The organism is Pseudomonas sp. 300 (assembly GCF_055803035.1).
This window is the reverse complement of record NZ_JAVLRV010000002.1, coordinates 2,100,714-2,158,384: the sequence shown is the minus strand read 5'-3', so window position 1 is coordinate 2,158,384 and position 57,671 is coordinate 2,100,714. Positions and strand designations below refer to the sequence as shown.

Annotated in this window: 49 protein-coding genes and 5 pseudogenes (1 of these 54 only partly in view); 31 read left to right on the top strand and 23 right to left on the bottom strand. The window is 57.4% G+C overall.

Features of this window, described 5'->3' with window-relative positions; all coding sequences use genetic code 11:
- The 5 genes in view from arsB to arsJ are tightly spaced (at most 23 nt apart) and all read left to right on the top strand, a layout consistent with a single transcriptional unit that may run on beyond the window.
- Positions 1-917 carry the 3' portion of an ACR3 family arsenite efflux transporter gene (gene arsB / locus Q7W83_RS16305; protein ID WP_473656355.1) on the top strand. 157 nt of this gene lie to the left of the window's left edge, so only the last 917 of its 1,074 coding nucleotides appear in the window; its start codon lies beyond the left edge, outside the window; it ends in the stop codon at positions 915-917.
- Positions 910-1,626 carry an arsenical resistance protein ArsH gene (arsH, locus tag Q7W83_RS16300; RefSeq protein ID WP_473656354.1) on the top strand — a complete coding sequence of 239 codons (717 nt, stop codon included), beginning with the start codon at positions 910-912 and terminating at the stop codon, positions 1,624-1,626. The genes arsB and arsH overlap by 8 nt, the downstream gene beginning before the upstream one ends.
- Before the next feature lie 12 nt (positions 1,627-1,638).
- Positions 1,639-2,151 carry a cyclin-dependent kinase inhibitor 3 family protein gene (locus Q7W83_RS16295; protein WP_150637245.1) on the top strand — a complete coding sequence of 171 codons (513 nt, stop codon included), beginning with the start codon at positions 1,639-1,641 and terminating at the stop codon, positions 2,149-2,151.
- Positions 2,152-2,174: 23 nt separating this feature from the next.
- The gene (locus Q7W83_RS16290) at positions 2,175-3,179 is read left to right on the top strand and encodes an ArsJ-associated glyceraldehyde-3-phosphate dehydrogenase (RefSeq protein WP_473656353.1); all 1,005 of its coding nucleotides are present in this window, start codon (positions 2,175-2,177) and stop codon (positions 3,177-3,179) included.
- Positions 3,180-3,188: 9 nt separating this feature from the next.
- On the top strand, positions 3,189-4,409 hold the full coding sequence (arsJ, locus tag Q7W83_RS16285; RefSeq protein WP_150637239.1) for an organoarsenical effux MFS transporter ArsJ: 1,221 nt from the start codon (positions 3,189-3,191) through the stop codon (positions 4,407-4,409).
- A 439-nt stretch (positions 4,410-4,848) separates the two neighbouring features.
- Here the strand turns inward: arsJ and Q7W83_RS16280 are convergent, their stop codons facing one another.
- From Q7W83_RS16280 to Q7W83_RS16270, 3 genes are all read right to left on the bottom strand, one after another.
- Positions 4,849-5,091: a thioredoxin family protein gene (locus Q7W83_RS16280; RefSeq protein ID WP_150637237.1), complete on the bottom strand. Its 243-nt coding sequence runs from the start codon at positions 5,089-5,091 to the stop codon at positions 4,849-4,851.
- A gap of 22 nt (positions 5,092-5,113) precedes the next feature.
- Positions 5,114-6,277 (bottom strand): permease, encoded by a 1,164-nt coding sequence (locus tag Q7W83_RS16275; RefSeq protein WP_224787838.1) that lies wholly within the window; start codon positions 6,275-6,277, stop codon positions 5,114-5,116.
- Positions 6,278-6,366: 89 nt separating this feature from the next.
- Positions 6,367-7,269, bottom strand: coding sequence for a universal stress protein (locus tag Q7W83_RS16270; protein ID WP_473656352.1), 903 nt, complete (start codon positions 7,267-7,269; stop codon positions 6,367-6,369).
- 385 nt (positions 7,270-7,654) lie between these two features.
- On the opposite strand from Q7W83_RS16270, the gene Q7W83_RS16265 reads away from it, so the two are divergent.
- Positions 7,655-8,629, top strand: a complete 975-nt coding sequence (locus tag Q7W83_RS16265; RefSeq protein ID WP_150637233.1) for a TerC family protein — start codon at positions 7,655-7,657, stop codon at positions 8,627-8,629.
- 165 nt (positions 8,630-8,794) lie between these two features.
- Here the strand turns inward: Q7W83_RS16265 and Q7W83_RS16260 are convergent.
- A pseudogene (locus Q7W83_RS16260) lies at positions 8,795-9,488 on the bottom strand (IS3 family transposase); the annotation flags it as partial.
- Between Q7W83_RS16260 and Q7W83_RS16255 the strand changes: the two are divergent.
- A pseudogene (locus tag Q7W83_RS16255) lies at positions 9,472-9,729 on the top strand (phage tail length tape measure family protein); the annotation flags it as partial. The pseudogenes Q7W83_RS16260 and Q7W83_RS16255 sit on opposite strands and share 17 nt — an antisense overlap.
- A gap of 306 nt (positions 9,730-10,035) precedes the next feature.
- Positions 10,036-11,601, top strand: a complete 1,566-nt coding sequence (locus Q7W83_RS16250; RefSeq protein WP_473656351.1) for a sensor domain-containing diguanylate cyclase — start codon at positions 10,036-10,038, stop codon at positions 11,599-11,601.
- Between the two features lie 116 nt (positions 11,602-11,717).
- Here Q7W83_RS16250 and Q7W83_RS16245 read toward each other — a convergent pair whose 3' ends face one another.
- The 3 genes and pseudogenes from Q7W83_RS16245 to Q7W83_RS16235 all read right to left on the bottom strand — a co-directional run.
- The gene (locus tag Q7W83_RS16245; RefSeq protein WP_473656350.1) at positions 11,718-12,944 is read right to left on the bottom strand and encodes an MFS transporter; all 1,227 of its coding nucleotides are present in this window, start codon (positions 12,942-12,944) and stop codon (positions 11,718-11,720) included.
- Positions 12,945-12,983: 39 nt separating this feature from the next.
- Positions 12,984-13,499, bottom strand: a pseudogene (locus Q7W83_RS16240) (methyl-accepting chemotaxis protein); the annotation flags it as partial.
- A gap of 342 nt (positions 13,500-13,841) precedes the next feature.
- Positions 13,842-14,660, bottom strand: a pseudogene (locus Q7W83_RS16235) (cache domain-containing protein); the annotation flags it as partial.
- Between the two features lie 425 nt (positions 14,661-15,085).
- On the opposite strand from Q7W83_RS16235, the gene Q7W83_RS16230 reads away from it, so the two are divergent.
- From Q7W83_RS16230 to Q7W83_RS16195, 8 genes are all read left to right on the top strand, one after another.
- A complete protein-coding gene (locus Q7W83_RS16230; protein WP_473657635.1) occupies positions 15,086-16,297 on the top strand; it encodes an MFS transporter in 1,212 nt (403 codons plus the stop codon).
- A 25-nt stretch (positions 16,298-16,322) separates the two neighbouring features.
- A complete protein-coding gene (locus Q7W83_RS16225) occupies positions 16,323-17,240 on the top strand; it encodes a LysR family transcriptional regulator (protein WP_458377238.1) in 918 nt (305 codons plus the stop codon).
- 80 nt (positions 17,241-17,320) lie between these two features.
- Positions 17,321-18,040, top strand: coding sequence for a TetR/AcrR family transcriptional regulator (locus Q7W83_RS16220; RefSeq protein WP_150637224.1), 720 nt, complete (start codon positions 17,321-17,323; stop codon positions 18,038-18,040).
- A 307-nt stretch (positions 18,041-18,347) separates the two neighbouring features.
- Positions 18,348-18,830, top strand: coding sequence for a VOC family protein (locus Q7W83_RS16215; RefSeq protein WP_473656349.1), 483 nt, complete (start codon positions 18,348-18,350; stop codon positions 18,828-18,830).
- Entirely contained in the window at positions 18,827-20,047 is a 1,221-nt protein-coding gene (locus Q7W83_RS16210; protein ID WP_473656348.1) for an FAD binding domain-containing protein, read from the top strand. Before Q7W83_RS16215 ends, Q7W83_RS16210 begins: the two co-directional genes overlap by 4 nt.
- A 31-nt stretch (positions 20,048-20,078) precedes the next feature.
- Positions 20,079-20,441 carry a DUF485 domain-containing protein gene (locus Q7W83_RS16205; protein ID WP_150637219.1) on the top strand — a complete coding sequence of 121 codons (363 nt, stop codon included), beginning with the start codon at positions 20,079-20,081 and terminating at the stop codon, positions 20,439-20,441.
- On the top strand, positions 20,438-22,093 hold the full coding sequence (locus tag Q7W83_RS16200; RefSeq protein ID WP_150637217.1) for a cation acetate symporter: 1,656 nt from the start codon (positions 20,438-20,440) through the stop codon (positions 22,091-22,093). Before Q7W83_RS16205 ends, Q7W83_RS16200 begins: the two co-directional genes overlap by 4 nt.
- A 125-nt stretch (positions 22,094-22,218) precedes the next feature.
- Complete coding sequence (locus tag Q7W83_RS16195) at positions 22,219-23,556, top strand: OprD family porin (protein ID WP_150637214.1); 1,338 nt, start codon at positions 22,219-22,221, stop codon at positions 23,554-23,556.
- A gap of 235 nt (positions 23,557-23,791) precedes the next feature.
- On the opposite strand, the gene Q7W83_RS16190 is transcribed toward Q7W83_RS16195, so the two are convergent.
- Genes Q7W83_RS16190 through Q7W83_RS16180 form a run of 3 tightly spaced genes read right to left on the bottom strand, consistent with a single transcriptional unit; the run spans position 23,792 to position 27,779 of the window.
- Positions 23,792-26,047 (bottom strand): xanthine dehydrogenase family protein molybdopterin-binding subunit, encoded by a 2,256-nt coding sequence (locus tag Q7W83_RS16190; protein ID WP_150637213.1) that lies wholly within the window; start codon positions 26,045-26,047, stop codon positions 23,792-23,794.
- Positions 26,044-26,508: a (2Fe-2S)-binding protein gene (locus Q7W83_RS16185; RefSeq protein WP_150637211.1), complete on the bottom strand. Its 465-nt coding sequence runs from the start codon at positions 26,506-26,508 to the stop codon at positions 26,044-26,046. Before Q7W83_RS16185 ends, Q7W83_RS16190 begins: the two co-directional genes overlap by 4 nt.
- The gene (locus Q7W83_RS16180) at positions 26,505-27,779 is read right to left on the bottom strand and encodes a c-type cytochrome (RefSeq protein ID WP_150637209.1); all 1,275 of its coding nucleotides are present in this window, start codon (positions 27,777-27,779) and stop codon (positions 26,505-26,507) included. The genes Q7W83_RS16185 and Q7W83_RS16180 overlap by 4 nt, the downstream gene beginning before the upstream one ends.
- Positions 27,780-28,023: 244 nt before the next feature.
- Here Q7W83_RS16180 and Q7W83_RS16175 point away from each other — a divergent pair, with 244 nt between their 5' ends.
- The 6 genes from Q7W83_RS16175 to Q7W83_RS16150 all read left to right on the top strand — a co-directional run bounded on the left by Q7W83_RS16175 (position 28,024) and on the right by Q7W83_RS16150 (position 35,499).
- Positions 28,024-28,941, top strand: coding sequence for a LysR family transcriptional regulator (locus Q7W83_RS16175; RefSeq protein ID WP_150637207.1), 918 nt, complete (start codon positions 28,024-28,026; stop codon positions 28,939-28,941).
- Positions 28,942-29,053: 112 nt separating this feature from the next.
- Complete coding sequence (locus Q7W83_RS16170; protein ID WP_150632278.1) at positions 29,054-29,698, top strand: DsbA family oxidoreductase; 645 nt, start codon at positions 29,054-29,056, stop codon at positions 29,696-29,698.
- A gap of 37 nt (positions 29,699-29,735) precedes the next feature.
- On the top strand, positions 29,736-30,848 hold the full coding sequence (locus tag Q7W83_RS16165) for an alkene reductase (RefSeq protein ID WP_150632279.1): 1,113 nt from the start codon (positions 29,736-29,738) through the stop codon (positions 30,846-30,848).
- 54 nt (positions 30,849-30,902) lie between these two features.
- The gene (locus Q7W83_RS16160; RefSeq protein WP_473656347.1) at positions 30,903-32,039 is read left to right on the top strand and encodes an FAD binding domain-containing protein; all 1,137 of its coding nucleotides are present in this window, start codon (positions 30,903-30,905) and stop codon (positions 32,037-32,039) included.
- 315 nt (positions 32,040-32,354) lie between these two features.
- Positions 32,355-33,254 (top strand): LysR family transcriptional regulator, encoded by a 900-nt coding sequence (locus Q7W83_RS16155; protein WP_150632281.1) that lies wholly within the window; start codon positions 32,355-32,357, stop codon positions 33,252-33,254.
- A 244-nt stretch (positions 33,255-33,498) separates the two neighbouring features.
- On the top strand, positions 33,499-35,499 hold the full coding sequence (locus tag Q7W83_RS16150; RefSeq protein WP_473656346.1) for a peptidase U32 family protein: 2,001 nt from the start codon (positions 33,499-33,501) through the stop codon (positions 35,497-35,499).
- 311 nt (positions 35,500-35,810) lie between these two features.
- On the opposite strand, the gene Q7W83_RS16145 is transcribed toward Q7W83_RS16150, so the two are convergent.
- Positions 35,811-36,017: a hypothetical protein gene (locus Q7W83_RS16145; protein ID WP_150632340.1), complete on the bottom strand. Its 207-nt coding sequence runs from the start codon at positions 36,015-36,017 to the stop codon at positions 35,811-35,813.
- A gap of 233 nt (positions 36,018-36,250) precedes the next feature.
- Here Q7W83_RS16145 and Q7W83_RS16140 point away from each other — a divergent pair, with 233 nt between their 5' ends.
- Entirely contained in the window at positions 36,251-36,445 is a 195-nt protein-coding gene (locus Q7W83_RS16140; protein ID WP_150632341.1) for a hypothetical protein, read from the top strand.
- Positions 36,446-36,499: 54 nt separating this feature from the next.
- Here Q7W83_RS16140 and Q7W83_RS16135 read toward each other — a convergent pair whose 3' ends face one another.
- Both Q7W83_RS16135 and Q7W83_RS16130 read right to left on the bottom strand, forming a co-directional pair.
- Positions 36,500-37,531, bottom strand: a complete 1,032-nt coding sequence (locus Q7W83_RS16135) for an AraC family transcriptional regulator (RefSeq protein WP_150632342.1) — start codon at positions 37,529-37,531, stop codon at positions 36,500-36,502.
- A gap of 9 nt (positions 37,532-37,540) precedes the next feature.
- Positions 37,541-38,455: a GGDEF domain-containing protein gene (locus Q7W83_RS16130; RefSeq protein WP_473656345.1), complete on the bottom strand. Its 915-nt coding sequence runs from the start codon at positions 38,453-38,455 to the stop codon at positions 37,541-37,543.
- Positions 38,456-38,836: 381 nt separating this feature from the next.
- Between Q7W83_RS16130 and Q7W83_RS16125 the strand changes: the two genes are divergently transcribed.
- The 5 genes from Q7W83_RS16125 (at position 38,837) to Q7W83_RS16105 (ending at position 45,399) form a co-directional block, all read left to right on the top strand.
- Positions 38,837-41,365: a TonB-dependent receptor gene (locus Q7W83_RS16125; protein WP_150632344.1), complete on the top strand. Its 2,529-nt coding sequence runs from the start codon at positions 38,837-38,839 to the stop codon at positions 41,363-41,365.
- Between the two features lie 74 nt (positions 41,366-41,439).
- Positions 41,440-43,353, top strand: coding sequence for a phytase (locus Q7W83_RS16120; protein WP_473656344.1), 1,914 nt, complete (start codon positions 41,440-41,442; stop codon positions 43,351-43,353).
- Positions 43,354-43,449: 96 nt separating this feature from the next.
- Positions 43,450-44,151, top strand: coding sequence for a protein TolQ (gene tolQ, locus Q7W83_RS16115; protein WP_473656343.1), 702 nt, complete (start codon positions 43,450-43,452; stop codon positions 44,149-44,151).
- Between the two features lie 13 nt (positions 44,152-44,164).
- A complete protein-coding gene (tolR, locus tag Q7W83_RS16110) occupies positions 44,165-44,611 on the top strand; it encodes a protein TolR (RefSeq protein ID WP_150632347.1) in 447 nt (148 codons plus the stop codon).
- Positions 44,608-45,399, top strand: coding sequence for an energy transducer TonB (locus Q7W83_RS16105; protein WP_473656342.1), 792 nt, complete (start codon positions 44,608-44,610; stop codon positions 45,397-45,399). The genes tolR and Q7W83_RS16105 overlap by 4 nt, the downstream gene beginning before the upstream one ends.
- Before the next feature lie 50 nt (positions 45,400-45,449).
- On the opposite strand, the gene Q7W83_RS16100 is transcribed toward Q7W83_RS16105, so the two are convergent.
- From Q7W83_RS16100 to Q7W83_RS16075, 6 genes are all read right to left on the bottom strand, one after another.
- A complete protein-coding gene (locus Q7W83_RS16100; RefSeq protein WP_473656341.1) occupies positions 45,450-45,797 on the bottom strand; it encodes a DUF6124 family protein in 348 nt (115 codons plus the stop codon).
- A 348-nt stretch (positions 45,798-46,145) separates the two neighbouring features.
- Positions 46,146-48,335: a lipase family protein gene (locus Q7W83_RS16095; RefSeq protein ID WP_473656340.1), complete on the bottom strand. Its 2,190-nt coding sequence runs from the start codon at positions 48,333-48,335 to the stop codon at positions 46,146-46,148.
- A 12-nt stretch (positions 48,336-48,347) separates the two neighbouring features.
- On the bottom strand, positions 48,348-49,142 hold the full coding sequence (locus tag Q7W83_RS16090; RefSeq protein ID WP_150637190.1) for a hypothetical protein: 795 nt from the start codon (positions 49,140-49,142) through the stop codon (positions 48,348-48,350).
- A 13-nt stretch (positions 49,143-49,155) separates the two neighbouring features.
- Entirely contained in the window at positions 49,156-49,929 is a 774-nt protein-coding gene (locus Q7W83_RS16085; protein ID WP_473656339.1) for a hypothetical protein, read from the bottom strand.
- Entirely contained in the window at positions 49,926-50,780 is an 855-nt protein-coding gene (locus Q7W83_RS16080) for a DUF4123 domain-containing protein (protein WP_473656338.1), read from the bottom strand. Before Q7W83_RS16080 ends, Q7W83_RS16085 begins: the two co-directional genes overlap by 4 nt.
- Positions 50,777-52,846, bottom strand: a complete 2,070-nt coding sequence (locus Q7W83_RS16075; RefSeq protein WP_473656337.1) for a type VI secretion system Vgr family protein — start codon at positions 52,844-52,846, stop codon at positions 50,777-50,779. Before Q7W83_RS16075 ends, Q7W83_RS16080 begins: the two co-directional genes overlap by 4 nt.
- A 390-nt stretch (positions 52,847-53,236) precedes the next feature.
- Between Q7W83_RS16075 and Q7W83_RS16070 the strand changes: the two genes are divergently transcribed.
- Complete coding sequence (locus Q7W83_RS16070; RefSeq protein ID WP_008032823.1) at positions 53,237-53,452, top strand: TOBE domain-containing protein; 216 nt, start codon at positions 53,237-53,239, stop codon at positions 53,450-53,452.
- A gap of 8 nt (positions 53,453-53,460) precedes the next feature.
- On the opposite strand, the pseudogene Q7W83_RS16065 reads toward Q7W83_RS16070, so the two are convergent.
- From Q7W83_RS16065 to Q7W83_RS16050, 4 genes and pseudogenes are all read right to left on the bottom strand, one after another.
- Positions 53,461-53,571, bottom strand: a pseudogene (locus Q7W83_RS16065) (LysR substrate-binding domain-containing protein); the annotation flags it as partial.
- A gap of 47 nt (positions 53,572-53,618) precedes the next feature.
- The gene (locus tag Q7W83_RS16060; protein WP_150634195.1) at positions 53,619-54,032 is read right to left on the bottom strand and encodes a VOC family protein; all 414 of its coding nucleotides are present in this window, start codon (positions 54,030-54,032) and stop codon (positions 53,619-53,621) included.
- A gap of 163 nt (positions 54,033-54,195) precedes the next feature.
- A complete protein-coding gene (locus Q7W83_RS16055) occupies positions 54,196-54,798 on the bottom strand; it encodes a TetR/AcrR family transcriptional regulator (protein ID WP_150634194.1) in 603 nt (200 codons plus the stop codon).
- Complete coding sequence (locus tag Q7W83_RS16050) at positions 54,785-55,636, bottom strand: 3-hydroxybutyryl-CoA dehydrogenase (RefSeq protein ID WP_150634193.1); 852 nt, start codon at positions 55,634-55,636, stop codon at positions 54,785-54,787. Before Q7W83_RS16050 ends, Q7W83_RS16055 begins: the two co-directional genes overlap by 14 nt.
- Before the next feature lie 166 nt (positions 55,637-55,802).
- Here Q7W83_RS16050 and Q7W83_RS16045 point away from each other — a divergent pair, with 166 nt between their 5' ends.
- Positions 55,803-56,810 carry an AraC family transcriptional regulator gene (locus Q7W83_RS16045; protein WP_150637184.1) on the top strand — a complete coding sequence of 336 codons (1,008 nt, stop codon included), beginning with the start codon at positions 55,803-55,805 and terminating at the stop codon, positions 56,808-56,810.
- A gap of 179 nt (positions 56,811-56,989) precedes the next feature.
- Positions 56,990-57,595: a DUF6338 family protein gene (locus Q7W83_RS16040; protein WP_473656336.1), complete on the top strand. Its 606-nt coding sequence runs from the start codon at positions 56,990-56,992 to the stop codon at positions 57,593-57,595.
- Positions 57,596-57,671 lie beyond the last annotated feature (76 nt).

Below are 57,671 nucleotides of genomic sequence, written 5' to 3'. Positions count from 1 at the left end.
GTTTGATCGTGATGATGTATCCGCCTCTGGCCAAGGTTCGTTATGAGGAACTGCCTGAAGTCTTCAAGGACAAGCGCATCCTCGTTTTGTCCTTGGTCCAGAACTGGGTCATCGGCCCGGTGTTGATGTTCGCACTGGCGATCATCTTCTTGCGGGACCAGCCGGAATACATGACCGGTCTGATCCTGATCGGCTTGGCTCGTTGCATCGCGATGGTGCTGGTCTGGAATCAGATCGCGGGTGGCAACAATCAGTACGTCGCTGGGCTGGTGGCGTTCAACAGCATCTTCCAGATCCTGTTTTTCAGCGTGTATGCCTGGGTCTTCCTGGGGCTGTTGCCGCCGCTGTTTGGGTTGGAAGGCAGTGTGATTGAGACCAGCTTTGTCAGCATTGCCGAGTCGGTGCTGATCTACCTGGGTGTGCCGTTCCTGGCGGGCTTCCTGACCCGCAAGATCCTCATCGCCCGTAAAGGTGAGGGTTGGTTTCAGGAGCGCTTCATTCCGAAGATCAGCCCGCTGACGCTGGTGGCGCTGCTGTTGACCATCGTGGCCATGTTCAGCCTCAAGGGCGACGTGGTGCTGCAATTGCCATTCGATGTGATGAGTATCGCGATCCCGCTGACGATCTATTTCGTGGTGATGTTCTTTATTAGCTTCTGGATGGGCAAGCTGCTCAGGGCTGACTACCCGCGCACCACCGCACTGGCTTTTACCGCAGCAAGTAACAATTTTGAACTCGCGATTGCCGTGGCCATTGCCACCTTCGGCTTGGCTTCTCCGGTCGCCTTTGCCACGGTGATTGGTCCGCTGGTGGAAGTGCCGGTGCTGATTTCCCTGGTCGGGGTTGCCCTCTGGTTGAAACGCCGCTGGTTCGATGAATCCAAGAGCGCCATTGCGCAGGACAAAGACTATGTTTGATGACCACATCCCCCAACTCGATACCGAACTGGTCGATCTCCCATCGACTGACAAGCTGGGCATCGAGAAGACCTCTATCCATAAGCCACGCATTTTGCTGCTGTACGGATCGACCCGTGAGAGGTCCTTCAGTCGCCTGCTGGTCGAGGAGGCCGCTCGATTGCTGGAGCACTTCGGCGCCGAGGCGCGGGTTTTCAATCCGTCAGGTTTGCCACTGCCAGATGACGCCCCCGACGATCATCCTCGTGTGAAGGAATTGCGCGAGCTGATGCTGTGGTCCGAGGGGCAGGTCTGGTGCTCTCCAGAACGTCACGGTTCCATGAGCGCGGTCTTCAAGGCGCAGATCGACTGGGTGCCACTGGCCATGGGCGCGGTACGCCCGACCCAGGGCAAAACCCTCGCTGTCATGCAGGTGTGCGGCGGCTCGCAGTCGTTCAACGTGGTTAATCAGCTGCGCGTGCTGGGACGTTGGATGCGCATGTTCACCATCCCCAACCAATCCTCCGTGCCGAAAGCCTACATGGAGTTCGACGATAACAACCGGATGAAGTCTTCTGCGTTCTACGACCGCATCGTGGATGTGATGGAAGAGCTGGTGAAATTCACGCTGCTGCTTCGCGACCGTCAGGACTATCTGGTCGATCGTTACTCCGAGCGCAAGGAGTCGGCGGAAGAACTCATGAAGCGTGTCAATCAGCGCTCCATTTGAGGATTTTTCACCGTGCAACAACACCCTTATTCCGTACTGCCGCTGGCTCAGTTCAATGGCCAATTGATCTTCACCCCGTGCCCAGGCACGAAGGGCACCCGACCTTTCGAGGCGTTGCAAACCCTCAAGGATGCAGGGGCATCGGCGTTGCTGACGCTGATGCCAATAGAAGAGTTGCTTCAGAACGAGATCGACCTGCTGCCCGAAGAGTGCCAAATGCTCGGCATCGAGTGGTTTCACCTGCCCGTAGAAGACGATCAAGCGCCTGGCGAAGCATTTAAAGCCGCATGGGAACACCACCATCCACGACTTAAGCAGCTGCTGGCCGAAGGAAAAACCATTGCCATCCATTGCAAGGGCGGCTCGGGCCGTACCGGTTTGATCGCGGCTCAACTGTTGATCGAGAGCGGTGTGCCATTCAGCGATGCCATCCGCGATGTTCAGTCGTTGCGTCCGCGGGCTATCCAGCATCCTGCCCATATCGAATACATCGGCCAGTTCGACACTCAGTCGAACTCCCACTGACAGCAGATACAGAGCACAACAACATGACTATCAAAGTTGGCATCAATGGTTTTGGTCGGATCGGTCGTCTCGCTTTGCGAGCCGCCTGGAGTTGGCCAGAGTTTGAATTCGTGCAGATCAACGATCCGGCAGGTGATGCGGCGACCCATGCGCACCTGCTGAACTTCGACTCGGTGCATGGCCGCTGGAATTACCTAGCCGACTCCGAGGGCGAGAGCATTGTCATTGATGGCAAACGCATCAAGGTAACGGCCAACAAAGCGATTGCCGACACCGATTGGTCGGGCTGCGATCTGGTGATTGAAGCCAGCGGCAAGATGAAGACCGTCGCTGTGCTTCAGGCTTACCTCGACCAAGGCGTGAAGCGCGTGGTGGTCAGCGCTCCGGTGAAGGAAAAAGGGGCGTTGAACGTCGTCATGGGCGTCAACCATCAGCTGTTCAAACCGGCTGAACATCGCATCGTTACCGCCGCTTCGTGCACCACTAACTGTCTAGCGCCCGTGGTGAAAGTCATCCACGAGAAACTGGGCATTCGTCATGGCTCGATCACCACCATCCACGACCTGACCAACACCCAAAGCATTCTCGATCAACCGCACAAGGATCTGCGTCGTGCGCGTGCTTCGGGTATGAGCCTGATCCCGACCAGCACTGGCTCGGCCACCGCTATCGCCGAAATCTTCCCGGAGCTGCGTGGGCGCTTGAATGGTCACGCCGTGCGCGTACCGCTGGCCAACGCTTCACTGACTGACTGCGTCTTTGAAGTCGAGCGTGCCACCACTGTCGAGGAGGTGAATCAACTCCTCAAGAGCGCCTCCGAGAACGAGCTGAAAGACATCCTCGGTTTTGAGGAGCGGCCGTTGGTGTCCATCGACTACCGCACCGACCCGCGCTCATCGATCATCGATGCACTGTCGACGATGGTGATCAATGGCACTCAAGTGAAGATCTATGCCTGGTACGACAACGAATGGGGCTATGCCAACCGCACTATCGAACTGGCCAAAATGGTTGGTCTGGCAATCTAAGGAGCGGTCATGAAAGCGTTGTCAGCCCTCGCTCCGGAAGTGCGGCAGTACTTGCTCGTCACGGGCAACTATTGGGCCTTCACCCTCACCGACGGCGCCTTGCGTATGTTGGTGGTGCTGCATTTTCACGCGCTGGGCTACAGCCCTCTTCAAATCGCGGCGTTGTTCCTGTTCTACGAACTTTTTGGCGTGATCACCAATCTTGTGGGTGGCTACCTCGGCGCTCGGCTGGGGCTGAACCGAACCATGAACATCGGGCTGGGCATCCAGGTCGCGGCGCTTCTGATGCTGACGGTTCCTGTCGCCTGGCTAACCATCCCATGGGTGATGGGTGCTCAGGCGCTGTCGGGGATTGCCAAAGACCTGAACAAGATGAGCGCCAAAAGCTCCATCAAGCTTCTGGTTCCGGATGGGCAACAGGGAAAGCTCTACCAGTGGGTGGCGATCCTCACTGGCTCGAAGAACGCACTCAAGGGCGTCGGCTTTTTTCTTGGCGGAGCCTTGCTGGCACTCATCGGCTTCAAAGGCGCCTTACTGGCCATGGCGGGTGTCTTGGCGCTGATCTGGATCAGCAGCCTGATCCTGTTGAAGAAGGACCTGGGCAAGGCCAAAGCCAAGCCAAAATTTCGCGACATCCTGTCCAAGAGCCGGGCGATCAATATCCTCTCAGCGGCCCGAATGTTCCTGTTCGGCGCCCGTGATGTCTGGTTTGTGGTGGCCTTGCCGGTGTACCTGAGCAGCGTGTTCGGCTGGGACTTCTGGAAGGTGGGTGGCTTCCTTGCAGCGTGGGTGATCGGCTACGGCATCGTGCAGTCGTTTGCGCCCAACATCACTGGCAAGAAACGCGGCCACGTACCGGATGGTCGGGCGGCGTTTCTGTGGGCCATTGCACTGGCGGGGCTGCCTGCGGCAATCGCTCTCGGGCTGAACACCGGGCTGTCGCAACAGGCGGTGCTGTTGGGTGGATTAATGGTCTTTGGCGCGTTGTTCGCGGTGAATTCGTCGCTGCACAGCTACCTGATCGTGTCCTACGCCAAGGAAGATGGCGTGTCACTGGATGTGGGTTTTTATTACATGTCCAACGCCATGGGACGCCTGATAGGCACGGTGCTGTCCGGGTGGGTTTATCAGGTGTATGGGCTGGAAGCTTGCTTGTGGATATCGAGCGCATTCGTTCTGCTCGCAGCACTGATTTCTATCGGGCTGCCAAGGCATGCCGAGGCGATATGAACCCATCAGGCAGGATGCGGTGAGCGTCATCGCGCCACTCGAGTGTGGGAAGGGCTGGCAATGCCTGAACCAGCAAAAATCGAAGGCGCGTCATGAGCAAGTATAGCGACCTGCCTACACTGTCTTTCGGGGTGATTGCCGGCAGAGTTTGGCAGCCTGATTAGCCGCGATGAGAAGCGAGCATCCTTGGTGGTGAAAGAGGGCAGCGACTGTCCAGCCAACAGCCAAGGACTGCTGAAGGACATCCTCCTTCAGCGCATAAACGACTGCATGGCCAGTGTTCAGCTTTACGCTTCTGCGGAAGATGTCAGGCAAGGCTCCCCTCAACAGTCAGCGGTATACACAAAGGTTGACTGCCGTCTGCGCGGCAGATGCCGAGCCAGTCAAGACTACTTAGTGGAAGCGTTGAGATCGTTCAGCTGTTTCGGTTTTGACAATATCATTGCGCAGTCGAAATCCAGGCCTGGATATCTGCAACAGTCGGAATCTTCCCGCTGCTTACAACCTTCTCGTTAATCACCAGAGCCGGCGTGGCGAGGATGTCATAAGTCATCATCTTGCCCATATCGGTGATCTTTTCGAATTCGGCTTCGATATTTAGATTCTGCGTGGCTTGACGGGCTACGGCCTCCAGCTTCTTGCAGTTGGCGCACCCTGAACCCAGGATTTTGATGTTCAGCATTGGAAGCTCCTTGGTGTGTAAGTCAGCTTGCTGTTTGTTTACGTTGATAACGGATCAGTTGGTAAATTGCGCCAGTTATGGCGAGCGAAGCGGCCATTCCTGCACCAAGGATCAGCCAGTTGGTGCCATCGACCCAGGCACCATAGAGCAGGCCTGCCACGATGCTGAACGAAGCGACAAACCCAACGTAGGCTGCGGTCTTCTTGCGACCAATCACCGCCGCCACCATGAGCATGCTCTGCAAGCTAAGTTCAGGATCCGCCATCAGGTAGGCCAGGAGCGGACCAGGATGCATACCGAGATCAAGGAACATGCGGGCGACGGGCACTTCTACCAAGGTTGGGAAGTACATGAACACGCCGAACCCTACCGCTATGGCATTGGCGAGCACTGTGTTGCTGCCTGCAAGACTTTCAATCCACTCGGGTTGAATAACCTGGCGAACCATGCCGACAATGAATACACCCACCACCAGCACAACAAATATCTGCTTGACGAAGCGCCAGGCTTCCCACAGCCAGCCTTGCCAGTCTTCGGTTGGCAGTTTTCGGGCAAAGTACCAAACAGACAATAGGGTCAATGCGACACCGAACACACGACCCGTGAAGGTAAAGGTTAATGTGCCAGGTTCTGGTGTCAGTCGCATCGAAGCGATCAGCAAGGTACTAGCGGTCAGACCCAGCGCAACCCATGTCCAGTGGTTGGCTCCTTCGGTGATGTTATCCAGACCACGCTTGGCCGTGGCGGCAATCATCAGGAGCAGGGCGATGAGAACAGATCCTTGGAAGCTCACGCCTTCTTCTCCTTTACTGGCGTCGTATGGAACCCAGTCAAACAAGGTGTCCTGCCACGCCTGGGGCCAGAAAAGCGGGACTTTGAAACTGATCAAATCTGCGGTCAGGGGCCACAGTTTCAAGGTGCCCGCAATCAGCAATGCCACCAAAGATAGCAGTACGCCCAGTGCAGGCCGGGAAACGTGGGCCTTCTCTGCGAACAGGGCATCCGCCTGTGCGTCGTGGGTCAGGTCGTCTTTCCAGAATAGGGTAGCCATCAGCAAGCCAATACCGATGCCAAAGATCAGGCAGAGGATCAGACTATTGGCGCTGATACGGTTTTGATCCAGGCTGCCGGAAATCGTTGACCTACCTGAGTACTCGGTAATCGATGGTCTTATGCGTGTCTTCACAGACCGCCTAGGGGTCAGCTGAAGTCAGCAGCTTGGGTCAAAACCACGCCAGCACCAACAGCCGGCTGCGATAGTGGCGTTTTTTTCGTTCATTGATCCGCTTTTCCCTTGATGGCCAAAACGCTGCAAGGCACCTGATACAGAACATGCTCCGTGGTACTGCCAACCAGCTTGTCCACCCCTTTGTGATGGGTATTTCCCATTACGAAGACATCCGCTCGAGTATGAGTGGCAAAGTCGGCCATTGCTTTGGTTGGCGGTCCTGCAATGAAGTGTTGTCGCTCAGGTGGCACGCCGTGGCGTCCAGCCAAGGCAATGAAGCACTTTTCAAGTGACCGGCGCACGTCGTTGCTGAAGCCTGGCATCGTCACGGCGCCAGCACCTGCATCAGAGAAATGTGTGTGTGTCAGTTCATAGGCATACAGCATGTGCAATTCAGCATCACATTGCGTCGCCAATTCGTTCGCCGCCTGAATGACGCTGTCGTTGATTCCGCTGATCTGACCCTCTGGATGCGATGGATCAACCGCCGCCACAATCACCCGAGGAAGCGGACACCTGACTTCGCTGACCAGATGTATGGGGGTCGGACATCCGCGCAACAACTGCCAATCCAAAGGCGTGACGAATACGCGTTTGAGCGCTGATTCATGATGTACGTCCTTGATAATCAGGTCCGGCTGCATTGCAGCCACATGCCCAAGGATCTCTTGCAGTGGGTCACGGGTCAATGCAACTTCGGTGGTCACATTGATGCCCTTCCTGCGCATGAGTTCGGCCTCATCCGTCAACCACTGCAGGTTCTCCTGCCGGCAACTCTCACGAAGTTGTTCACTGTTGCTCATTAACCGCATAAGGTCGAAGTCTTCGATGAACACTGCGATATGCAGCGCTGCGCCTGTAGCGTCGGCCAGTGCGATTGCCCGCTCCATCGCCGGCGAGTGACGCATGGTCGGACCTGCGATCAGAAAGAGTCGTTGATACTGCCTCATGTGACACCTCCAAACGTTCTGGGTTATTCGCTAGCGCCCCCAGCACTTTCGCGTGTCCCACCATTGACGATCTTTTATCGCCTCAACTACCTGGATCGACACTATCAATATACGCCTGCATCACCGGCTTACCAGTTGCCAAGCCTGTCGAAGGAGGTAACAGACCTTTTCATCACGATCTAGCGGGGACGGGACTGCTGGAACGGCGCGCCATGCCACCCGCCTTAACCACGAAGCAGAACCATGCGACTACCGGTAGTTGAGCACCTGAATCAATACTTCGTAAAAAACGAACTATTCGCAACGAATAAACGATTTTTGTTGATGTAACAGGCTCGTTAGCATGACTCCTCCAGCCTATTGCTGCTTCATGCGGAGACAGTAAATGACCGCCTTCAGCGTCGGCCAACCCTGGATGTGGGCCGCCTTCATCGTGTTCGTCCTTGCTATGCTGGCGCTCGATCTGTTCGTCTTCGGTGGGCGCAAGGCGCATCGTGTTTCGGTGCGCGAGGCGCTGGCCTGGGTCACCGCCTGGACGAGTTTGGCGTTAATCTTCGCCCTCCTGCTTTGGTGGTATCTGCGCAGCATGTTCGGCGCCGAAGTCGCCCTGCGCACAACGCTCGAATTCCTGACGGGCTACCTGATCGAGCAGTCGCTGTCGATCGACAACATGTTCGTTTTCGTGATGATCTTCGGCTACTTCGCCGTGCCACCAGAGTTGCAGCGCCGCGTCCTGCTCTACGGCGTGCTCGGCGCCATCATCATGCGCGCCGGCATGATTTTCGCCGGTGTCTGGCTGGTGCAGGAGTTCGCCTGGCTGCTCTATATCTTTGGCGCTTTCCTCGTCATCACCGGCATCAAGATGCTGATCTTCGCCAACCAGCAGCCAGACCTCGAAAAGAACCCTTTGTTGCGCTGGCTGCGTAGCCATCTTCGCATCACCGACGGCTTTCACGGCGAGCGCTTCTTCGTGCGCCAGAACGGCCTGCGCTGGGCGACACCGATGTTCCTGGTGCTGGTACTGATCGAGGCCAGCGACCTGGTGTTCGCGGTCGATAGCATCCCGGCTATCTTCGCCGTCACCACCGACCCCTTCATCGTGTTCACCTCCAACATCTTCGCCATCATGGGCCTGCGCGCACTGTATTTTCTGCTTGCCGACATGGCCGACCGCTTTCACTTGCTCAAATATGGCCTGGCCATCGTACTGGTGTTCATCGGCGGCAAGATGCTGGTCGCGCCGTGGTGGCACGTGCCGATCCAATGGTCGCTGTCTACAGTCGGCGGCATCATCTTGATTTCGGTCCTGTTGAGCCTGGCTTTGACGAAGAGCAAAACACGGGTTACGGGAGAACAATGATGAGTCAGAGATGTTGGCGCTGATGCAGTTTTGACCCAGGCTACCGGAAATCAGTGACCTACCCGAATACTTGGTAATCGATGGTCTTATGCGTGTCTTCACAGACTGCCTAAGGGTTAGCTGAAGTCAGCAGCTTGGGTCAAAACCGCACCAGCACTGTAGTGGTCAACTAATCCCGGACACGACGTTAAGTTTTTTCTCGGCCTGAGCCGGGGCCAGCCCATTATTGAACTGATGCGGTCTAATCCAGTTGTACCGATGCATCAGGTAATAACTGATGTCGCGGTGCGCTTCTTGAGCTGTCATGTAGCCCACAGTCGGTATCCCTTCAGTTTTCAAGCTGCGGAACACACGCTCCATCGCCGCATTGTCCCAACAGTTCCCACGACGGCTCATGCTTTGGCGCATGCGGTAACGCCAGAGCCGTTGGCGAAACAGGCGGCTGCCATATTGCGAGCCCTGATCCGAGTGAAACAGAAGTCCTTGAGGCCTGCCACGCTGTTCGTAAGCCATGTCCAACGCCTTGATGACCAAGATCCGCATCCGGCTTGTTCGACAGCGCCCAGCCCACCACTCGGCTCGCGTAAAGATCCATAACGACAGCCAGGTAATGCCATTTCCCTTGAGCCCAGATGTAGGTGATGTCGCCACACCAGACCTGATTCGGCGCCGGCACATCAAACTCTCGATTCAAGATGTTCGGAATGTCAGGCCGCTCAACCGTCGCTTGTTTGTAGGCATGTGATCCAGGTTGTTTGCTGACCAACTCCAGTTCCCGCATCAGGCATCGCACCTTGAACCGCCCAATTTGCTCGCCGTCTTCCTGCATCATCGACACGATGCTGCGGCTAGCAACCGCTGCTGTGGGTGCATTGGCATACGCTTATTACAAGGGCAGTGAGGAGCAAGGCGCGTACAGCAAGGGCCTGATTCTGACTGGCAATTCTGCGGGAGTGAGCGCGGAGCAGTTGGGTGTAATGGCCCGGCAAGTCGGCGCAACTGTGGGCACAACCGGGCAAGCCGCCGATGTTCTCGCACTGCTGGCCGGCAATGGCAAGATTGCAGGAGAAAGCTTTTCTGGCATCGCTCATCCATCCATTCAAACCAGTTGTTGATCGCGATGATTGCCCGGTGCGGCCAGATAGCACGGAAGAATGGGTCATGGACGACCTGCTCTACAGCCTTCGATTGCCCTCGCGGGCACCTTCAACATTTCCCAGCGGGTTTTCGATTGAAATGTCCATGCGGTTCGTGATGGCTTTATGTTATCATCACTGTCGCCTTCTGCGCGCTGCCGAGCCTGATGAGCATAATGCAAGCTACGGAGTTGCTGATCGCTAGATGGATCCTTCGCGCATTTTTTAATCCTTTTAGCGGCGTCTGCGTCCACTTCGGAGGGCTTAGTTATGCCGCAGAATCTGCCAGCCGTGACGCTGCGCAACCTCATTTTCATGCTCACAATCACGGCCGCTTTGAGTACGCTCGTGGCGAGCCTGACTGTTGCTTATCATACGTATCGAGAGGCGGTTGTTCGGAGTTCGCTCGAAGGTAATGAAGCATACGCGCGAAAAATTTCGGAAGCGTTAAACGGAGTTTTGCAAGATAGCTTCGCAAGACTTAGATACAGCGCTCAAATGATTGGAAAAGGTGGCGATCTTAACCATGAAATGGACCGTTTACTCCATCAAGACTCGACGTTCAATAGCATTGTCGTTGCCGACGTGCACGGACGTATCTCAAACTCTTTGCCATATAGTGAACGCTTAACCGGCAAAGTACTACTTACCTGGCAACCAGTATTGAACGAGACTGAACATACAAGTTCGGCGTTTTTATCGTTGATGGGGAATCTTATTGTTTATATTTCGGTGCCGGTGAGGAGCAGCGATGAAGATAAGGCGGGTGTCTTGGTAGCCACCATTCACCTTAAAGCAGATAATTTTTTTTATAGATTGCTTAGTGAACATAGCTTCATTAATGGAGCCTCTCTCTATTTAATTGACGGGAAGGGTAATTACCTCTATCAACCCAACGATATCAGCTTGAGTAGGAGGGTCGAGAAAGACACTGTTCTGCAGGCTCTTCTCCATCGTGAAGGCGGGTCGGTGGTTGTGAAGAACTCGGCGGGGGATGAGGCACTTCTAAGTTATGCATCTGTGCCAAACACAGCGTGGGGCGTCATTTTAGAGCAACCGCTGCAGGTCGCGGACGATATGATGAAAAACCTTTTCCAATCCATCGCTTGGGGAATTTTACCTCTTGGATTAGCTGGGGTTTTTTTCACAGCTTGGGGGGCGTCGAGGATCAGTCGCCCTTTGCGCCAGCTGGCTGACGGAGCCAAACAGCTTGGAGAAGAAAAGAGCATACTTCTCATCAAAGAAACGAATGGTTGGTATTTGGAGGCTTCGCGTCTCAGGAGGGCGCTTCTTACAGGAATCAGCCTTGTCGATCAAAAGCTGTCCATACTCAACGATCAGGCCTATAGGGATCCGTTGACCAATCTCGCAAATCGTAGAGGCCTTGTTGAGATTCTCTCTCGCTTGGAGCAAGAGAGTGAAGGATTCTCCGTTATAGCTGTGGACATAGACCGCTTCAAAATGGTCAACGATACGTTCGGCCATGATGTCGGTGACATGGTCTTGCGACGACTTGCTCAAGTCCTTGAAAATCAAACGAGAAAAGGAGATGTCGTTTTTAGGGTTGGGGGTGAGGAATTCGTTGTAGTGCTGCCGCACAGACCCATTTATGCCGCGGCAGCGCTTGCTGAAAGGATTCGTTCTGCAGTTGAAAAGACATCTATGAGCCCCTGTACGCCTGTGACAATTTCTTTAGGGGTTGCGTCTTGGTGCAAGGACTATGATCGTAATTTTTCCGATACCTTAAAGAAGGCTGATGAACTCCTTTATATGGCCAAAAAAAGCGGTCGTAATCGCGTACAAACCCAATCTAAAGATCTTGAGAACCTATATTAGAGTTTTTTTGTGATATCGCGAATTCAGGAGAGGACGTGCGCAAAACCTCCTCTGAGCGACTTCATTCTTCTGAGAGTGGCGAGACGCAAAACTGCGGAACCTTTGCGGCTCCACGTTCAATTGCCTGCCTCCTGGTCGGCCTTGAGGATCGAGGCTGCGAGGGGCTTGCGTACATTGGAAAACCACCATAGGGCCGCTGCGCCCAGTAGCGTGGTCAGCACGGCCAGAATCAGGATCACGCGTTGTGTGCCCAAAGGCGCGGCCAGTAGCGCCACCAGCAAGCCGGCCAGGGGCTGCGAAAGGTTATTGAGCAAGGTGATCACGCCCACGGTTTTGCCGAAGTCCTGGGGGGGAATCACCCGCTGGCGGATACTGCGAATGTAGACGTTGAACATCTTGTCGAAGCCGACGATCAGGAGGAACCCCAGCACATAACTGGCCATGGCAGGGCTCAGGGCGCTGATGAAGGCGCCCGCGGCAATCATCGTGTAAGCCACACCACCCAGCACCCGAAGGGGCAGCACCACCCGGGCGAGGAAGAACAGGATCACGATGGTAGTCACCGCGCTGGCCGCCTGCAGCCCGGCGTAGGTGTCCTTGCCCGCACTGAACTGGCCGATCACCATGGCCGCCGAGGTGGCCAGGGTGACCCCGACGATCAGGTTGACCCCAACGGCCAGGATGATGATTTTTTTCAGCTCCGCCAGCTCGCGGATATGCCCGAAGGCGATACGCAGAGGTTGTAGCCAGATGTCCTCATGCTGTTCGAATACCTCAAGGGTGATGCGGCTGAAGCGTTGCCACACCAGCATGCTCAGGTCGGCCAGCACGAACAGCCCGGCGACGCACAGCACCACCCAGTGCCAGGCCCATACTTCCAGCAGCAGCGCCGCCACCAACGGCCCGAGGACCAGTCCGGTCTGGTCGGCGATCTGCGAGTAGGAGAGGGTCTTGGTGTAGCTGTAGTGCTGGAAAACATATGGCATCAGCACCTCGCGGGCCATGATGCCCTGGGTAGTCAGCACTCCACAAAGCGCCGACAACACCACCAGCCAGGCGATGCCGCCGAAGATTCCGTAAAGCGCCACCGCCAGCACACAGAGTAGTGCGCGGTAGACCTGGCTGATGTGCAGGATTCTGATGGGCGAAAACTTGTCGCAAAGGGCTCCACACAATGGAAACGCAAGAAAGCGTGGCAGTGATTCTACGAAAAACGCCAGCCCGGCCCAGGACGCACTGTTGGTGCTCTGGAACACCACCAGCGGCACGATGAACAGCAGAAGTTGATCTGCCAGCCGCGATAGAAACAACGAGATAAAAAAAGCCAGGTAATCCTTACGCATAGTGACTTCCTGTGGGCGGGCGGATGCGGTGGCTGACTGCTAGATCCGAAACTGGCCAACCAAACGACCTAAACGATTACCCAGTTCAGTGAGACTTCTGGAGGTTTGCGCACCATTTCTGGCGCCTCCGGCGACCATATCAGCCGCCTGGGAGATGTGAGTCATGCTGCGGTTTACCTCCTCGGCCACGGCGGTCTGCTCTTCGGAAGCGCTGGCGATCTGAGCGTTCATGTCGTTAATTGTATAAATCAGTTGGCTGATGGCATCCAGCGACAATCCCGCCTGGTTTGCCAGCTCTCCTGTTGTTCGGCCTGTTTCGCTGGAGCGGCCCATCGTGATCATGGCGTCTTGAGTGCCTTTTTGAAGCAGACTGATCATCCCATGGATTTCCTGTGTGCTCTTTTGCGTACGGCTGGCCAATGCTCGAACTTCGTCAGCGACCACCGCAAATCCACGACCTGCATCGCCGGCCCGTGCTGCTTCAATGGCGGCGTTCAAAGCCAATAGATTGGTTTGCTCCGCGATAGAACGAATGACGTCAACCACACCGGCAATCAGCTGCACATCCTTGTTCAGGCTGTCCAGAGACGAACTACTTTGTCCAATTTCCTCAATCAAAGAATGAATGCTTTCGATGCTCTTGTTAACGACATCTCTTGCCTGCCCACCGACATCGCTGGTTTCTCGTGCTGCTTGCGAAGCACCTTGGGCACTGACTGAAACCTGTTGCGCGGCCGTGGACATTTCATGAATAGCTGTCGCCACTTGATCCGTCTCGTGGCGCTGACGATCCATGGCCAGCTCTGACCGTTGTGCCTGCGCCGACATCTCTTCGACCAGTGATGTCAATTGTCCAGTCATCTCGGCGATCTGCCGCACAAGGCTATGAATTTTTTCCACAAACAAGTTGAACGAGTGAGCCAGATCGCCCAGCTCATCGTTGCTCGAAACGGGCAAGCGGTGTGTGAGGTCGCCATCTCCAGCGGCGATGTCGTCCAGATTTTTCCTGATGGCCAGCACAGGTTTCACAATGCTGTTGCCTAGCCAAATGCCAACCAGCGCCACGAGTAGCAGCACGCAAACGGCGAGGAAAAGGATGTAAGCGGTGTACTGGCCGATTCGCTCAAAGCGCTCACTGGCAATGGCCTGCACCTGAACTTCAAGATCGTCCAGGTTCACTTGGGTGCCCACGATCAGGTCCCACTTATCCAGGTAAACGGTGTAACCAAGCTTGGGAGTAGGTTGTGGGCTGTTGGGTGTTTGCCAGTGATAGCGGAAAAAATGAGTGCCCGTCCTGGCCGCGTCAACCAGCCCGCGAATGACGTATACGCCGTTGGCATCTTTGCTATCGACAAAGCTCTTGCCGATATCGGTGTTCAGATTGGCGGAGAACACTCGAACAGACGAAGAGTCATAGCCGTAAAAGTAGTTTTGTTTATCGAAACTCAGCGTACGCAGAATCTTCACGGCCTGATCCCGAGCGTTGGAATCCCCATTTTTGGAAGCGTCGTAGATCGGCTGAATCGAGGCCTGGGCAATTTCCATATAGTGCTCGAGCGAAGTTTTTCGCTCATTGATCAAGAGGTCGCGCGTCTGCTCGACCTCCTCGGATGCCAGCTTTTGCAAAACCCCAAAGGTGATACCGCTGATCACTGCAGCCAGCAAAAGGCCAGGGATGATCGTCAGAAGAATGACTTTGCTGCGAAGACTTAACATCACGATGAGTTTCACCTCACTCAAGAGATTTTATTTTGATCCACCCGTTTTTATCTCGGCCAAGGCTGGCTCGACATCGCATAAAAGGAAGGGGGTTTTTTGGTTGAAACGGTTGAGTCTGGAGAGACTGAAGGTCTCTTGCCGTCAAAAAAACTATTAATGATCGATCGATCAATAGTAGTCTACGCTCATCCCGAACGGCTTGTCGATGGTCGGTAAAAGGCGGTGGAAGTACCTGTCGCGTCATTGACTCAAGAAGGGGACGTTGACCAGGCCCGATGTCTTTTGCGCAAGACGCAACATGACGTTGCGTCCTGCCCATATTCTCTGGAGGGGGAGTGCCGCCTATTTTGTTGACCTGAAAACATCAATGCGAGTGACCTCTCTTGGAGAGCCACCGCCGTCGAATCTCAGGAGTTTATGGAATGGGCGCTTCTACAAGTAGTACAGCAACGACGATACAAAAAGCCTCAATGACCAGAGGGCTGGTGCTTCTGTTTGCGTTTTGTTGCGGTGCCATCGTGGCCAACATCTATTACGCACAACCGATCATCAGCTTGATCGCCCCGGATATCGGCATGTCGAATGGCAGCGCGAGCTTTATTGTTTCGCTGACCCAGATTGGTTATGCCCTCGGGTTGTTTTTCCTGGTGCCCTTGGCGGACCTGGTCGAAAACCGCCGACTGATGATCGCGACGATCGTGATCACAATCTTCAGTCTGGTCGCCGCTGGTTTAGCCAAGCAGCCGAGCGTATTTCTTGTCGTATCGGCACTCATCGGTTTCAGCTCGGTCTCCGTGCAAATGCTTATTCCACTGGCCGCACATCTGGCACCGGAAGAGTCTCGCGGTCGGGTGGTTGGCGGGATTATGGGAGGCTTGCTGCTGGGGATTCTGCTTGCGCGGCCGCTGTCGAGCCTGGTGGCGGATCATTTGGGTTGGCGTGCTGTGTTCATCGGGGCTGCGGCCTTGATGCTCATCATCTCCATCGTGATCGGCATGACCATGCCCAAATGGCAACCGGCTCATCGTGCGTCGTATGGTCAACTGCTGATGTCCCTTAGACAACTGTTTTGCCGCGAGCCCGTATTACGTCAGCGGGCGCTTTATCAAGGGCTGATGTTTGCGGCGTTCAGTTTGTTCTGGACCGCCGTGCCACTGGTGTTGAGTCGTGAGTTTGGCCTTACGCAAAGTCAGATTGCGATGTTCTCTCTGGTCGGCGCCATCGGTGCAGTCGCCGCGCCTATAAGCGGTCGACTCGCTGATGCAGGGCACACTCGACGGGCCTCACAGTTGGCCATGGTGCTGGGCGTGGTGAGTTTCCTTCCAGCCTTCATCAACCCCTTTTACGGCGTGATTGGTTTGGCGGTCACCGGTGTTGCGCTGGATTTTGCGGTGCAGATGAACATGGTGCTTGGCCAACGTGCCGTCTACGCCCTGGGCACCGCCAACAGAGGCCGCCTGAATGCGTTGTACATGATCAGTATCTTCATTGGCGGTGCGATCGGTTCCTCGGTGGCCAGTTCGCTTTATGAACATGCCAGCTGGTTGGCTGTTGCAGCGGTGGGTAGCGCTTTGTCACTGGTCGCTCTGGTCGCCTTCTCGATGGTTTCTCGTCGAGCCGGGCAGGCCCAATGAGACCCCAGGTCAGTCAAGGAGTGTCATGGACAAGCTGCTTGCATTGAAGATGTTCGTCCAGGCTGTGGACTCGAAGGGCTTTTCTTCTGCCGCTCGACAGTTAGGCCTGGCGACGTCTTCCGTGACCCGGATGATCGATGGGCTTGAAGCGGAACTGGGCGCCGTCCTGCTGAACCGCTCCACGCGTCAAATCTCATTGTCAGATGCCGGGGCCGCCTACTACTTGAAAGCGCGGGAAGTCTTGAACGCTGTAGCCGAAGCGGATGCTTCGGTGACTGACCGTGGGGAAGTTCCCGCAGGGCATCTTCGTATTTCCATACCGGTGGCATTTGGACGTCGTCTGATTGCGCCTCATATCGCCTCGCTTTTGAAGCGTTACCCGCAACTCGTGTTGGACATGACACTGTCTGACGACATTGTCGAGTTGCTGGGCGAGCGCGTCGATCTGTCGATCCGATTGGGTTCGGCAGCCGCCATGGATGGAGTAGTCAGCCGTCCCGTCGGTCACTTTAGACGTCGAGTGGTTGCCAGTGCCGAGTACCTGAAAACCCGTGGCTTCCCTGAACATCCTACGGACCTCTTACAGCATGAATGCATGCGCTTCAGTTACGGCCCAAAGCAACAGGTCTGGACTTTCCTGAAAGACGGTGAAGAGACTCGAGTACCCGTAGAGGGGCGCTTTAAAAGCAACAACGCGGAGGTTTTGCGTGAACTCGCGCTGGCGGGCGGTGGGGTGGCTCTATTACCTGACTGGCTCGTCAATGACGATGTTGGTAGCGGTCACTTGACGACATTGTTCGAGTCTTTTGTCATCAATCCGAACGATGCGAACTCGGCCATCTCTGCGCTGTATCTCCCCAATCATCGCGGCTCCAGACGCGTCAATGCGTTTATCGATTTCATCAGCGAATTGCTGGGGCCTGAGGGCATGCCCCAGCGCTGATTCCGCCAAGTAAGTGGGGTTCATAGCCAGCGCATTCTTTTGTTTTGTATGATGCCTCGATGAAGCTCTAGTGAGGCGTTATGCAAGACTCAAAAAATGTAGACGAGAAAGAGCCTGGAAAATCAGCCGACTCCGAAGGCCTCGTCAAGTCGACGACTCGACGCCTTTCGCCAGAGGTCAGGGAAAAGCAGATTGTGCAGAAAGCCATTGAGCATTTTGCGACGTGCGGATTCTCGGGGAGTACCCGCGAGCTGGCGCGACAACTTGATATTACCCAACCGTTGCTCTATCGATATTTTCCTAGCAAAGAGGCATTGATAGACCGTGTCTACGACGAGGTTTATCAGTGGGATACCGCGTGGGAGGCGATCATCAAGGATCGTTCGGAACCCCTGCAGCCTCGTCTGGTTCGTTTCTATACCTCATACGCAAGCGTGATTCTGCGGCGAGAATGGATTCGTATCTTCGTATTCGCCGGGCTGACACGTGAAGGTATCAACGATCGGTATCTGGCTAAATTGCGTGAGCGGGTCTTCATACCTGTCATTGCAGAAATCCGCCACACTCATGGATTGGCACCGTCCTCAGGTGAAACGATCAATGAAAAAGAGCTGGAACTGATCTGGAGTCTGCATGCCAGCATTTTCTATGTTGGCGTGCGCAAATGGATTTACGATCTTCCCGTGACTGAGGACATTGATGCGCTGATCGAGCAGATGGTCGATGCGTTCCTTAACGGCAGCCCCCACGTACTGCAGCAAGTCGATAATGACCTCGGCGAGAAGTCTCGCTTGAATTGATCGGCTTCGATCCGAAGGGTTTTTCCCCCTTTTCCTGCTCCCTGATCTCCTGCTTCGACCCTCTTTTTTGTCGACCACTCATCACCTGTTTCAGCCTTCAGCTGAGCGGGTGGCAAGGTGCGTACGCGCGCCTGTCTGCGCCGCAAAGGCCCTTTCCCAACGCCTGAAGCGTGTTCTCTTTCAGCGACGCCACAACGTCGTTCAGGCCAGTCCTGCGAAAATTTGATCCTCCAGCTATTGCCTTCAATTTCATCAGGTCGTATTGTTTATCAAGTGATAAATAAATACAAAAACAGTTGGAGGCACCATGCAAGTCCTGAAGCTCGCTCATTACTCGATTCGGTCGTTCGACCTGGAAAAGTCCAGTCGATTTTATGAAAGGGTGCTCGGTTTTACCCCAGGCTACCGTCCACCTTTCGATTTCCCCGGCGTTTGGTTGTACATGGGAGGGGATGAGGAGGACTTCGGCACGGTTCACATTATCGGGATTGATCCCTCCAACCCCGAAGGTCTGAAGAAGTACCTCGGCGATAAAGAAATCCCGCTGTCAGGCACTGGCACCGTTGACCACATCGCCTTTCTGGTCACAGGCCTGGTTGAGTTCTGGAGCGTTTTCAAAGCCGAAGGCGTTGCCTGGCGTGATCGCACCGTTCCGAGCCTCGGCCTGCATCAGGTGTTTATCGAAGATCCGTCGGGTGTCACCATCGAACTCAATTTCCCGGCCTCCGAGATTGAAGCAGTAGGTTCTTACGCCTCCCATGTAGCTGCCAGTGGGGGAGAGCGGTCATGATCAATGCATTGAGCAAACGCCGCGCTATTGTTGTAGGCGGTTCGCTGGGTGGCCTGTTTGCAGCCCATATGCTGTTACGCAAAGGTTGGGACGTTGAGGTTTTCGAACGCGTTCCGGACGAACTCGCTGGACGAGGCGCCGGGATCGTTACTCACCCTGAGTTGTTCGAGGCGATGGCCGCCGCGGGAATTCCTCTCGATGCGTCTGTAGGTATCGATGTACTTTCGCGTGTCACGCTGGCTCAGGACGGCGATGTCGTACTCGAAAACGCGCTCCCGCAAACGCTGACTGCGTGGGGGAAAATGTACCAGGTCCTTCGCGCCGTATTTCCGGACTCACTGTACCGCTGCGGTGGTAGCGTCATCTCGGTTGAAAGCACCGAAACGCATGCCAGCGTGACTTTGGCCGATGGCACCACTCATCAAGCGGACGTCGTTATCGCCGCTGATGGATTTCGCTCGACTATCCGCCAGCATTTTTTACCTGACGTCCACCTGCAATACGCCGGCTATATCGCATGGCGTGGGTTAGTCGATGAAAGTGCGTTGTCTGACTCTGCCCACGCAGCGCTATTCGACAAGTTCGCTTTTTGTTTGCCTGCGCACGAGCAGATCCTGGGCTATCCAGTTGCCGGGAACTCCAATAGCACCCTTGTGGGCGAACGTCGTTATAACTTTGTCTGGTACCGCACCAGCGGCGACGACGATTTGCGCGATTTGTTGAGGGATGAAAGCGGTAAACAATTTGAAGGTGGAATTCCTCCGGCGCTGATACGCCGTGACGTGCTCGACAACATGTACAACTGCGCAGAGACATTACTTGCCCCGCAGTTCGCCGAAGTCGTGAAGAAAGCCACGCAGCCGTTATTCCAGCCGATTTACGATCTGGAAGTACCGAAAATGAACTTCGGACGTGTCGCTTTGTTGGGCGACGCAGCATTCGTAGCGCGTCCCCATTGTGGGATGGGTGTTACCAAGGCCGCCGGTGATGCGTTGGCAATCGTCGAAGCACTTGAGCGACATGCATCCGTTGAAGAGGCATTGGCGGACTACAGCGAACAACGCTGTCGTTTCGGGGCGTCGATTGTTCAGCATGCCAGGCATCTGGGTGCCTACATGCAGGCGCAACTGAAGAGTGAAGAAGAACGCGAAATGGCTGAGCTATATCGAACGCCAGAAGCCGTGATGCGTGAGACCGCAGTGCCGGTGAAGTTTTAATTCAGCCACACGCCCTTTGCAGGAGATAACCATGGAACATGCATATCCGCGAGACGGTGGCCCGGCCATGTCCGCTAATCAGGTGGATGACACAGTTCAAAACCCGATTCTCGACAATCCGCAGTTTCGTGCTTTGGTAAAGCAGCGACGAATATTTTCGTGGAGCATGACGGCTCTTATGTTGGCGGTCTATTTCGGTTTTATTCTTTCTTTGGCCTTTATACCGGCCCGCTTGGGTACACCGATCATCGAAGGGCAACCGATGACGTGGGGCGTGCCCATTGGCTTTGGAATGCTCGCCTTCACGATTCTTCTCGTGGCTGTCTACGTATGGCGCACTAACACCTGCTACGACCCCAAAATAAAAACAATCATCAGGAGCTTCAACAAATGAAGCGTCTACTTATTGCAATTTCCGCCGTCTTTGCTTCGGTAGCGGTCTATGCGGCCGATGTCCCTGCCGTCGCACAAAAACATAACCCGATGGCTATCGGTATGTTTTTAGCGTTCGTTATTTTCACTCTGTTTGTCACGCGATGGGCGGCACGTAAAAACAATAGCGTTGCCGATCACTATGCAGCAGGAGGAAAAATCACCGGTTTCCAAAATGGTTGGGCCATCGCTGGAGACTACATGTCCGCGGCGTCTTTGCTGGGCATCTCCGCGTTGGTTTTTACCAGTGGTTTTGATGGTCTGATCTACTCGATCGGCTTCCTTGCAAGCTGGCCGATCATTCTATTTTTGATCGCAGAGCCATTGCGAAATCTGGGGCGCTACACTCTTGCGGACGTACTGTCCTATCGACTGAAACAACGCCCCATTCGTGCCTTTGCGGCGTCCAGTTCGATCGTTATCGTTCTGCTTTACCTGGTTTCTCAGCTGGTAGGCGCTGGGAAACTGGTGGAGTTGCTGTTCGGCTTCGATTACACCGCGGCAGTACTTCTCGTGGGTACGCTGATGGTTATCTATGTTTTCTTTGGGGGGATGCTGGCAACCACCTGGATTCAGATTATCAAGGCCGTCTTGCTGCTGACCGGCTGCGTCTTCATGGCGTTCATGGTGTTATCCGAATTCGGATTCAGCCTGAACCAGTTGTTCACTCAAGCTACCCAGGTTCATCCGTCCCATGTAGCAATCATGAGCCCCGGCGGTCTGATTACCGACCCGGTGTCTGCCATTTCCCTGGGATTGGCATTGGTCTTCGGCACGGCAGGTCTTCCACACATTCTCATGCGGTTCTTCACCGTCGGTAACGTCAAGGCCGCACGCCAAAGTATTCTTTATGCCACGGGTCTTGTCGGCATAGGGTACGCACTGATCGTCATTATCGGCTTCGGCACCATCGCCCTGGTTGCCAGTAATCCTGCCTATCACGATGCCTCAGGCGCAATAGTGGGTGGCGTAAATATGGTTGCGATTCACCTCGCACACAACGTCGGCGGTAATGTCTTCCTGGGGTTCATGTGCGCGGTATCGTTCTCGACGATATTGGCGGTGGTGGCGGGGTTGACCCTTGCCGGCTCTTCTGCGGTTTCTCATGATCTTTATGCGCATGCCTTACGCCGTGGCACCGCCAATGACCGTGAAGAAATGCGTGTCTCTCGTGTGACAACCATCGTTTTGGGGGTGTTGTCGATTCTCCTGGCGATTGCTTTTGAAAAACAGAACATCGCCTTTATTGTGAGCCTGACGTTCTCCATCGCCGCCAGTTCCAATTTCCCCGTGCTGTTGTTGTCGATTTACTGGAAGGGCCTGACGACGCGTGGCGCGGTGATTGGCGGATCGCTGGGGCTGGTCTCGGCAATCACCCTGTGCATCCTCAGCCCCACGGTATGGGTGAAGATCCTGCATCATCAGCAAGCCTGGTTCCCGTATGAATATCCCGCCCTGTTCTCGATGGCCGTCGCATTTATCGGTATTTTCTGGTTCTCCATCACCGATCGTTCCGCCAGTGCTGTAAGTGAGCGCAATCGATTTGAAAATCAGTTGGTGGATTCTGAATTGGGTACGCCGGCAACCTGGAAGGCGCAGCTGAAAGCTGATTAATTCGGGTTATTACTGTTCACATTAAATAATGGCTGCATGAACGTGCAGCTCTTGTGAATGACTACGCCTGAAAATCGCTGAAAAGTTTGTACAAAAACAATAAATCTCAACTTAGGTACGAATCGATGAAGTGTACTTTGACTGTTGCAGCAGCCCTGTGTGTATTGGCGCAGCACGCCCATGCGGCGGGTTTTATCGAAGACAGTAAAGCGGCGCTGAAACTGCGTAACTTCTATATCAACAGCGATTACCGGGACTCAGCAACCCCCGCTCAGAAAGCAGCCAGCCAGAGTTATCAAGCGGAGTGGGGCCAGGCCTTTCAGCTCGAATTCATCTCGGGTTATACCCCGGGGCCCGTAGGTTTCGGGGTGGATGCGTTGGGCATGTTGGGCGTCAAGCTGGATTCAAGCGCCGGCAAGCATGGTAATCCGACGGGCACGAACTACGGCGGCATAGTGTTTCCCAGCGACGGCGACCATGCGGTTGACGAGGTCTCCAACCTGGGCCTGACCGGGAAAATGAAAATATCCAAGACCGAGCTGAAACTCGGAACGCTGGTCCCGAAACTGCCGGTGATCTTCAGCAATGACGGACGTTTGTTGCCGCAAACCTGGCAAGGAACCCAAGTGACTTCGGCCGATATCAAAGATCTGACCTTGGTGGGCGGGCAAATTGATGAGGTGAAGGGGCGTAACTCCAGCAACAATGAAAACATGTCCATCGCCGGTGCGAATAATGCGGTCACCGGCCGCTTCAGTAATAAATTCATCTACGCCGGTGGTGATTACAAACTGACTAAAGATCTGACCGTGCAGTACTATTACGGCAATCTGGAAGATTTTTACAAACAGAACTTTCTCGGGCTCATTCACAACTGGGCGATGGGGCCTGGCGTACTAACCAGTGATCTTCGCTACTTCAATAGTAAAAGTGACGGCGCAAACGGCCATGATCCTGCGTATTTCACGACAGGCTACTACGGCGGTAATACCTTAAAGGGTGAAGTCGACAATAATCTGTACAGCGGATTATTTACCTACGCGGTTGCTGGTCACACCTTTGGCGCAGGTTATGAAGTCAGCAATGGTAAAAGTGACTTTCCGTATTTAAACCAAGGGGACGGCCCGACCACCTATACCATCACGGAGATGCAGGTTCAGAAATTCGTTCGTGCCGGCGAGAGGTCATGGCAAGCCCGTTACGCTTATGACTTTGCAACGCTGGGCTTGCCAGGTGCGACGGCGGGTGTTGTGTATGTTAAAGGCGATGGTATCGATACTGTTGCCTCCAGCAATTCCAGTGAATGGGAGCGTGATATTACGCTGGCCTACGTCGTGCAATCAGGCCCCCTGAAAGGTTTGGGTGTCATGTGGAAAAATGCAATGGTGCGAAACAATATCCCGAACGCCCGCCAGCAAGATGAGAACCGCGTAATCATAAATTACCAGTTGGCGTTGTTTTGATTTTTAAACAGTGGGGTTCGCTTCGCGGAAGCGATAGTTCGTATAAAAAATTCGGTGGGTCAGTGCTGTTCCTGGCTGGCCGCTGTGACGGACAGGCAGCACTTTAACGAGTGTTGCGTGTACATGTCGTTCTCTTCCAACGGCGTGTTTTATTGAAGAGCAACATTTCCCTTGATTGGGGTAGGGCGGTGAAGTGATCCTTCACCGCCCTTTTTTTATTCTGAATCTGGATCGATCATGACCCCAGCGCATCCTGCCAGCCCCGTCGCGCCAGCGGCAGATCCAGCAAACGCTTGCCGGTGGCATCACTGATGGCATTGCCCAGCGCCGCAGCCATGGGGCCCTGGACGATTTCCGCGGCACCGAGAAAAGGCTGGTCCGGCTGATCAATCATGTGGACCTCGACCCGTTGCGGCAACTCGGGAAAACGCATGATCGGGTAGCCACTCCAATCGAAACTGTGCATGCCACTGGCGTCATAGAGGATGCGTTCGTAGAGCGTCCAGCTGGCGGACTGCACGATGCCGCCCTGGATTTGATTGAGCAGCCCATCGGGGCTGACGATTTGCCCCACATCGACGGCGGCAACCACCCGATCGATCGTCACTTGCCCGGTCTGGCGTTGCACATGCAGCTGCACGGCAATCGCGCAGTAACCCATGATGTTTTTATAGCGAGCGAAGGCGAAGCCTATCCCGCTGCCGGGGCCGGTTGCCTTTTGCGGCCAACCAAAGGCGCTGGCCACACGTTCCACCACCGCCCGAGCTCGCGGATCACTCAAGTGATTGAGGCGAAATTGCACCGGATCCACGGCGGCCTGCGCTGCCAGTTCATCGACTGTGCTCTCGATGGCGAACACGTTGATATGGGCGCCGAGTGAACGCATGGCCGAGGTCCTGAAGGGCATGCTCAGAACGAAGTTCAGATCGACCTTCAGGTTGGGTATCTCGTACAACGGCACCGCGTTACGGTCGCCGTCGCCCTCGGGTTGGGCGATCGGGATCGAAGGGGCGGGCGTGAAGGGCTTGGCCAGCAACCACGCCGGTAACAGGCGCCCGGCATTGACGATGCGCTCGTTGTGCGGAGTACTCCAGAGTTCGTATTTCCAGTCACGAAGGCGCCCGCTGTCGTCCAGTCCTGCTTCCACGTCGGCAAGCATCGCCGAACTGTAGGGTTCCCAGAGATTTTCCTGTTCACGCATCCATTGCACCCGTATCGGTTTGCCGGGTATGGCCATGGCGATCAGCGCGGCATCGGCGGCGGCGTCATCCGCGCCGTTGTGGCCATAGCAGCCGGAGCCTTCGGTGTGGATGCAACGCACCTGGGCCACTGGCAGGCCGACCATCTCGGCGATGCCCATGCGCAGGGGATAGACGCCTTGAGTGTGAGTCCAGACGGTCAGTGTTCCGTCCTTGAACCAGGCCACAGCGCAGGACGGCCCGATGGAACCGTGCATCAGGTACTGCTTGGTCACCCGTGCTTTGTAGGCACGTGGTGCAGGTTGCGGGAGGTTGCCTTTGGCGCTCACCGGGTAGCGCCGCGCCGGCAATTCGGTGAGGAGTTGATGGATGTGTGTCGAGTCGGGTAGCGGATTACCTTCAGTCCAGCGGGCAGTGGCGTAGCCCTCGCGCATCGCTTTGACTGCCAGCCATTCATCGGTGGCGACCACGGCGAGGTAACTGCCGTTGCGGACCAGTTTCACCACGCCGGGGAGTTTTTTGAGGGCAGTCTCGTCGATGTCCAGTAACTGGCTGCCGCGCCGGGGTGGGCGTATCACACGGGCATGCAGCATGTCGGGCAGGCGCATGTCTTGCACATAAGCCGCACCGCCGCTGACCTTGGCTGGAATGTCCAGTCGAGGCAATGATTTGCCGATCAGGGTGAAGCTGCTGGCTGGCTTGAAGGGGGAGCTGACCGATGCGAAGCGATGCAGTTGAACCCCGACAACCGCTTGCACGTAGGTCATGCTGCGACCTTGCGCATCGTAGATCACGGCGTCCCGCGTGCTCAGGCTGTCGACTTTCTGTTGCCATTGCCGTGCCGCAGATTCGAGCAATAGCTGACGTACCTGGGCCGCAGCATTGAACAACGCAGTGCCGCTGTCGACGATGGTATGGCTGCCGGCGGTATAGCCTTCGTTGGGCGTCAGCGCGGTGTCCGCGGTGAGAAAACGGATGAGCCCGGGCGATACTTCCAGGCGTTCGGCGGCGATTTGCAGGAGCGCAGTTTTAACGCCAGTGCCCAGCTCCACTTTGCCGGTGTAGACGGTAATGCCATCTTTCGCATCGATGCGGATCCAGGCGTCCAGATAGGGCGTGGCCCGCAGGCTGCCCGGCAGGTCAGGCGCAAGGATTTGCGTGCCCAAGGTGTCCACTTCGGTGTCAGCGAAGGCGCGGGGAATACCCGGAAGCATCGCGAACCCCATCACCAATGCGCCGTTTATCACGAAGGCGCGGCGGCTCAGATTGACGTTTTGCTTTGAGGTTTTCATACCTTGGCTCCCTGCGCGATGACCGACTTGATCGCGGCGAGGATCCGCACATGGGTGCCGCAACGGCACAAGTTGGGCGCCATGTGGCGACGGATCGTTTCATCGTCCGGCTGAGGGTTGGCCTCTAACAACGCCTGTGCCCGTACGATCATCCCCGCGATGCAATAGCCGCACTGGGCGGCCTGTTCGTCGATAAAGGCTTTCTGCAATGGCCCCGGTTGGTCGGCGCTGCCCAGGCTCTCCACGGTGCGCACCGCTTTGCCCGCCAATGCACCGCAGGGTGTCAGGCAGGAAAACACCGGTTTGTCGTTCACTAACACTGTGCAGGCACCGCACTGACCCAGACCGCAGCCGTATTTGGCGCCATTGAGCCCCACCTGGTTGCGCAAGGCATACAGCAGGGGCATGTCCGCCGCGATGTCCAGTTCGTGAGTCTTGCCATTGATGTCGAGTGTGATCACGGTTGCTGCTCCTGAGCCCGAATGCTTTTGATTGTCTGGTCGAGATCCGTCCAGGGTCTGGTCGCACAGCTCTCGTTGCGCAAGTACTCGGCAATGGCGGCCAGATGGGTATCGTCCAGGCTATGGGCGAAGGCCGGCATGTAATGGCTGGGTGCGGCAGTGGACATCGGAATGCCCTGCAGGATGGTCTGGATCAAATTGCGTGGCGAGTCCGCCATCACCGCCGAAGTGTTTGCCAGCGCTGGCCTCGATTCAATGACGCGCATCGGTGCCGCGCTGCCGTGGCAACTCGCGCAGGCACCGTCGAACAGCGAAGCGCCCAGTAGTGCCTTGGCGCCGGGCTTGGCTTCAGCGGCGCAGGGCGGCAATGTCGCATCCGGCGAGGTTTTTTTGAGGTCAAGAATGTACTGCGCGATGGCATGGGCGTCTTCCACCGGCAACTGCGCGATGCTCAGGCTGACCGGCAACATCGGGCCCGCTGCAGCGCCGTGTCCTTCGGCGACCTCGCCGGTCAGATAGGCGACCAGTTGGGCTTCATTCCAGGGATGTTGCGCAGTCGCCATTCCGCGCAGGGCAGGGGCCGTCCAGCCGTCGACGATAGCGCCGTTGAACAGCTCGCTGCTTTTCTCCCCGCCAATCAGGTTCAGGGGTGAATGGCAGGATGAACAGTGTCCCGCGCCCTCGACCAGATAGCGTCCGCGGTTCCATTGTGCTGATCGGTCGGGAAGTGGCTCCAGCGGATCCCCATGCAGGAACAGCAGGTTCCAGAAAGACACCAGCGGCCGGAAGTTCATGGGGAAGACCATGTGGTTTTCCGGGGCGGTGTAGTTGACCGGGTCCACGCTCATCAGGAAGGCATAGGCGTCGGCAATATCGGTATCGCTCATCTTTCGGTAATGCACGTAGGGGAAGGCCGGATAGAGAAAGTGGCCGTCGCGCGCGATGCCTTCACGCATGGCTCGTTCAAAGGCGTCCAGCGACCACTGACCGATACCGGTTTCCCGGTCCGGGGTGATGTTGGTGGTGAAGAGTGTTCCGAAGGGCGTTATCAGCGGCAAACCGCCCGCCATGTAAGCGCCGCCTGGCCGCGTGTGGCAGACCGCACAGTCTCCCGCTTCGACGACGCGCCGGCCTCTGTCCAGGGTCTCGCGACCTGCGTCTCGGGGTTGGCTGACAGTGGCAATTTCCGGCCTCCACATCATCCAGAATGCAAACCCTATCCCCACGACGCCGATCGCCAGAACGGCACCGATGATCGTCTTGAGCTTCATCGCCTTACCTCTCGAGCTGAATGAACGACAGATTTTTCAATCCGCCGCGTCCGATTGGCGTACGGCGACTTTCTGTTGAGTGAGCTTAGAGAAGGCGGTGGTGGTGGAGTACCCCATCAAGGCGCAACGCTACATTGCGTCCAGCGCAACGACGTCAGAATTAACAACCGTTAACTCGCGCCGCTTGCGCCTGTGGCCAAAGATAGCTTCTCAAGGAATGTACCGATGGCATTGAAGGCGTTTCATGGACAAGCTGCTCGCACTGAAAATGTTCATCCAGTCGGCAGATTCCAAGGGCTTTTCCTCAGCCGCCAGGCATCTCAATCTGGCGACCTCTTCAGTGACCAGAATGATCGACAGGCTTGAGCATGACCTCGGCATCGTGCTGTTTAATCGTTCTACCCGGCGAGTCACGTTGACGGATGCCGGGAAGGCTTATTACGTGAAAGGCCGGGATATTCTGAACGCCATGGCGCAGGCTGACGAGTCAGTCTCGGATCGCGGTGAAGTGCCCGCAGGACAGCTGCGTATTTCGGTGCCCGTGGCCTTTGGACATCGCCTTATCGCCCCTCATATCTCCACGCTTCTAGAGCGTTACCCTATGCTCATGCTGGATATGACGCTGTCTGACGACATCGTTGATCTGCTCGGCGAGCGCATCGATCTATCGATCCGGATGGGGTCGCCAGCGGCGATGGAAGCGGTGGTCAGTCGCCGCATCGGTAGCTTTCGATGCCGGGTAGTCGCCAGTGCCGAGTATCTGAATGCTCGTGGATGTCCTGACCAACCCATGGACCTCATGCAATACGAGTGCATGTGCTTCAACTACGGAGCACCGCAGCAAGCCTGGACATTTACAGACAAGGACCAGGCGATTCGTGTGCCCGTCGATGGGCCATTCAAGAGCAACAATGCCGAGGTCTTGCGCGAAGTGGTACTGGCCGGGTGCGGGATGGCGCTGTTACCCGATTGGCTGGTCAATGATGACATCGACGGTGGTCGCCTCACGTCCTTGTTCGACGCTTTTGTCGTCAATCCGAACAGCGCAAGTTCGGCGATCTCGGCCTTGTACCTGCCCAATCACCGCGGCTCGAAACGGATCAACGCGTTCATTGATTTCCTCACCGAATTACTCGGATCGGAACATCAGGCCGTGGGGTGATCGGCCCATCGTTGCGTTTTGCGAAACGCAACGTTGTGCAGACGGTGGATTCTCTGACGAGGTCCGGGCGCCTACCTTGGGGGTGTGAAAACATTCAACCACGGAGACTGCCATGAGTTTGCACTCATCCACTATTCAGGTGACTTACGACTTCATCTGCCCATGGTGCTGGATCGGTGAGGAAAATCTCGAACGCGCGCTCGTCGCGTCGGGTTCTTCAACGGACAGCCACATTACTTTCCTGCCTTATCAGTTGAATCCCGACATGCCTGTTCAGGGCATGGATCGTAAAGCCTACCGCTCTGGCAAGTTCGGCAGCTGGGCGCGTAGCCAGGCCATGGATGCGCAGGTCACTCACGCCGGCAAGGCTGTCGGGCTGGGGTTCGATTACGACCGAATCGAAAAAACCCCCAACACCATGGCCGGGCATCGGCTGGTATGGCGAGAACAGCAGGCGGGTAGAGATGCCCGCGTCCTGATCAAAGCCATTTTCAAGGCGTACTTCAGCGAGGGGCGGGATATCGGCGACCTCAATGTGCTGGCCGACATCGCTGCCGAAACGGGGCTGGACCGCGGGGCAATTGTCGACTTTCTCAACACCGAGGAAGGCACCGCTGAAGTCCTGAAGCTCGAGGCCATAACCAAGGCCTCCGGTGTGCGCTCGGTACCGAGTATTCAAATTGCAGAAGACGTGATCAGCGGCGCTCAGCCCATCGAAGTAATGATCCAGATACTCAGACGAAGCCAGGCCGCTTGAGCCCCTTTTTCAATCCATACCCATTCAGGAAGTCATCATGACTCATCACTTGTTCAGCCCAATCAAACTCGGCCAACTCACCCTCGATCACCGCGTCGCCATGGCCCCTCTGACTCGCTCGCGGGCGGGCCAACCCGGCAACGTACCCACCTCGATGAACGTCGAGTACTACCGTCAGCGTGCCAGTGCGGCGTTGATCATTACCGAGGCTACGCAGATTTCGCAGCAGGGCCAGGGTTACGCCTGGACGCCCGGCATCCATAGCGACGAGCAGGTTCAGGGCTGGAAAGCTGTCAGCGAGGCCGTACACGCAGAAGGCGGGCGCATCTTCCTGCAACTTTGGCATGTGGGGCGGGTGTCGCATCCGGTGTTTCAACCTGGCGGCGGCCTGCCGGTGGCGCCGACCGCGCAGCCGGTGCCCGGCAAGACGTTCATCCTGAATGAAAAGGGCGAGGGGGTCTGGGGTGATGTACCGGTTCCTCAGGAACTGGACATTCCAGGCATTGAAGCGATCGTTGCCGACTTCCGCAGAGCCGCCCGCAATGCGCTGCTTGCCGGTATGGACGGTGTGGAGATTCACGCGGGCAATGGGTATCTGCTTGACCAATTTATCAACAGCGCCAGCAACCAACGTAATGATCGCTACGGTGGAAGTATCGAAAATCGTGCGCGGCTACTGCTCGAAGTCGTGCAAGCCGTGACCGAAGAAATAGGTGCCGAACGCGTTGCTGTGCGCCTGACACCGATGGGGCGTTTCATGGGCATGGGCGATGACACCCCGGAACAAACCTTTGGCTACATTGCGTCCCGGCTCAATCACTGGAACCTCGCTTACCTGCACCTGGTAGAACCAATGATGGTCGGCACGGTGCTCGATGAAAGTAACGATCCACGCTGGGACGCCATCATCAAGCAGTTGCGTACTGACTTCCATGGCGTTCTGATGCTGGCGGGTGGTTACACCGGCGAAACGGCCGAACAGGCCATCGCGCAGGGGCGTGCCGACCTCATCGCTTTCGGACGCCCGTTCATTGCCAACCCCGACTTGCCGGCTCGCTTGCGTGGCCGAACCGAACTCAACCTGGCGGACGGCAACAGCTTTTTTGGCGGCGACGCCAAGGGGTACATCGACTACCCGGTGTTGGCATAACGCAACGTCGAATCCAGAGGCTGCGGGAATCACCCCGTTACGAGGAGAAAGATAATGAAGCATCCGGACGTTCCGAAGGCCTTGGTTATTGGTGGTTCCCTGGGCGGGTTGTTCGCCGCCACGGCGTTGCGTGCGATTGGCTGGCACGTGGAGGTGTTCGAGCGATCCCCCGCAGCGATGGATAGCCGTGGTGGAGGCATTGTTCTGCAAGCGGATGTGTTACAGCATTTTCGCTATGCGGGGATCAAACCTGCCAATGCGCTTGGGGTCCGGTCCCATGATCGCCTGTATCTGAATCGAGCGGGCACTGTCGTGCATAAAGAGCCGATGCCGCAAACCCAGACATCCTGGAACACGCTCTACAACGCCTTGTTCTCTGCCTTCCCGGCCGAGCACTATCACCGTGGAAAGACGCTGGTTGATCTGACTCAAGATGAGCAACGAGTCACTGCGAATTTTGCAGACGGCAGCCGTGCCGAGGGCGACCTGCTGATTGGTGCCGATGGTGCGGGCTCGACCGTGCGGAGTCTGGTGTTGCCTGGGGCGCAATATAGCTATTCGGGGTATGTGGTCTGGCGGGGTCTGGTTGATGAACACGGACTTCCAGACTTCGCCAAAGCGCAGCTGTACGAGGACTTTGTTTTTCAACAGGACCCAGAATCGCTGATGTTGGAATACATGGTGCCGGGTTTGAACGGCTCGGTTAATCCTGGCGAGCGACGGTTTAACTGGCTCTGGTATTTGAAAGCGGCCCAAGGCGCGCAATTGGATGCTGTGCTCACGGACAGCAATGGTCATCGGCGTAGCCACTCCATTCCACCGGGAGCCTTGGCCACTGAGCAGGAGGCTTACTTGCGGGACATGGGTGAGCAGCATGCCAACCCGGCTTTTCGTGAACTGATTCGCCAGACCAAGGATATTTTTGTTCAAGCGATCCTTGATCTGAAAGTCCCTCAAATGGTGTTTGGTCGTGTGTTGCTGACGGGCGATGCTGCTTTTGTGCCGCGCCCTCATACCGCCGGGAGCACGGCCAAGGCGGCTCGCAATGCCTTGTCCCTGGCTCAAGTGATCGACGACACCGGTGACCTCGATAAAGGCTTGCTGGTCTGGCAGCAACAGCAACTGGCAGAAGGCAAGCGAATGGGCGATTGGGGTGTGAGCATGGGGAACCGGATCATGGGCATCACCTGATTTCGGTTAACCCGCTCATACGCGTTATCGTTTCCATCTGAATCGGAATCATGGGCGCGCGCTGGCGGAGATGAGTGTTCTGCTATAGTCACACGCTTACTGATCGATCGATAAAAAGTAGTGGCAATGGCCGACACCAAGCCTGATCCGATTGACGCGATTGACCGATGGATGTTTTCGTTTAAGAGCGCTCGCAGGTAGTTGAGACGTCACGCAACCGTAAATCCGCTACCGATTGAGCACAGCCATGCAAGACGCCCAAGGCGTGGTCATGCACAGTCGTTTACCTCTACTTTTCGATCTCGGAATCCGCTTATGGATAAGTTGCTGGCGCTCAAGATGTTTGTCGAAACGGTTCGCTGTGGTGGTTATTCGGCAGCGGCGCGCAAGCTCGGCATCTCCACTTCGTCGGTGACGCGACAAGTCGCCGGGCTGGAAAGTGAGTTGGGCGCCAGCCTGCTTAACCGCACCACGCGCAACACCAGCGTCACGGTGGCGGGGCAGCACTATTTCGACAAAGCAGTAGCGATCCTCGAGGCCATCGACGAGGCGGATGCCGTCGTTACCGACCGTGGCAGTGAAGCCCAGGGGCGTTTGCGGGCCAGCGTCCCGGTGGAATTCGGCCGACGTATCATTGCTCCTCATCTGGGACGCTTGCTTGAGCGCCATCCTGGCCTGGAGATCAGTCTTTCGCTGAGCGACGAGGTCAGTGACCTGCTCAGCGAGCAAATCGATGTGTCAGTGCGTCTCGGTTCATCAGTTGTCAGTGATGACATCGTCAGCAAGCGGGTAGGTGACTTCCAGCGTTGGGTGGTGGCGAGTCCCGAATACCTGACGCGTACCGGGCTACCCCGGCATCCGCGTGACCTGTTGGAGCATCAGTGCTTGCGTTTCGATTACCGCACGGGCCACCACAATTGGACCTTCCAGGGCGACGAGGAAGTCATCCGCTTGAATGTGCAGGGGCGGTTGCAAAGCAACAACGCCGACATTCTGCGCGAGGCAGCGCTGGCCGGTGGCGGGGTGACGCTGTTGGCCGATTGGCTGGTGCGTGACGACGTCAGCGCAGGTCGGCTGACACGCGTGTTGTCGCAGTATGAGGTCAACCCTGGCAGTGCAAGCACCTGCATCAATGCGCTGTATCTGCCTAATCATCGTGGCTCCAGCCGCATCAATGTGTTCATCGAGTTTCTCAAGGAAATACTCGCCCCCTAAGCACGTCCTGTGCCTCTGACAAGACCGCGTTATTTCATCGAGTAACGTGTGCGTCGTTTATTGATATGAATTCGTATTTTGATAAAGGCCTTTCGAAGAGCTCCATGGCTCGCGGTCATTGATGTGTATAAGACAGGGATGGTTGATGTAACGATAGCGGGGCCCCACTTGGCAGCCCACGGGTGCCGGTCAAGCATTTGGCCGCTACAATGCGTGCCTCGACCGTGACCAACCAGATAAGAATATGTCTCTGCCCAAACATCACCTGGAACTGCTCAGCCCCGCTCGTGACGTGAGCATCGCCCGCGAGGCCATCCTGCATGGTGCCGACGCCGTTTACATCGGTGGCCCCAGCTTCGGCGCCCGCCACAACGCCTGCAACGAGGTGAGCGAAATCGCCCGACTCGTGGAGTTCGCCCGGCGCTACCACGCCCGGGTGTTCACCACGATCAACACGATCCTGCATGACAACGAGCTGGAGCCGGCCCGCAAGCTGATCCACCAGCTGTACGATGCCGGGGTCGATGCGTTGATCGTCCAGGACCTGGGTGTGATGGAGCTGGATATCCCGCCGATCGAGCTGCACGCCAGCACCCAGACCGACATCCGTACCCTGGCACGGGCGAAGTTCCTTGATCAGGCGGGCTTCTCCCAACTGGTACTGGCCCGCGAGCTGAACCTGCAAGAGATTCGCGCCATCGCCGACGAGACCGATGCGGCGATCGAATTCTTCATCCATGGTGCGTTGTGTGTCGCATTCTCCGGCCAGTGCAACATCTCCCACGCACAGAACGGTCGCAGCGCCAACCGTGGCGACTGTTCACAGGCCTGTCGTTTGCCGTACACCCTCAAGGACGACCAGGGCCGCGTCGTCGCCTACGAAAAACACCTGCTGTCGATGAAGGACAACAATCAGAGCGCCAACATCCGTGCGTTGGTGGAAGCTGGCGTTCGCTCGTTCAAGATCGAAGGACGCTACAAGGACATGGGCTATGTGAAGAACATCACGGCCTACTACCGCCAGCGGCTGGACGATGTTCTGGAAGATCGTCCGGACCTGGCCCGTGCGTCCAGTGGATACACCGCGCATTTCTTCGTGCCCGACCCGGACAAGACATTTCACCGGGGCAGCACCGACTACTTTGTCAGCGAGCGCAAGGTCGACATCGGAGCCTTCGATTCACCGACGTTCACGGGTTTGCCGGTGGGCGTGGTGGAGAAGGTCGGCAAGCGTGATTTGCAGGTGGTGACCTGCGAGCCGCTGTCCAACGGCGACGGTCTCAATGTGCAGATCAAACGCGAGGTAGTGGGTTTTCGCGCCAACATCGCCGAACCCAAGGGCGAGTTCGACGAAGATGGCCAGAAACGCTATCGCTACCGCGTCGAGCCCAACGAGATGCCGGAAGGGATGTACAAGCTGCGGCCCAACCATCCACTGAGCCGCAACCTGGACCATAACTGGCAGCAAGCCTTGCAGAAGACTTCCGCCGAACGTCGCATCGGCCTGGCCTGGGTCGCGCAGCTCGATGAGCAGCGCCTGCAACTCACCGCCACCAGCGAGGAGGGCGTCAGCGCCAGCGTGTCCCTGGACGGCCCGTTCGGTCTGGCCAACAAGCCGGAGCAGGCCCTTGAGCAACTGCGTGATCTGCTCGGTCAACTGGGCACCACCGACTACCACGCGACAGCCATCAAGCTCGATGCACCCCAGGCGTTCTTCATCCCCAACTCGCAGCTCAAAGCCTTGCGTCGGGAAGTGATCGAAGCGTTGACCGCGGCCCGTCTGCTGGCCCATCCACGGGGTGGCCGCAAGGCGGAAACCAATCCGCCGCCGGTGTACCCGGAATCGCACCTGTCGTTCCTGGCCAACGTCTACAACCAAAAGGCCCGCGACTTCTATCACCGTCATGGCGTGAAGCTGATCGATGCAGCCTTCGAGGCCCACGAGGAAACCGGCGAAGTGCCGGTGATGATTACCAAGCACTGTCTGCGCTTCTCTTTCAACCTCTGCCCCAAACAGGCCAAAGGCGTCACCGGCGTTCGCACCAAGGTCGCGCCGATGCAATTGGTGCACGGTGACGAGGTGCTGACGTTGAAGTTCGACTGCAAACCTTGCGAAATGCACGTGATCGGCAAGATCAAGGGCCACATCCTTGACCTGCCACTACCGGGCAGCGTTGCGGAGCCGGTCGTCGGTTACATCAGCCCTGAAGATCTGCTCAAGACGATTCCGCGCGCGCCCCACTGAAAAGTGGGCTAGCCAGCAGACCCGAGAGCAGCAACCCCGCACCGCACCGACCCATAGGTATTTGACCCGCAAATGGCCCTGGCGCTGCTGAATGGCCGAGGTGTACGCGTTTGTTCTCTCGCACACCTTCACCTGTAGTAGCCAGCTTGCTGGCGATGGCGTCCGTCCAGTCAATAAACAGGTTGACTGATCCTCCGCGATCGCCGGCAAGCCAGCTCCTACAGGGGGAGTGCGTGCACCTGACACCGGGGCCACCAAGGTGAGCGGCATTACGCGTAATGCGGGATTTTTGTTTGTCGGCTAGCGCTCTATCAGAGCAAATAACCCGCAGCCTGCCCAGGCGGGTTGTCCTGCGCGGCGGCGATGAGATGCAGCGCAATGTGCGGCGGCTCGTCAACGGACGAAACCTCGAAACCACCCACTACCAGCGGAAGTCGCTCACACATTTCGGTCGACTCTCCCGCCAGTTTTTTCGCCATTTTCGCGTGGTTCGCTGCGATTTCATTGAGAGTTGACACGTTACATCTCCGGGTAAAAGACCCAGCTCAGGGCTGGCGTCCGTAACATTGATTTGATAGTTGCCGCGTCAGAATTACGTCGTTCCCGGGCGGCTATGACCGGCGTTTGCAATCCCTGCGCCAGAGGCTGAGGCGATTCTTTGTCGCGGTTACCTAAGCGACGAATGGTGACACTTGGATGTCCTTGAATCGGGCGTAAACTGGCAGTGCTACTTCATCAGGAGGAGCCGCATATGATTGCCGACCGAATGACCAGCCGGACGTCCGAGGACAAAGCTGTCTGGGATCAATACTTCTGCGCTGCGCTGATTGCGGAAAGCAATCTGACGGCACCGGTGGTGGGAGGCGCCACTCATGAGGACAGGCAGAATCTGTTGATTGAAAGAGCCAAGGCGCTCGCCGACAAAATGATGGACAGCCGACAATAGTGATCAGGCCCAACCTTTTCAGGTTGGGCTTTTTCATGCCTGACATGCCGTCTCTCAACTGAAGAGCTGCCGAATCAGGTTGGGTGTACTGCCTGTCCAGCGTTTGAACGAGCGCCGAAAATTTGCCGCATCGTTGAAGCTAAGGTACTCCGCGACCTCTTCGTTACTGAACCCCTTGATCTGATACAGGTACAGCGCCACGTGCTTGCGCACCAGGTCTACCTGTTGCTGAAAACCGGTGTCGTGTTTTTGCAGTTTGCGCTTGAGCGTGGCCGGGCTCATGGCGAAGGCCATGGCGGCCTGTTCGAGGCTTGGGGTCTGTCGTACATGGGTTTGCAGGTAGCGATAAAGGCAATCGACAAAGCTTGAGGTAAAGCCCAGTTGATCGATTTGCCCTTGAGCTTCCTGGCGGGCGACCTGGCCGGCGGTGGCTGCTGCGCCAGGCCAGGCAAGCGCGAGATATTCCCGTGGGATGCGCATCAGGTCGAGTGGGCGTTTGAACTGCGTGTGCTCGCCCAAATGCACCCAGTATTGCTCGACATAGCGCGGCTCGGCATGGCTGAAACTGCATTCCCACGGCAAACGCTGGCCGCTCATTGCCCGACTCATGGCCACCAGCGACGTCATGCTCGCCTCCAGCAGAAAGCGCCATTGTTCGCCTGCGCCGCAGCTGTCCAGCCAATACAACCAGGCATGTTTGTCATCCAGCACCCACCGTGGCGTCGCTAACGGGCTGAGCAGTGCCTGTTGCTGAACCAGCGTGTCGAGGGCCTGGTGCAGGTTTTGCGCATGGCGCAAGGCGTGGCTCGCCGGGCCGTAATGCCCCGGCAGCAAGCGCTGGCCGAACAGGAAGCTGCTATCGTCGGCGTCCAGCAAGCGTCGGCCGTTGCTGATCAGGCCGAAAAACTGCTGCGGGCTGAGGCGGGTCTGGCCGGCGAGGATGTCGTCATGGAACAGGCCGGTCCCGCGCAGCAGGCGATGGCTGTCGATGTCCCGGGACAGCGCAAGGTCGATCAGGGTCGCGGGCTGGTAATGCCCGGGAATGAAGCGGCTGTCGGTTTCGTACCATGTGGTTTTCAGGGTCATGAGCGCGCCTCAGGCCGATTTCGCCAGTGGCTGCTTGGCTCGGGCCAGTGCGAGGTTGAGGCGTTTGAGCAGGGCGTCCGGCGCCTCGTTGACCGCCATGACCACGGCGGTGCTGGCCGACAGGTGTACGCGCTCGCCATGTTGTCGGGTTTTGTGCGCCAAGCCTTGAACCGCTTGTTGCAGCTCCAGCGCCAGCAACCGTGCCTGGCTTTCGCCGGTGTTGGGCAGCAGCACCACGAAACGGTCGCCGGCCAGCCGGCAGAGCAAATCCTGGCGCCGCAGATTGAGCAGCAGCAAATGACTCAGCGCCTGCAACACCGCGTCGCCCTCGGCATGCCCGAACGTCTGATTGATGGCGGTGAAATTGTCGACGTCCAGCGCCAGCAATGACAACGGCTGCTGTTGTCGCCGACTTTCTTCAAGGCTGACGGTCAACTGACGCTTGAGGTAGTCGGCACCGCCCAATGGCGTGAGCTTGTCGAACAGCCGGTGTTCGCGAAAGAGCTTTTCGCGTTTCTCCATTTGTGCGCTGATCGCCAGTTGCTCACGGTGCCAGTGATAGATGCCGATGGTCAGCAAAATCAAGCCCACCGGCATCGGACCGGACTCCAGCCAGTGGTCCCAGGTGATGCTGTCGGGCAGGCGGATGAACTCGTCGAGGCTGTCGATCCACCAGGAGAAAAAGATCCCGCTCAAACCGAGCGCGAGGTAATTGGTGACGCGCCCGGCCGGGCGGCTCTTGAGCACCAGTCCCAGCCAGACCAATGCCAACAGCGCGGAACCGCCTTCGCCGATGATGTCCAGCCAGACCCATTCGCTGACGCTTTTCAACTCGCCACAAGCCAAGTGCAGCAGCAATCCCGCGTTCGCCGCCAACAGCAGCAGGGCGAGTTTCCAACGATGGGGTTTGAGCACTGAGAACATGGCCGGAATCCTTTGGCGAAGAGGCAATGCGCGTCAGCACACCAGATGTTTGTGACAGCGGGGTGACTGTGCTGAAACGCAGGTGAGGGGTCGAATCAGCTCACCCGGTCACGCCATTTTTGTAGGCGCCGGCTTGCTGGCGATCAATCTCAAACGTTTCGGCAATGTCGGGAACGCCATCGCTGGCAAACCAGCTCGAACAAGTGTTCAGCGTTGACGGGTCAAATCAGCTCAGTTTTACCCTCAAACTCCGGCAAAACCCCGGTTTACAGCACTTGCCGCCAACCCCTGTCACAGAACGGTCATCCCCCGACCCTAGCGTGCCCTCCCAGTTGCCGGGCGACTTGCCTGGCGTAATCGGACTCTTGGGGGAGGACCATCATGTACCAGCGCAGCAGCACCGCCGGGCTCGTCAGCTTCACGCTCACCGCATTGGCCATGGCGATGGTCAGCGAGCGCCTGAGCGCCGCCGAAACCGCAGCGAACACCGAGCACGTCGAAGTGGTGGGGCAGGCGGCGAGCATCGACCAGGCACTCAAGGAACAACGCAATTCCGACAGCATCAAGAGCGTGGTACATGCCGACGGCGTGGCGCAACTGCCGGACGAAAACGTGGCCGAAGCGGTGCAGCGATTGCCGGGGATCAGCGTCGAGCGAGATCAGGGTGAAGGGCGGTTCGTCAGCGTGCGCGGTCTGGGGCCGGACCTCAACAGCGTGACCATCAACGGTACGCTGGTGCCGTCGCCGGAAAGCGAACGCCGCGCCGTCGCCCTCGACGTGTTGCCTTCGGAGCTGGTGCAGTCACTGTCGGTGATCAAGACCCTGACCCCGGACATGGACGCCAACTCCCTGGGCGGCACCGTCGATGTGAAAAGCCTCTCGGCATTCGATCACCATGGCCTGTTCTACACCGGCAGCAGCGAAGCCAGTTACGACAAGAACTCCCACCAGACCAGCCCGAAGTTTTCCGGCGCCATCAGTGACCGTTTCAGCCTCGGCGACGGCATCGACAACTTCGGTGTCGCCGCCGCACTGAGCTGGCAGAAGCGCGACTTCGGTTCCGACAACGTCGAAACCGGCGGTGCCTGGGATTTCGCGCAGGGCGCCAAACTTGAGGAGTTCGAACAGCGCGATTACGACATCAGCCGCGAACGCGCCGGCGGCGGCCTGAACTTCGATTACAAACCCGATGACCTCAGCAGCTATTACCTGCGCACGCTCTACAGCCGCTACAAGGACAGCGAAACGCGCAACTCTACCAGCCTCGAATTCGCCGATCCGCAGGCCGCGGGTGAGCTGGGTGATGCCGAAGGTTCGCGCAAGCTCAAGCAACGTGAAGAGACCCAGGAAATCCAGTCCTATGTGTTCGGCGGCGAGCGCATGTTCGGTCTCTGGACGCTCAGCGGCCAGGCCGGTTACAGCCGCTCCAGCGAAGACAGCCCCGGCCACATCGCCAGCGCGGCGTTCACCGGTATTGACGATTTCGCCAACACCGGCTTCTACGACAATGACAAACCCCGGCCGATCATCGGCCAGGCCTTCTATGACCCGAACAACTTCAGCCTCGACAAAGTCGACTGGGAAAAACAGAAAACCACCGACACCGAGAAAAACCTGCGCCTGGACCTCGCCCGCGACTACGACTTCAAAGGCTATGCGTCTCAGGTCAAATTCGGCGGCAAGGTCAGCCGGCGCAACAAGGACAACGATCTCGACGCCTGGGTCTATGAAGACTTCGACGATCTGGGGTTCAGTGACGAGCAGCTCAACCTGACGAAATTCAAGAAGGGTAACGTCGACTACCGTCTGGGCCAGTTCGGTCCGGGCATCAGTGGCAGCGCGATCAAGCAGTTGATCGGCGGCCTGAATCAGGCGGACTTCTACGACGAGGCCGAATCGCGGGTCAACGACTTCAAGATCAGCGAAGACATCAACGCCGGCTACCTGATGAACACGATCGATATCGACGACTGGCGCTTCATCGCCGGCCTGCGCTACGAGGGCACCGAGTTCGAAGCCAAGGGCACCGGCGTGACGGATGGCGCGTTCGAGTCCACCGAGACCAAACGCCGTTATCACCATTGGCTGCCGGGGCTGCATGCACGCTATCAACTGGACAAGAACACCCAGGTGCGCGCGGCCTGGACCAAATCCGTGGTGCGCCCGACCTTCGGCCAATTGGCGCCGGGGTTTGTCATCGACGATGACGAGGCCACCTTCGGCAACCCGGACCTCAAACCGCTGGAATCGAGCAACCTCGACCTCGGCATCGAGCACTACATGGGGCGCGCCGGTACCGTTTCGGCGTTCGTGTTCTACAAGGACATCCAGAACTTCGTCTACAACACCGACCTGGCCGGCACCGGTGCGTGGGTCGATTTCACCGAGGCTCACACCTTCGCCAACGGCGACAGCGCCAAACTCTATGGCCTGGAACTGGCGTACTCACAGAAATTCGACTGGCTGCCGGCGCCTTGGAACGGCCTGCTGATTGGCGCCAATACCACCTTCAGTCGTTCCGATGCCGAGATCAAAGGCTTCGACTCCGCCAGTGGCGTCAACCGCAAACGCAGCATCGATTTGCCCAACCAGTCCGACACGGTCGGCAACCTGATGCTCGGCTGGGAAGACGACAAGCTGAGCCTGCGTCTGTCGGCCAACTACAAATCGGATTACCTCTATGAGCTGGCCTCGATCAACGACAAGGCCCACGACCTCCACGTCGATGCCCAGACCTTTATCGACTTCAGCGCCCGTTACTCGCTGACTAAAAACCTGCAGGTCAGCTTCGAGGCGCAGAACCTCACCGACGAGCCGTATTTCGTCTACACCGGCCACCGCTCCTATAACGGCCAGTACGAAGAATACGGCCCGACCTACAAGCTCGGCCTGACCTTCACCCATTTCTAAACCCATGCCCATCGCTTCTGTAGGAGCCGGCTCGCCGGTGATGGCCGTCGCACGATTTCACGACAAGGACTTTCATGAGTATTTCGTTTCCATCCAAGCACCACTGGCTGGCCGTACTGATCAGCCTGGCCGCCGGCCCGGTACTGGCGGCTGCGCCAAGCCTGACCCTGACACCCTGGGCAGCCAATCTGTCGGTCGATGCCGTGGCGTTTCTGCCGGGTACCCGAGGCACCGAACGCCTGGCTGCCAGCGAGCGTGACGGCTTGCTGCAACTCGATGCGCAAGGCCAGGAGCTGGCGCGTTTGAAGGGATCGTTCAGTGGCGTCGACAGTCGCGTCGCCGGCCAACAGATACTGGTCGCCAGCCTCGATAACAGTCGTCAGCAAGCGCTGCTGGTCAGCCTCGATCCGGGCAAACGCATGTGGGGTCAGCCGGTGTATCTGCCGACGCGGGATTACCCGGTCAACGGTCTGTGCCTGTATCGCGACGAAGCCAGCAACCTGTTCCTGTTTCTGGTGGGCGAGGAGGGCAAGGGCGAGCAATGGCTGGTGGGCAACGGCGCGGCGCTGAACCCGCAACCACAACGGGTACGCGGTGTGCCGCTGCCACCTTCGGCCACGGATTGTCAGGTCGATGACGGCGCCAATCAGTTGGTGGTCAACGAGGAAAACGTCGGTTGGTGGGCGTATCCGGCGCATCCAGAAGGGGATGTCACGCGCAGCCCGGTGGCGATGCGCGAACCGTTCGGCGCGATCAAGAAAACCGCAGGCGCCATGGCATTGCTGCCGGGTGGCATCGTTGCGCTGGACCCGAAAGCGGCGCAGCTGCATGTCTATCAACAGCAAGGCGAACGCTGGACGGCTGAGGGCAGTGTGGCGCTGTCAGGTTTGAAGGAGCCGGAAAACCTTGCCCTGCGCCAGACCGATAAAGGCCTGCAAATCCTGCTGCGCGACGATGACGACGGTCGTCTGTATCAGGGCGAACTGAACTGGCAGCCGACGCCGGTGCCCTTGGCGCCAGTGCTGGCGAACGTAAAAGCGCTCAGCCAGAGCGATCCGGTCGGGCGTCAGGGCGATGCGGCAGACGATCCGGCGATCTGGATTCATCCGCAGCAACCCTCTCTGAGTCGCGTACTCGGCACCAACAAAAAGCAGGGATTGCTGGCGTATGACCTGCAAGGCAAGTTGTTGCAGGAGTTGCCGGTCGGGCGCCTGAACAACGTCGACCTGCGGCCGAATTTCAAACTTGGCGCACACACCGTCGACCTCGCTGTCGCCAGCAACCGCGATCGCAACAGCCTCAGCCTGTTCAGCATCGACCGCCAGAGCGGCGAGCTGCGTGAAGCCGGCGAGATCCCCACGCAGCTCAAGGAAATCTACGGCATCTGCCTGTTTCAGCCAGCGAGTGGCGAGCTCTACGCAATCGCCAATGGCAAGGACGGAACGTTCCTGCAATACCGCCTGAGCGCGCCGAACGGCAGTGTGCAAGGTGAGCTGGTGCGCCAGTTCAAGGTCGACAGCCAGCCAGAAGGTTGCGTGGCCGATGACCAGCGCCAGCGACTGTTTCTCGGTGAAGAAGATGTCGGCGTGTGGGCGGTGGATGCCCGCGCCGATCAACCGGCGACATTGACCAGCGTGATCAAGGTCGGGTCGCAACTGCATGCCGATGTTGAAGGTCTGGCGCTGTACCAAAGCGCGGCGCGTGACTATCTGGTGATCTCAAGTCAAGGCAACGACAGTTACCTGGTGCTGGACGCCGAGCCACCGTTCGCCTCGCGTGGCGCCTTTCGCGTCGGTCTGAACGCGGCACTGGGCATCGATGGCGCGTCGGAAACCGATGGCCTGGAAGTCACCTCGGTGAACCTCGGCGGACCCTGGAGCCAAGGCTTGCTGGTGGTGCAGGACGGCCGCAAACGCATGCCCGAGCAGACGCAAAACTTCAAGTTCGTGCCCTGGGCGCAGGTCACTCAAGCCCTGAATCTGCCCTGAACCGCCCTGTCATCAACGTGTCATCCCACTTTCATCCAATAGCTCGGCAGCCGTCGCGCATCGACGGCCCGAGTGCTTCAGATAAGGAGTTTCACCATGCAGGCCACGCTCGAACACATGACAATCTGGGGGCTGATCAGCGACGCCAGTTTGTTGGTCAAGGCGGTCATGCTCACCCTGTTGCTGGCCTCGTTACTCAGTTGGTACCTGATCATCCAGCGCGGCCGCTTGTTACAGCAGCGCGAACGGCAGATGAATGCCTTTGTGCAGCGCTTTCGCGGCGCTTCGGACCTGCTGCCGCTGTATCGGGAAACGGCTCATAACGAGAGCGGCGTGGAGCCGATTTTTCATGCAGGGCTTCACGAGTTCAATCATCTCAACCAGCATCCGGGCAACGCCGCCGACGTGGTGCTCGAAGGGGTGGAGCGCGCGCTCTATGTGGCGATCAGCGAGCAGGAAGTGCAGCTGGAGAAAGGCTTGCAGTTCCTCGCGACGGTCGGCTCGGTCAGCCCTTACATCGGCCTGTTCGGCACGGTGTGGGGGATCATGAATTCCTTCCTCGGCCTGTCCCTGGTGCAGCAAGCCACGCTGTCGACCGTGGCGCCAGGCATCGCCGAGGCGCTGATCGCTACGGCCATCGGCCTGTTTGCGGCGATTCCGGCGGTGATTGCCTATAACCGCTTTTCCTCCCGCAGCCAGACGTTGCTCACTCGCTATTACGCCTTCGGCAATGAGCTGCAAGTGCGCCTGCATCGCACGCTGCACGGCACACCGATGAACCTGGCCGTCGCCGCCTGAGAGGAGCGTGAACATGCTGATCAAACCGCAACGCAAGCACGGACCCAAAGCCGAAATGAACGTGGTGCCGTACATCGACGTGATGTTGGTGCTGCTGGTGATTTTCATGGTCACCGCGCCGATGCTCACCCAAGGCGTGAAGATCGAGCTGCCCAAGGTCGCCAGTGAAGCCCTGGCTTCTGACAGCCGTCAGCAGATTCTCACGCTGTCGGTGAAGGCCGAGGGCGGTTACTACTGGAACCTTGGTGGTGAACTCGACACTCAACACCAGACTGACAGCGCTGTGACCCTCGACGACATGCGCGTGAAGGTGGCGAACATCGTCGCCGAGCGCCACGACACCCAGGTTTACATCCGAGCCGACAAGGATGCCGGTTACGGCAGCGTCGTCGCGGCCATGGCGGCGTTGCAGCAGGGCGGCGTCAGTCATCTCGGGCTGGTGACCGAGGCCCCGCAATGACGGCGATGATCATGCATAGCCCAGCGATGACGTTGCCGCGCAGTGTCCGCAGTGGGTTCTGGCAAAACAGTCTGGCGGCGAGCCTCGCGGTGGCGTTGCATGTCATCGTTCTGGCGCTGCTGGTGCATGGCTGGTCACCGGAACAACCACGCGTCGAATCGCCGGCCGTATTGAAGACCCAACTGGTGATGTTGCCTGCGGCATTGCCGCCCGTGGCACCGGAACCGGCGTTGGTCGAGCCGGCACCGGCCGAACCGGTTGTCGCAGCCCCGGCCAAACCTGCCGTCGACCCACACATCCAGGCACAAAAACTCGAGCAGGCGGCGTTGGCGCGTAAACGGGTCGAAGACAAAAAGCGTGACCTTCAGGCCGAGCAACAACGCCAGCGTCTTGAATCGGAAAAGCGCGCCCGCGGCGCGGAACAACTACGCGTCGCCGAGCAACAGGCACAACAAGCCGAACAAGCACGCCTGAACGCAGACCGCGCCCGTCAGCAAGCGGCACAGGCCGCTGCCAACAGCCGCCAGTATTTGCCGTTGAGCAAGGAAGCGCCGGACTACCCGCAACGGGCGCTGGACAAGAACATCGAAGGCGATTGCACCGTGGAATACACGGTCAACCCACAGGGCAAAGTCGAAAACCTCAGAGTGCTCGACGGTTGCCATCCACTGTTCATGCGTCCGTCTCTGATCGCTGCCAACACCTTTCGTTACCAGCCGAAAGTCGTTGAGGGTCAGGCGGTATCGGTACCGGCGGTGCGCAATACCTTTCATTATCGGATCAAGTGATTCGATCAGTGGCCGTGACGAGGGCGCTCGCCCTCGCCGCAGGGCAGCGATTACTCGACCGGATCGAGTTGATCCAGCGCCCGGTTCACGTTCAGTTCGCCCAGCATGATCACTTGGGCAATGCCCAGCAGGGTATTGCGACTCGGCCCGTGCGTTCGGTCCGCCAGATCCATGGTCATGACATGGGCTGAGGCCAGTGACTCGCAAGCGTGTCCCAACAGGTCTTCGGTGTTGATCTGTGGATCGAGGGTGTACATCGTGCTCGGTGTGCGTGGGGTGGCACGGATGTCGGCGTGGGAGGGGATGCGTTCCGAGGTTTCGTCGGGTTTTTCCGGGCTGAGATTTTCGGAGGGGGATGTCGGATCGGTTTCCGGCGGGTTGGGTGTTGGCTTAGGCATAGATGGATCTCCAGTACTTTCTGAATGGAGCCATCACTCTCGCTACCAAACGAGGGGTGGTGGCCATGCACAGGTTGGTAGACCGGAGTACTGGAACCGGCGCCTTCGAAAAGGCCCTGCGCACGACCACCATAAAAGCCACGACCTTGAAAGGGCGTCAGCATAATGGAGCGTTGTACGCAGTACTCCGGGCTACCAAACCCGATCACTGTTTTTCAGCGACCGACCAACGATAGAACCCGGGCCCAAGGCGCACAAGCCGGCGGATTCTGGCGTACCCGTAGGCAATGACGCAAGGCGCTGTAGCTTTCGCGAAGTTACCGGCGAGGCTTTTAAACACAGGCGTGTTTAACAGATCGAATCGATATCCAGCGTGTACGGCGCGCCGATAGTGCGCCCATAGATTGAACTCATCAGCGCGTCCCCCTCAGGGTCCTCCGGCGCCATGGCGAACGGGTCTTTAACCTTGTTCTCAGGATGAGCCAGCCAGCGCGCCACGTTAGCCTTCAGTTGCTCAGGCTGTTCCAGCAGCGACCCGTAAAGCGCGTGTGCGGTCACCCTCTCTTCACGCACGCGTTTCAAGCGATCGACTGTGATTGCAATCCTGTTTTTTTCCAGGCCGAGTGCTCGGATGTTGTCCTCCTGGGTGCGCACGTAAGCCTCCGAACGCGCCGTTAAACTACGTTCTATTTCACGCAACTGTGTGGTGATTCGTGCCAGCGAATTCGCGACCCGATCAAACTCAAGATCCGTCACCCGCGAACGCTTTTTCTCGTGCGCTTGCTGCCACCGCAACAGAACCGCCCAACACGCCGGAACATATCCGCCGGCCATTAAATGATTTCCGGCCTGGAAGATCTGCGCCAGTAATGGCGGCCGATGGGGCAACCCGTTTTTCTGCTGAATCGCCAAGCTGCAAGCCGCATGTTGGGTGATGGTGTCGCAGCCGGGTTCCCACAGGATCGCGGACATTATCCCACGCTCAAATTCCACAGGCATGAAATGCCGTAACGAACCATGGTGATCGTACGGCTCGCCCGTCCAGTTCGTGATGCCCGCAAAAAACACCGACAACCCGAGCGGCACGTTGACAAACGTCAACGCCAACCCCGTTCCAAAAACATCGGCCTTGGTGTCCATCCAAGTCCCCGGCACGCTCGGCACCGGGTCGTTGTGGTTGACGATGCGGTGATGCACCAGGCCCTTCGCGCCGGCGACGAAATTGGCATCGCCTGCGCGGGGTGCGCCGTAGGTGTAGAGCTGGAGGGTGTAGTCGAAGCCCGGGCGACGACGCAGCATTTCCGAGAGGATCAATGCCACCGCACCACCGAGGCTGTGGCCGCAAATCATGAGCTTCTGTCCGGCGTAAAATTTCTCGAGATAGTTAACGACGAACTCGTAGGCAGTTTGCGCGGATTCATAGAAACCTCGATGCACTTTGCTGTCTGTGTCTTCAAACGGCACTTGGAATGCATCTGCATCGCGTAGTCCATCCGCTATAAGTTCATAAGTGCCACGTACCGCGATCAGTATCAGTTCATCGCTGTGAGTGATGAACGCTTGGGTATCAGTCGCGTCACTACCAAGCGTCCTGTCATCGAGAAAGTGAATTTTTGCAGGATGTTCCTGATCGCCTTCTTGCGTGAGTTTGTTGACGTCATAGAGGCCTGGATCGAAAGGCACGATTTCCAGGCGTTTGGAGTAAGGCACGTCCTCATACAGTGGGTAGAAGGCTTGTTTTTGCGCGGCATCGACACGCCACAACTCTTCAGACTTGGCCAGCGCATCGCCGAACCAATTTCCCACGCTGGGTTGTATAGGGAAGGTCACGGTTGTCGTTTTTACCGGATGACCGTCAGGCTGCTGCCCGAACGGGCAATAACTCAGCGTAGCCATCAGCGCGAGCTGGTAGAGATTCAGCGCACAAAACTCCGGGTCGGTCGACAGCATTGGGCGTAACGCTCGCAGAGGCCGCACTTCAAGAACCGTGTGTTTAAGGGGCATCAGCGCAACACCGAGCCTCCCATGTTCACCCATGGTTCTCGCTCGGTTCGGGCTATGGGGATAATGACGATAGACCTCGGGCGGCAGGTGTGAAACATGCTTTACCAAGTGACGTACTTCTACTTGAAGGAACTCATCCGCGCAGGCTTGTGCCGGATTATTCCGGGTGCGGGTTGAGTTTTGATTCAGATAGCGGGTTTGTTCGGCTCGGACTTGGAGTTCAGTGATTTTGAGCGGGTAGTGCGGCCTCGTTACCGCATCTTTGTAAGGGGGGGTGGCTCCTTGGTATTTCTGGTCAACGATCAGCACAATGGGACCAGCAAAGTGATTGCTGACCTTACCCATCCCAGTAACATCCAAGTACCCGTGGTATTTCTCGCCTTCCGAGTCGGTCGCTGTATAGGCCAATCCGGCGTATGGTTCGCCAGAGCCAATTTCGTCGACTAGTTGGAAGCTGGTCCATCTACCTTGTACGGGGCACGTCAGCACCGTGCTGCTCAACGGTGATATCAATTCTTGTTCCAATGAATTCATGTCCAAATTTCCTTATTCGGTGCAACCGGGGTAGATGGTGCAGATGCGGCCATCCGGCCATGTGAAGGTGCTGAAGTCTTTGTAATTGCCGTTGCAATAAGCACGTTGATCTTCAAAACCATTCCCCATGCAACGCTTCCATCCGCCGGGTACTTCGACCCATGTGTCACCCCAACCAGGTCGTTCCTCCGCGGCCAACGTAATCTTCATTTTTACGGTTTTGCCCTGCAACTGATCGAGGCTGTACCCCGAAACCGGGTGGCCACGTTGCGGCTCGCCTCGGGCGTTCGCTGTTTTGCAGTCAAGGATTTTGACTATGCGTCGCTGCGCACCTGAAGTGCGAAACAGCCACTGACAATGGCCATAGAAAGTGCTTTCGCCGGCGTCACTGAACGTGCCTTTGTACTCTTCCTCCAGATCATCGCGGACGATGACCATTGCACTATCCCCACCGAAATCCCCCCGATGTGTCCAATACGAAGCGTTGATATCCAGCTTGATGCGCCTGATCACCAGCGGACAGCCACTGACTGTCCGATAGATGGCGATTTCAGAATTCGGCGTGTAACTTTCACGCCACTTCATGTTGTACCCGACGGCCGTATTCCTTCCCCCCGGTACGGAGCAGGTTTCACCTTTGGCGGGCACATACTCGGCGATCGCCTTGTAGGCAAATTCGGGCGGTAAATCGGCGGTGAAGGTGAACGTATTCGGCGGGGTCTTTGCACAGCTGGTGATTAATGTGATGCAGCAACTCAAAGTAGAAATTTTCAACAGCAACTTCTTCTGCGAAGAAAAGAATGGCATGTAATTAATGTCCTTATTCCGAGCAGCCGGGGTAAATAGTACAGACGCGTCCATCCACCATTTTGAAGGTGCTGAAATCTTTGTAATTACCGAAGCAAAACGCGTATTGGTCTTCAAAGTTGTCGCCCATGCAGCGTTTCCACCCGTCAGGTACCTTGACCCAGGTGCCCGCAATGGCCGGTCGCTCTACGTCGGCCAACATGATCTTCATTTTCACGGTCTTGCCCGGAAGTTGATCGAGGGTGTAAGCCGAAAATGGACGGCCACGTTTAAGCTCTCCCTGTTCATCAGTTGCTTTACAGTCGAGGATTTTAACGATGCGTCGCTGAGCTCCCGCTGTGCGAAACAGCCACTGGCACTGACCGTAAAAGACACTTTCACCCGCTTCACTAAAAGTGCCTTTCGATTGCTCCTTCAATTCCTGGCGAATGACGACCATGGCGCTTTCCCTGCCGAAGTCGCCTCGATCTTTTCCATACGCCGAGTTGATCTCCAGTTCGATACGCCTAACGACCAACGGGCAGCCCTTGCGCGTTATATGAATCTCTATTTCGGAATCTGGTTTGTATTCTTTCCGCCATTGGTCATTGAAAACCGGCGCCAAGTTGTCCTTTGTTTTAACAGTGCAGGTTTCACCTTCGGCGGGTGTGTAGTAAACCGCTGCGACGTAAGCAAAATCGGGTGGTAAGTCGGCGGTGAAGGTGAATGTGTTCTGCTGCCCGGTAGAGCAACCCGCGACCAACGCCATACAACAAACCACCCCTGCAATACTCGATATCCGCTTCATATCGGCACATCCCCTCGCCAAAACCCCACCCAGTGCTGCACCCGTTCAAAGTGCTCCGTCGGGCTCTCATTCCCCCGCACCTCCCACTCCGGCGGCAACGTAAACCCCGGCGCCTGCAGGCTCTGAATCAGCAGAAATTGCAACTGCTCCGGCGCTACCCACCCCCACGCATCCGCAAGGGCCAAACGCTCACGCAACCACGTATCAGGTTCATGCTCTTCGGCGACATTGGCGTAAGCCTCAACATGCTCGGCCAACAAGTAGCGATGGGCGTTGAGCCGGCGAATTTCCGAGGCCTGCGGTTGGGGCTGGGGGATGCGCAACCAGTGTGGGTTGTCGGGTACGGGATACGTGCCGGGGGCGGGGTTGTGAGTTGTGTTCCACGTTGCGCCGTCCCAGTAGCAGAGGCTGATCGCCGGCCCAAGAAAGGCCGGATATTCTTCGGCTGGCAGATGTTTTAGCGCTCGGCTCAGCACTCGATTGTCGTGAAAGCGGTACAGCGCCTGATAGGGACGCGTCCCGACAATCAATCGTTCTTGCCAGTGATTGGCCAACCCACGCAGGGCACCTTTTTCCACGCTCGCGAGCCAGCCCCAGTTGCGCTCGGGATGATCCAGCAGGGCGTCGAGGCGTCTGTCGCCGGGCTGTTCCAGGGTGAACATAAACGGACCGGCATCGGCCAGGTTCGCGAGGGTTGTTGCGTTGTAGACGCTCAGGTATTGGTCATGTCCGCTGGACTTCAACAATAGCTGACGGGTTTCGCGCTCGTTCTGCGAGTCCAGCACCAGACACACTTCGTGGCCCGAGCGGTGCTGTTCGTTCATCCATTGACGGGGGAGTGTGTTGATCATGCGGCGGCTCCTTCCGTTGGGCAGACGCCATCCCGGCAGGCTTCGCAGATCGGGCAGAAATCCGCCGCCAACGCGTTGCTTGCCGCCATCAGTGCGGGCTGGGACGAGGCGAGCATGGGCGGCAGTTCTGGTGGCACGGATAAACCATCAATTGACCGAGGCATTGCGATCGAGGCGGCCGGTATGCGCAGGGGAGCACCACCCACCTGGAGTTCGCTGCTGCCGAAAATTCCGCCGCCGCCGACCTGTAAATGTTCACCACCGGCTTCGATCGTGATCTTAGTCCCGGCCTTCAGAATGATCAGATCGGCTTCAATGACAACCGCCCGGCCAGCGCCAAATGCCAGGGTTTGATCAACATGGGTATGGCTGTTGCCGGCAACCTGCAGGTAATCGTTGGCCTTGATCTGTGTCTGCCGATCACCGCGGGTGGTGCGGTGTTCCGTGGCTTGCAGCACGGTAACGCTGTCGCCCTTGACGGTGGTGTGCTGCTCGTTGCCGACCTCCAGACGGCTGTCGTTTTCTATTCGCTGTTCCATGTCCCGCTGGGCGCGCAGGTAAATCAGTTCCCGGCCGGCGCGGTCTTCTACGTGCAGTTCGCTGAACCCCGTGCTGTCGGGCGAGCTGCGGGAACGGAAGACGCTGCGGGTTTTGTTGGCGGGTAATTCGTAGGGCAGCGGATTGGCGCTGTTGGTGAGGCACCCGATGATTTCGGGATGATCAGGGTCGCCGTCCTGAAAGCTGACCTGGACCTCCATGCCGACTCTCGGCAAGGCGACGCCGCCAAAGGCGTTGCCGGCCAGGAGGGAGGAGACTCGCAGCCAGCAGCTGCTTTTATCGTCGTTGCGACCTTCTCGGTCCCAGAAGAACTGCACCTTGACCCGACCGTACTCGTCACAGTGGATGTCCTCGCCTGTCGGGCCGGTGACCACGGCGCTTTGAACGCCGGCAATGCGCGGTTTGTGGTGGGTTAGCGGCGAGCGGTAGATTGCGTCCCAGGGCGTGGCGAGGAACTGGTTGCGATAACCCTGAAAGCCGTTTTCAACGCCGGTGCCCGTGTAGCCCGCGTACTGTTGCAGGACTTGCGGCTGCGCCCCTTCATGCTCGATTTCAGTCAGTAGCCACAGGTCGTTCCATTCGTCATCCGGGTGTTCAGTCAGTGGCAGGAAGTGCCCGGAGAGCAGCACCGGTTGATCGCTTTTACCCCGCGCCACACGGCCCTCGGCGCCGTGACGCTCCTGCGCGCGTTGACTCAACAACTTGCCGCGATCGCGCTGGATGAAACGACCGGGGTAGTGGTAATCCTCAAGATCCGGCTGAGCTCGGGAAGTATCAGGCCTGCTCTCGGCCTCCAGTAAAATCCGTGCTTTTTTGAAATCGTAATCGCGGCGTGTGGTGCGGCTGGTGCCTGCTTGCACCTGCACGTCAAAGTGATTGATCACCGGCGTTTCGGCGACCATGCCGTTGTCGTGTTTATAGCGGGTCGGACGGTCGAGCCGGGGAAACACGGTCTGGTCGTCGCCGAACACCATGACGTGTTTTTCGCGGCTGTGCCGGAAGTGGTAGTGCAGACCTTCCTCCTGGCAGAGGCGTTCTATGAACGCTTTGTCTGACTCCTGATACTGAACGCAGTACTCGCGATCCGGATACACGCCGCCCAGGTGAAACTGGTGGAAATCACGGTGGATGCCATGGGGTTCCAGCACCTGCGCAATGATTTGCGGGACGGTCATTTGCTGGAAAATGCGGCAATTGATGCGGTGGTCCAGGTACGCCAGGCGAGGCACCAGCGTCACGCTGTAGCGGGTCAGTCCATTACCGAGACTGCCTTTGCTCACACCATGTATTTGCCCGTGAATGCCATCGCCAGCGTTATTGAAGGCGAGGAAGGCCAGTGTGTTCAGCAGGTCGTTCTGATTCAGGTCGCGCCTGTCGCTGACCAGTTCGATCTCAAAGGTGTATGGCTGGCTGATGAGTTCCTTGCCGGTGAACCCGAGCACCTGAAGGTCATGTTGAACGTCATCGATCGTGAGGCTGAAGCGGGCGTGAGGGTTTGCATTAACCATCCAGGTTTCCTTTTCCTGTGACGAGGCACAGGCTCCGGGACGTTGATGCAGCACGCGTAAATGACCTTCCTTGGCCAGATCACAACAGAACGCCCCGTAGCCGGGTTTTGTATGAGGCTACCAAGGGTGCTTGGGAATTGATGTCAGACGGTTCCCAAAGTGACGCTACCTATTTGGCTGGCTTGCCAGCGAAGAAGAATTTGAGAGGGTCATCGCCAACAATCCTGGCTCCTGCAGGGTGGGTGTGATCCATTCGTGCGGGCGGGTCTTATATTTCTAAAAGATATAAATAGATAATTATTTATTCCTTTTAATGTCGTTCCGGGAGGTGCACTTTGAGTGCCTGCACATCCGCTCGGATGCGTTCGATATCACACAGGAAGCTGCATCATGACCATCAAAGCGATCAACGTTCGCAACCAGTTCAAGGGCGTCATCAAGGAAATCGTCGAAGGCGAAGTGGTCTCGGAAATCGATGTGCAAACCGCTTCAGGGATTGTCACCTCGGTGATCACCACCCGTTCGGTGCGCGATCTTGAATTGAGGGTGGGCAGCGAAGTCATCGCCTTCGTCAAATCGACCGAGGTCTCGATTGCAAAGCTCTGAATCGACTTTCAAGAAAACGACAAGCCCTGGCTCGCGCGAATCAGGTCATAGGCCTTGCGCGCGATCAGGTTGGCGGTGTCAGGCCGGATCCAACGGTACCCGGTGAGGTCCGGGAGTTTCCAGCAAGCCCAGCCTTTTCAGGTCGGGCTTTTTCATGCCTTCAGGTTCACTGATCCTTTTCGCAATTGACCATCCACGACACGCCAAACCGGTCGACCAGCATCCCGAAGCGCGCGGCCCAGAAGGTCGCTTCCAGCGGCATTGGCACGCTGCCGTCTTGCGCCAGTGCGCTGAAGACTCGTTCCGCCTCGGCAATGCTGTCGACGTTCAGCGACACCGAGCAACCGGCCATGTCATCCGTGGGGCGGTCAGGTGTGGTATCCGAGCCCATGATTGCCTGGTCGCCCACCGACAGACGGGTATGGATGATCAAGTTGTGCAGGTCTGCAGGAAAGTGCTCACGCGCCGGGCTTTCACCGAAGGTCATCATGACGTCGAGCTGGCCTTGCAGGGCTTGGGCATAGAAGGTGAAGGCGGCTTTGCAGTCGCCGTTGAAGATCAGGTAGGGATTGATTTTCATGTTTTACTCCCGATGACAAAGGAGGCAGAGGAAGGCGCGTTTCACCTCCGGCTCTGCGGCAGTTGGACTCCATAGCAAAGCGTTAGAGGCGGGAATTGGCAACATTGGTTTAGATGTTTTTCCTATTGCGGCGGCGCGGCTTATGGCTTCCCGCAATGGCGCATCAGGCGGCTACGCGAGTCACCGACGGGCGCAGTAAACGCTCAATGGCCCCACCGACGAGATTTTCCAGCAGCTCGTCACGCTCGTGCTCATCCAACGCATGTTGCGCCAGCCAGCCGGGTGCGCTGTTGAGCAGGTTGGCGATAGCATGCCCGGCGGCATGTTGCCCCTGTTCGCTGAGACGGGATTTTGTTCCGAGCATCAGCAGCAATTTGCGTTCGTACTGCTCGCGCAACTGCCGAACGCGTGCTTGCTGCTCGTCATTCAAGCAGCCGCTGTCGCGCTCGACCAGGCGAAAGTGCCAGGGCATTTCCTGATGCAGGTTCAGGTGCGCGCGGATCAGGCTGTTTAACCTGTCGCGTTTTGCCGAAGCCTTTTGCTCGATGCGCCCCAGGGTTGCCAACAGCTCTTCGTAGAACTCCTCGATCAGGTCGAGCAGCAAGTGCTGTTTGCTGGGGTAATGGTGATACAACGAGCCCGGGGCGAGCCCCAGGCACGTCGCGAGCTCACGCATGCCGACCTGACCGAAACCCTTGCTGGCAAACAGCTCCAGCACTTTGTCGCGGTACTCGGCGAAACGTGAGCAACGCTCAGGCATAGGCATGGAAGCCACGCCCCGTTTTGCGTCCCAGGTAGCCGGCGGCGACCATTTCCTTGAGCAGTGGCGCCGGGCGGTATTTGCTGTCGTTGAAACCGTCGTAGAAGGCTTCAAGAATCGCCAGCACGGTGTCCAGGCCGATCAAATCCGCCAGCGCCAGCGGGCCGATGGGCTGGTTGCAACCCAGGCGCATGCCGGCGTCGATGTCTTCGGCGCTGGCCAGGCCTTCCTGAAACACCAGGATCGCTTCGTTGATCATCGGCACCAGAATCCGGTTGACCACAAAGCCTGGACGGTTACCGGCGGTGATCGCGGTTTTGCCCAGGGTGGTGGCCATGTCCAGCGCCAGCGCGTGGGTCGCGTCGCTGGTTTGCAGGCCACGGATCACTTCGATCAGGCCCATCACAGGCACCGGGTTGAAGAAATGCAGGCCGATGAATCGCTCAGGCTGGCTGACGCTGGCGGCAAGTTGGGTAATCGACAGCGACGACGTATTGGAGGCAATCACGCATTCAGTGCTGACCTGCGCGGCGATCTGTTGCAGCACGCGCAGTTTCAGGTCGAGGTTTTCGGTGGCGGCTTCGATCACCAGTTGCACGTTGTGCAGGCTGCTGTAATCGGTGCTGGTGCGGATCCTGTCGAGGGCGGCGAACTTTTCGACTTCCGTCAGCGTGTCCTTGGCAACTTGCCGATCGAGGTTCTTTCCAACGGTCGCAACAGCTTTTTGCAGCGCGCTTTCGGAGATATCGATCAAGGTCACGTTGAAGCCGGCCTGGGCGCAGACTTGTGCAATACCGTTGCCCATGGTGCCTGCGCCGATCACGCCAATGTTTTGCAGATTCATATACCCGTCCTTCCGATCAAACCCTGCGATACCTTGGCCGTCGTAGCGGTCGAAGGCGTACTATTGGCCGCGAGTCTAGAACCGGCGGGGCGGTTGTCCTATGCCGAAACTGTTCAACGGTGCTGGTGTTTTTTGCCATTCGGGTGATGGGGAGCGAAGCGTTCAGATGCGGGAAAAGGACTCGGTGGCCGCCTATTTCGTACAGGCGATGATCCATGGGCTGGGGGACAGTTCGCAGCGGCGCAGGGCGGCGCTGGAACAGGCCGGTATCGACCCCGCGTTGATCGAGCAACCGGTGGCGCGGGTGCCGGCCAGTGCGTTCGCTGCGTTATGGCTGATCCAGATCCGCGAACTGGACGATGAGTTCTTCGGGCTCGACTCGCACGGCATGCCCCCGGGCAGCTTCGCCCTGATCTGCCGCGCATTGATTCAGGAGCCCGACCTGCACAAAGCCATGCGTCAGTGCCTGAGCAACTTCTCCCTGTTCCTGCGCGACTTTCGCGGCACGCTGACGGTGCGCGGCAAGCGTGCGGTCATCAGCCTGGAGACTCACGCGCAAAACGACGACGTCGCACGCTTGGGCGAAGAGACTTTTCTGGTGCTGATGATCAGCCTGCTGTGCTGGCTGGGCGGGCGGCGCATCCCCATCGACCGCGCGGACTTCCGCCATGAGCGCGTGTCCCTCAGCGATGACCGTTTGCTCTGGGGTCCCAATCTGACCTTCGGTGCCGAACGCACCGAGATCGAGTTCGCGAGCCACTACCTGCGCCTGCCCGTCGTTCAGGACCTGGCCTCGCTGAAAGTGTTTTTACGCACCGCGCCGCAATGGCTGGTGATCCGCTTTCGCAACCAGCATGGGCTCGCGTCACAAGTTCACCAGCGCCTGCGCAACAGCCATTACAGCCAATGGCCGACCTTGCAGGCCTTCGCCCTGGAGCAACATCTGAGCCCCAGCACTTTTCGCCGCAAACTGGAGCGGGAAGGGTGTTCGTATCAGGAGATCAAGGACGAAGTGCGACGCGGGGTTGCGTTTGAACAATTGCGGCTGAGCAACGCGAGCATTGGCGATATTGCCGAACAGTTGGGGTTTCAGGAGCCAAGTGCGTTTCACCGGGCGTTCAAGAAGTGGACGGGGGAGAGTCCGGGACGGTATCGGGCGCGGTTTTTGGAGTAGATGGCGTGGGAGTCAGATTGAGTTTTTATCTGATTGTTCTCGGTTGTTTGTACGAATTTTCCGTGCTTTTTAACCTGAAATCTCTTGTCACGACAGCACAGGAACAGCGGATGACATGAGCCGTCGATGTGAGTTATTAATTTGCTCTCGGTCGAACTTTTCAATGGATTGGAAATGGCATGGATGGCTTGGTCAAGGAGGTAATTCCGTTACTTCAGTATTTGCTTCCGGGGTTTTTGGCTGCCTGGATTTTCTACACGCTCACGGCATTCAAGCGCCCGGATACCTTTGGACAGATAGTCCAGGCACTGATTTTCACGTTTGTGATTCAGTCGCTGGTTGTCGGTTTAGGATCGTTGCTGCTTTTAGCGGGGGAGCACTTTTTTTCAGTCGGCGCGTGGGACAAGAAGTCGGAAGCTTTATGGTCAGCCGTGATTGCGGTGGTGATGGGATTTCTTTCGTGTCACGTCGCGAACAGCGACAAGCTTCATGCGTTACTCAGGAAGCTGAAAGTCACCACTCAAAATTCGTTTCCGTGCGAGTGGTACAGTGCTTTTTTATCGAGGCAGGGATTCGTGATATTGCATTTGATCGGAGGGAAGCGCTTGTTTGGCTGGCCAAGCGAATGGCCATCGGAGCCTTCAAACGGGCAGTTTGTTCTCGAGTTTCCTCGCTGGATTGATAACCACGGCAATCCGTTGCCTGTCAGGGCCAAGGTTATTGTTATTGATGCTTCAAAAGTACAGTGGGTCGAATTTGCAACAACAATAGGGGGGATCAAATGAGCAAAATGCCGAACGTAATGCCGCCTGAGCTAAGGCGGTTAATGGAGGACTGGGATAATGGTGGTCCTCCCCCCCC

Bases quoted from the DNA above. Each gene is read 5' to 3' on its own strand.
- Q7W83_RS16230 (WP_473657635.1), top strand. From the start codon at position 15,086: ATGGGCGCTTCTACAAGTAGTACAGCAACGACGATACAAAAAGCCTCA.
- tolQ (WP_473656343.1), top strand. From the start codon at position 43,450: ATGCAGGCCACGCTCGAACACATGACAATCTGGGGGCTGATCAGCGAC.
- Q7W83_RS16075 (WP_473656337.1), bottom strand. From the start codon at position 52,846: ATGGTTAATGCAAACCCTCACGCCCGCTTCAGCCTCACGATCGATGAC.
- Q7W83_RS16100 (WP_473656341.1), bottom strand. From the start codon at position 45,797: ATGCCTAAGCCAACACCCAACCCGCCGGAAACCGATCCGACATCCCCC.
- Q7W83_RS16090 (WP_150637190.1), bottom strand. From the start codon at position 49,142: ATGCCATTCTTTTCTTCGCAGAAGAAGTTGCTGTTGAAAATTTCTACT.
- Q7W83_RS16040 (WP_473656336.1), top strand. From the start codon at position 56,990: ATGGATGGCTTGGTCAAGGAGGTAATTCCGTTACTTCAGTATTTGCTT.
- Q7W83_RS16105 (WP_473656342.1), top strand. From the start codon at position 44,608: ATGACGGCGATGATCATGCATAGCCCAGCGATGACGTTGCCGCGCAGT.
- arsH (WP_473656354.1), top strand. From the start codon at position 910: ATGTTTGATGACCACATCCCCCAACTCGATACCGAACTGGTCGATCTC.
- arsJ (WP_150637239.1), top strand. From the start codon at position 3,189: ATGAAAGCGTTGTCAGCCCTCGCTCCGGAAGTGCGGCAGTACTTGCTC.
- Q7W83_RS16050 (WP_150634193.1), bottom strand. From the start codon at position 55,636: ATGAATCTGCAAAACATTGGCGTGATCGGCGCAGGCACCATGGGCAAC.
- Q7W83_RS16070 (WP_008032823.1), top strand. From the start codon at position 53,237: ATGACCATCAAAGCGATCAACGTTCGCAACCAGTTCAAGGGCGTCATC.
- Q7W83_RS16125 (WP_150632344.1), top strand. From the start codon at position 38,837: ATGTACCAGCGCAGCAGCACCGCCGGGCTCGTCAGCTTCACGCTCACC.
- Q7W83_RS16060 (WP_150634195.1), bottom strand. From the start codon at position 54,032: ATGAAAATCAATCCCTACCTGATCTTCAACGGCGACTGCAAAGCCGCC.
- Q7W83_RS16045 (WP_150637184.1), top strand. From the start codon at position 55,803: ATGCGGGAAAAGGACTCGGTGGCCGCCTATTTCGTACAGGCGATGATC.
- Q7W83_RS16200 (WP_150637217.1), top strand. From the start codon at position 20,438: ATGAAGCGTCTACTTATTGCAATTTCCGCCGTCTTTGCTTCGGTAGCG.
- Q7W83_RS16265 (WP_150637233.1), top strand. From the start codon at position 7,655: ATGACCGCCTTCAGCGTCGGCCAACCCTGGATGTGGGCCGCCTTCATC.
- Q7W83_RS16175 (WP_150637207.1), top strand. From the start codon at position 28,024: ATGGACAAGCTGCTCGCACTGAAAATGTTCATCCAGTCGGCAGATTCC.
- Q7W83_RS16245 (WP_473656350.1), bottom strand. From the start codon at position 12,944: ATGCGTAAGGATTACCTGGCTTTTTTTATCTCGTTGTTTCTATCGCGG.
- Q7W83_RS16135 (WP_150632342.1), bottom strand. From the start codon at position 37,531: ATGACCCTGAAAACCACATGGTACGAAACCGACAGCCGCTTCATTCCC.
- Q7W83_RS16080 (WP_473656338.1), bottom strand. From the start codon at position 50,780: ATGATCAACACACTCCCCCGTCAATGGATGAACGAACAGCACCGCTCG.
- Q7W83_RS16140 (WP_150632341.1), top strand. From the start codon at position 36,251: ATGATTGCCGACCGAATGACCAGCCGGACGTCCGAGGACAAAGCTGTC.
- Q7W83_RS16155 (WP_150632281.1), top strand. From the start codon at position 32,355: ATGGATAAGTTGCTGGCGCTCAAGATGTTTGTCGAAACGGTTCGCTGT.
- Q7W83_RS16095 (WP_473656340.1), bottom strand. From the start codon at position 48,335: ATGAATTCATTGGAACAAGAATTGATATCACCGTTGAGCAGCACGGTG.
- Q7W83_RS16120 (WP_473656344.1), top strand. From the start codon at position 41,440: ATGAGTATTTCGTTTCCATCCAAGCACCACTGGCTGGCCGTACTGATC.
- tolR (WP_150632347.1), top strand. From the start codon at position 44,165: ATGCTGATCAAACCGCAACGCAAGCACGGACCCAAAGCCGAAATGAAC.
- Q7W83_RS16165 (WP_150632279.1), top strand. From the start codon at position 29,736: ATGACTCATCACTTGTTCAGCCCAATCAAACTCGGCCAACTCACCCTC.
- Q7W83_RS16055 (WP_150634194.1), bottom strand. From the start codon at position 54,798: ATGCCTATGCCTGAGCGTTGCTCACGTTTCGCCGAGTACCGCGACAAA.
- Q7W83_RS16170 (WP_150632278.1), top strand. From the start codon at position 29,054: ATGAGTTTGCACTCATCCACTATTCAGGTGACTTACGACTTCATCTGC.
- Q7W83_RS16270 (WP_473656352.1), bottom strand. From the start codon at position 7,269: ATGAGGCAGTATCAACGACTCTTTCTGATCGCAGGTCCGACCATGCGT.
- Q7W83_RS16085 (WP_473656339.1), bottom strand. From the start codon at position 49,929: ATGAAGCGGATATCGAGTATTGCAGGGGTGGTTTGTTGTATGGCGTTG.
- Q7W83_RS16290 (WP_473656353.1), top strand. From the start codon at position 2,175: ATGACTATCAAAGTTGGCATCAATGGTTTTGGTCGGATCGGTCGTCTC.
- Q7W83_RS16180 (WP_150637209.1), bottom strand. From the start codon at position 27,779: ATGAAGCTCAAGACGATCATCGGTGCCGTTCTGGCGATCGGCGTCGTG.
- Q7W83_RS16280 (WP_150637237.1), bottom strand. From the start codon at position 5,091: ATGCTGAACATCAAAATCCTGGGTTCAGGGTGCGCCAACTGCAAGAAG.
- Q7W83_RS16210 (WP_473656348.1), top strand. From the start codon at position 18,827: ATGATCAATGCATTGAGCAAACGCCGCGCTATTGTTGTAGGCGGTTCG.
- Q7W83_RS16130 (WP_473656345.1), bottom strand. From the start codon at position 38,455: ATGTTCTCAGTGCTCAAACCCCATCGTTGGAAACTCGCCCTGCTGCTG.
- Q7W83_RS16195 (WP_150637214.1), top strand. From the start codon at position 22,219: ATGAAGTGTACTTTGACTGTTGCAGCAGCCCTGTGTGTATTGGCGCAG.
- Q7W83_RS16190 (WP_150637213.1), bottom strand. From the start codon at position 26,047: ATGAAAACCTCAAAGCAAAACGTCAATCTGAGCCGCCGCGCCTTCGTG.
- Q7W83_RS16250 (WP_473656351.1), top strand. From the start codon at position 10,036: ATGCCGCAGAATCTGCCAGCCGTGACGCTGCGCAACCTCATTTTCATG.
- Q7W83_RS16220 (WP_150637224.1), top strand. From the start codon at position 17,321: ATGCAAGACTCAAAAAATGTAGACGAGAAAGAGCCTGGAAAATCAGCC.
- Q7W83_RS16150 (WP_473656346.1), top strand. From the start codon at position 33,499: ATGTCTCTGCCCAAACATCACCTGGAACTGCTCAGCCCCGCTCGTGAC.
- Q7W83_RS16160 (WP_473656347.1), top strand. From the start codon at position 30,903: ATGAAGCATCCGGACGTTCCGAAGGCCTTGGTTATTGGTGGTTCCCTG.
- Q7W83_RS16215 (WP_473656349.1), top strand. From the start codon at position 18,348: ATGCAAGTCCTGAAGCTCGCTCATTACTCGATTCGGTCGTTCGACCTG.
- Q7W83_RS16225 (WP_458377238.1), top strand. From the start codon at position 16,323: ATGGACAAGCTGCTTGCATTGAAGATGTTCGTCCAGGCTGTGGACTCG.
- Q7W83_RS16205 (WP_150637219.1), top strand. From the start codon at position 20,079: ATGGAACATGCATATCCGCGAGACGGTGGCCCGGCCATGTCCGCTAAT.